The organism is Hymenobacter sp. M1-2, from assembly GCF_057808495.1.
In genome coordinates, this window is record NZ_JBTYZO010000007.1 from 1 (window position 1) to 56,549 (window position 56,549).

Consider the following 56,549-nt stretch of genomic DNA (forward strand, 5'->3'; position numbering starts at 1 on the left):
ATCTACAGCCACGAAACGGGCCCCAACAGCCTCACGCTGCTCGACTCCGACCTACGGGGCACGGGCGCGGCCAGCACCCGGGCGGCCATCATTGATGAAACCGGCACTTACGCGCGCAACGTAACCACCAGCGGCTACGCTCTAGCCCTGGACCGGGTGCATTTCTGGCCCGCCAACCCCGATCTGTCCGTCGGCTTAATTAAAGAATATGCCTATCCCGGCCGCTACGATGCCTTGTTTGCTACGCCCAGCAAGTCCATTGGCCTGCCGATTAAGGATGTGCCGACCGTGCCCTGGGACGCGCCCAACACGTGGGCCAATGTAGTGAGTTACGGGGCCGACGCCAGCGGGCAGCAGGACGCCACGGCCGCCATTCAGGCCGCCATCAACTCCGGCGCCACCACCGTGTACTTCCCGAGCGGCGGCTTCTTCCGCATTGATGGTACGGTCGAACTGAGAGGCAATCTGCGCCGCCTCATGGGCAACGACGCCGTTGTTTATGGGGTAGGCCGGTTGAAGCTGGTGGAAGGTAGCGCCGCCGATGCGTCGGTGGTGATGATCGAACGCCTGCACAAAATCATCAACGGGGCCTACGCCCAGCCCACGATCGAGCACGCGTCGAATGCGCGCACGCTAGCTCTGACTTCTACCAACGACTTCAAGGTGCTCGGTAACGGGCGCGGCGACTTGTTCCTCACCGATTTCGTCGGGCAACTCTACCCCAACACGGCCGGACAGAATATCTGGGCCCGCCAGTTCAACACCGAGTACTACACCGTGCCTAATCGCGGCGCCAATCTGTGGATCTTGGGCATGAAGGGCGAGGGAGCCATGACGTTGATTCACACTTACCCAGGCGGTAAAACCGAAGCCTTCTGCCCCACGCCCTACCCCTCGACGGACAAGCCTACGGTGCCCATGTTCATCAACGACAACGCCGACGTGAGTTTGATTGGACTCAACGAAATCAACCACAATGGCAAACCCTACGATGTATGGGTGCGCGAAATCCGCAACGGCCAAACGCGCGACCTGACGCGCGGCGATGTTTTGTCCCGTACCACTTCGCCGCGGCCCAACTTCGACAACATCGCTTACTACAGCAGCGACACGAAAACAGTGAGTGAATCGGGCACGGGCACCGGTCTGCTGGGCGAGTACTTCACCGACAATACTTTTGCCGACCGCAAAATCAGCCGTACTGATCGGCAGGTGAATTTTATATGGGGCGAAGCATCGCCTGGTACTGGTATCAGTGGTGGCACCTTCGCCGCCCGCTGGACCGGCCAAGTGCAGCCGCGCTATTCCGGCACTTACACTTTCGGGACTGCCGTCGATGGCGGTATGCGGTTGTGGGTGAATGGGCGGCAGATCATCGATCAGTGGGCGCAGCGCGGATTGCAGTGGCACGCCGGGCAAATCACCCTGACGGCGGGCCAGAAGTACGACATCAAAGTAGAGTACTTCCGCGGCTGCTGCAACGGCTACGCCCAATTGTATTGGTCTAGCGAGCAGCAGCAACAGGAAGTTATTCCGGTGACTCAGCTTTACCCTCCCGGCACGACCAACACGACGCCACCCGTCGTTGGCACTGCGCCGCTGGCGGATGGCGTGTACACGCTCACGGCCGGTTGCGCGCCGGGCACCCGCCTAGACGTGAGCGGTGCCAACACCGCCGACGGCACGAACGTGCGAATCTGGACCGACAACGGCAATAGTGCCCAACAGTGGAACGTGCAGCGCCAGTCCGATGGCAGCTACCGCTTGACTTCCCTGCTGGACCCGACCAAGGTACTGGACGTGAATGGTATCAGCACGACCAGCGGGGCCAACGTGCACATTTGGTCGTGGCTGAGCCAAGCCAACCAGCGCTGGCTCATCACCGATGCGGGCAACGGCTACTTCGAGCTGGCCCCCCAGCACGCCCCCGGCCAGCGCCTGGACGTGAGCGGCGCCGGCACCACGGCGGGTACCAACGTGCAGATCTGGGAGAGTAACGGCAATGCTGCGCAACGCTGGCGCTTCACGCCGGTGGCGCCCGTCGCCGACGGCGTGTATACCCTGGAACCGAAGTGCGCCTCGGGGCTGCGCCTGGACGTGGCCGGCGCCTACACCGCTGACGGCACGAACGTGGCTACCTGGTACGAAAACGGCAACAACGCGCAAAAATGGAACGTGCAGCGCCAGGCCGATGGCTCCTACCGCCTCATCTCCCTGCTCGACCCCAACAAAGTGCTGGACGTGAATGGCTCGGGCACCGCCAATGGCACGAATGTGCAGCTTTATACTTCGAACACCAGCAACGCGCAAAAGTGGACCATCACTGATGCGGGCAACGGATATTTCGAATTGGAGCCGAAGTGCGCGCCGGGTCAGCGCCTGGACGTGAGCGGCTCCAGCAGCTCGGCCGGTGCGAATGTGCACCTGTGGCAGAGCTACCACAACGATGCGCAAAAGTGGCGCTTTGTGCCCGTCAACACGGGGACGGCGGCGCGCGGCACCAATGGAGCCGCCGCGGCTAGCCAAACGGCCGCGGCCCAGCAGCCCAGTGCCGCAGCCTTGGCCCGGCCGACGGCGGTGTATCCCAATCCGCTGCCAGGCGGCGTGGCGACGCTTCGCTATGAGTTGACAGCGGAGCAGCCGGTTGGCTGGGCCCTCTACGACCTACAAGGCCGCGCCGTGAAGGTGTCGCCCTACGCCAAACAGCCCGTCGGCGTGCACGAGCAAGCCCTCGACTTCAGCAAGTTTGCTGCGGGCCAGTACATCTTGCACCTCACCATGGGCACCAAAACCTCTCTCATCAAGCTGAGCCTGCGCTAACGGCCGACGGCGCCGTTGGGGCGTATGTGCGCGCTTGCTCGTAGCTCAGCGGCTAGATAGCGCCACTACGTTAGAGTGTTCATGAACCTAAACAACCAGGACTCCATCGACCTCTCCTAAGGAAATCTTAGGAGAGGTCGATGGAGTCCTGGTTGTTTAATAGGCGTGCTAGTACCAGCCATTTACTCAGTCAAGCGGGGTTTGGCAATTCCAGCAAGCAGCCGGCAAACCAGCTGCTTGCTTCCTAGCCGATATCCTACTGGAGCTTCTTTTACCAAGAAAGCCGCTAGCGTTGGCTACTGCTGTTGCTCCTTGGCATGTTGGAGGCTGCGGGCGGCGTCGCTGAGGGCTTTGGCTAGCTCATCGAGAGAGTCGATGAAGCGGGGGTTGGCGTTGTCGACAATGCTGTTGATGTGCTCGGCGAGGGTTTGGAGTGTGCTGCTGATGGGGTCCGGGTCGTTGCCGCTGAGGTAGCCTTTGAGCTGTACCAGGTCGGCGGCGATAGTGGCGTGGGCCGTCTCGCCGGAAGCGCGCAACGTTTGAATCCAGCCGTCGATATTCTTGGTGGCGAGGTCGAGAGCTTGTGTTAGGTCGCCGCTGCGGAAGATGCGGAGGGAAGCTTCGAGTTGGTCGGCGCTGGCGGAATGTGAAACAGACATAGAAAACGGAATTGAGTGGAAAAGGAAAGCCTTATTTACTGCATCCTCCGGGCAAGGGTTGGCGGCAGTTCTAGATATACCTAAACCGCACGGATCAGCTACTGGCAAGTAGTTGAGCCAGATAGTACTTTCCATTCACCGGTAAATCATCCAGAAACAAAGTGTGAAAAGCCTGCAAAATGGGCCAAAGGAAGCGTGAAGCCGCTGTGTTGGGTCGGTTCAGCACTAAGAGTGTCATTCCGAGCGGAGCGAGGAATCTGGGTTGTTCTTGAGTGGGTGCCTCAGATTCCTCGCTCCGCTCGGAATAACACTCGTACTGCCAAGTGAAAACGGCTGTAAGTCCCTTATTCGTGGAACACTTGCTTGCTCCACGAAAGCAAAAAGGCTGCTCCAATGATTGGAGCAGCCTTTTCAGTTGTGAGCTTGCGGTTGTTAGCCTTTCAGCGAAGTAGCCGCGGAGCTTAGCGTTTGGCCTAGTTGCTGGAGCTTGGCGCTGGCGTCGGGCGTGGCACTTTCGGCGGCTTTGGTGGTGTGCTGGCCCAAGGTCTGCAACGACTGGCTGATTTGGGAACCGTCGCCGCTACCAATGGCGCTTTTCAGGTTTTCCAGCTCGGAAGCAATGGCGCTCAGCGCGGGGCTACCGGCCCCGTTCAGGGTGGAAATCCAGCCGTCGATGTTGCCGGCGGCGGCAGGAGCGGCGGCGGTTAGGCCACCACCGAGGGCTTGCAGGGTGGCATCGAGTTGGCTGGAGGATTGGGAGGTGGAGGAATCCATAGGGGTAGAAGTGTTGGTTGGAAAGAAATTGAACCCTCTTCTTACTCAACCATTCCGCGAAAGTTGAGGCTCAACTAGTCAAACAACTAGCCCCAAAACATATCGGCGCTCGGCTTGTACCTCAGCTATCCCGCTCAACTCAACTGTAATGCAGTCATAAAAAAGCCAGCATCGTTCCGTGGGAGCTGACGCCGGCCGAAATCTTATACACACCAAAATCTTAGTGAAAATTTAATAGTCCTCTGTTACGATACCTTCAGGTTGCCGGCGGCAACAACGAGTGCCTGACCCAGGTGCCGCAGATGGTCGCCGGTGCTGTCGTGCAGGTCGCGGGCCACGAGGGACGTTTCTTGGCCGATGTGCTGCAAGGAAGCCGCAATGGAAGCGCGGTCGTTGTTTTGGATGTGGCTGCGCAGGGTGCGTAGTTCGCCCTGGATGCCGTTGAGGGCCGAGCCGCCGATGCCATCGAGGGCTTCAATCCAGTTGTCGATGGCCGTGAGCCCGGCACCAACTGGGTTTTGGCCGGGGTTTTCGAGGGCTTTGTAGATGCCTTGAACGGTTTGTTCGAGTCGGTCGGCGTGGTTCATGGCCGGGGAGTTTTAGGGAGTGAAATGATACTGGCGATACGCAAGAGCCCCGCCGTACGTTCTGCCGCCTACTTCAACTACGGCTGTTGCAGCATGGCTCAAGAGCGTAGCCAGCTCAGCGACGTAGTAGCGTGCAAACCTGTTTCGCGCTAATACGTCGCCAGCGAGTTTCTACGTGGTGGCGCAAATGGCGCGGTACTGCTTACTAGCTTCGCTCGTGCGCGGAACAGATTGCCGCGCTACTATGCCACACGCTCTAGTGAGACCCAGGAGGCGAAAGTTCTTTCCGGGAGCAAGGAGCCGGTTTCTTGTAAGTCAGCAGCAAGCGGAACCGTACAGCACTTGGTTCGACGATCAGAAAAAGACGTCAGACCGGAGCGGGCGTGTATCTTGGGCCTTTAAACCTTGCTATTGCCCATGCCCGCCCCTGTTCGCCGCGCTCTGCCTCTACTGTCGCTGTTGCTTCTTGCCCTATCTACGCCCAGTTTAGGCCAGCGCGAAGCCGATGGGCCACCTACTACCGATCCATTTCGCCGACCCGAAGCCGCACCGGTGGCCATCGGCAACTATAAGTCGCATCGGTACGAGAATGGCATTCTGAGCATCCGCAGCACCGATGGTGGCACATTACGCGTGCGACCCTGGGCGGCGGGTATAGTGCGGGTAGAATACTTCCCAGCCGGTACGCCAGTGCGGGATATAGCCTCGATAAGTGTAGTGCAGGCACCCGACCTCACGAAAAGCAACCTTAGCAAAGCGCCTCATAACCGGGGCAATGAGCTGGATTGGCAGTATTCGCCTAGCGACGGCACCGTCACCGTTATCATCCAGAAAACCCCTTTGCGGGTAAGCTACCGACGAGGCAGCGAAACGCTACTATCTGAAGTGGGCGGGGCGTTTCAGCGGCGTTCCAACGAAACTAGCAGGCCGGGCGGCACGGGCGTTTCTTTTCAGCTGCAACCCGATGAGCACCTCTACGGCACCGGCTCCCGGGCCCTGCCGGTGGACCGCCGCGGCCGGCGCCTCACGCTCTACAATGAGGCGCACTACTCCTACCAGAATGGCGAGCCGACGCTCAACGTAAGTCTGCCCACCGTGATGAGCAGCCGCGGCTACATGCTGTTTTTCGACCACATGGCGGCCGGCTACCTCGACCTTGGCGCGAGCCGCAAAAATGTGCTCGAATACGGCAACGAAGGCGTTTCTAGCCTGGGCTACTTCCTGATTACGGGCGGGTCTTACGCCGAAATCCTGAGCCGTTATACCGCTCTCACCGGCCGGCAGCCGCTGCCCCCGCGCTGGGGCATGGGCCTCATCCAAAGCCGTTTCGGCTATAAGTCGGATCTGGAAATGGAGCAGGTAGCGGCCCGGATGCGGCGCGAAGGATTTCCGTTGGATGCGCTGGTGCTCGATTTGTACTGGTTCGGGGGCACCAAGCGGCAGGGCGACTTGGATTGGGACTACGAGAAGTTCAAGCAGCCCGTGCGCATGATGCGGCGGCTGGACTCAGTGGGCGTGAAAACCATCCTCATCTCGGAGCCCTACGTGATGCGCACCTCCCGCAACGACGCCACCGTGCGCAACCAGGGCCTCGTAGGCACCCACGCCGACGGCTCGCCCTACACCGTGGAATCGTTCTGGGCCGGGCCAGCCACCATCTTGGACATGTACAAGCCCGAAACCCGGTCTTGGCTTTGGAGCTACTACCGGCAGCGCAAGGCCGAAGGAGCCGGCGGCTGGTGGAGCGACCTGGGCGAGCCCGAAAACCACCCCGCCGACATGCACCACTTGCCCGGCACAACCCGGCAGGTCCATAATGGCTTGGGCCAAGCGTGGGCGGGCATTTTGCAGGAGAATTACAGCAAAGAATTCCCGGAAGAGCGGCTGTTCAACTTGTCGCGCTCGGGCTGGGCAGGCATGCAGCGCAACAGCGTGTTTCCGTGGTCGGGCGACATCAACCGCTCGTGGTCGGGCTTTCAGGCGCAGGTGCCCATTATGCTGGGTATGGGCATGGGCGGCGTGGGCTACATGCACTCCGATGCCGGGGGGTTCTGCGTGGGGCCCGTGGATGCGGAGCTGTACACGCGCTGGCTGCAAATGGCCAGCCTCTGCCCCATTCTGCGGCCCCACGGCGAAGGCGTGCCGCCCGAACCCTATTGGTACCCGGAGCCCTACAAGAGCATCGTGCGGCGCTACACTCACCTGCGCTACGAGCTGCTGCCCTACCTCTACTCGCTGGCCTGGGAAAACAATCAGACCGGCACTCCGCTGGCTCGGCCCATGAACTTCGGCACCACGTATTTGCAGCCGGAGGCCGTGGAAACTGGCTCCGCTACTGCTCCACTCACAGCCGTCGGAAACCAAGAACTCGCCGCCCCTGAAGCCGCGCCCTCCAGCACCAGCACCGACTGGAACTGGAATACGGCCGCTGCTACGGCCTGGGGCGGGGAGCGACTGATGGCACGGCAGCAGCAAGAGTTCAAGGCCCAAAACACCTCGGCCCTCACCAACGTCAACGACCAGTACCTGCTAGGTCCCAGCCTGCTGGTGGCTCCTGTGCTGCAACCCGGCCAGCGCCGCCGCAACGTGGTACTGCCGGCCGGCTCCTGGGTAGATTTTGAGTCGCACCAGACCTACGCCGGCTCCCAGATCGTGGGCCTGCCTGCGCCGCTGGCTCGCCTCCCGCTGCTGGTACGCGCCGGAGCTTTCCTGCCGATGGCACCCTACGTACCGAGCACCACGCGCTACAAAACCGACAGCCTGCGTGTACGCTACTACGCCGACCCCGCCGCCGGCCGCACCAGCTTCACCCTCTACGACGACAACGGCAAATCGGCCTCGGCGCTACGGACCGGCGCTTATGAACTGCTGGCCTTCAGTGGTACCACCACGTCAACTCAGGCTGATATTAAGGTTGTGCCCAGCGGCCAAGGCTACGAAGGCGCGCCCGCCCGGCGTAGCGTGGAACTGCTGATTCCGCGCGTAGCCACCGCTCCAACCTCGGTACTGCTCAACAACGCGGCCCTATCCACCACCGAGTGGCAATACGATGCCGCCGCTGGCACCGTGCGGCTGCGTTTCCCGCTGGAGCGGCAACCCGTTAGTATTTCAGTCCGCGGCCTACGCCTGAACACCACGCCCACCGCCGCGCCCACCGAAGCCCTCACGCTGGAAGCGCCCGACAACCGCACGTTCTCCGACCGCACCGAGCTGCGCTACACGCTGCACCGCGCCGGCCAACCCGGCCCGCTCCGCATCTTCGACGCCGCGGGCCGGCTGGTACGTACTCTAACTCCCGCCACGGAAGCCGGCTCTCACACCCTCGTCTGGAGCGCCGACGACGCGCAAGGCCGTCCGGTGGCTAACGGCGTCTACTGGGCCGAGTTGGTCGGGCAACGCCAACGGCTGGTGCTGGTGCGTTGACTCTGGTGAAAGAGTAGCGCGAAAATCCGTTTCGCGTTACTATCGTGCTAAGAGCAAGCGAGTCTGTTAATGTGGTACTAGCTTACGGCTAACTGACGACTTCACCTGTTTGATTCTCTCCGATGTACACACGTAAGAGCTTCCCCGTTCGGGTCATTTTGTTCTTCAGCTGGCGCAAGCTGGTGCAGTACACGCTGCTGGCCACTTTGGTATTAGCGCTGTATAAAGGTTTGGGCTGGACGTTCATATCCGTTCCGTTTCTGCCGGTGGCTACTATTGGTACGGCGGTGGCGTTTTACGTGGGCTTCAAAAACAACTCTTCCTACGAACGACTCTGGGAAGCCCGCCGCATCTGGGGCTCCATCACCAATGCCAGCCGGAGTTGGCCGTACTCGTCAATTCCGTAGTGGGACACACGCAAACTGCCCATGCTGATGCAGCTACTTTGGACCATATTAAAGCAGTGCGGCGGCAGCTTATTTTGCGGCAAGTAGCGTGGGCCAATGCGCTGCGCTTGCAACTGCGGCGCACCGTGTTGTGGCAAGACGAAGAGCGAGCCCTGCACGTGGAGCTGGTACAACAGCAGCCCGGCCGCGAAGCCGAAAAGATGCGCAATACGCTGCGTCCGTTTCTAACGGCGGAAGAACTCAACCGACTAAACTGCGGCGCTAGCAACGTAGCCAACGCCCTGCTCCTTGGGCAATCGTTGCAGCTAACCGAGCTGAAGCGCCACGAGTTGCTCGATGGCTTTGAGCACTATCAGTTAGAAGGTCTCATGACGGAATGCTTCAGCCAGCAGGGCGCCGCCGAGCGAATCAAGAGCTTCCCTTTCCCGCGTCAGTACGCTTATTTCAGCACCATCTTCGTCGATACGTTTACGTGGCTGCTGCCCTTCGCGCTGGTGGGCGAGCTGGCCAAATTCAATGAGTACGCCGTCTGGCTCACGGTGCCTTTCAATGTGCTCGTCTGCTGGGTGTTTTTTTCCATGGAATCCATCGGCGATGCCAGCGAGAATCCCTTCGAAAACGGCATCAATGACGTTCCCATGACGGCTATCTGCCGCAACATCGAAATCGACTTAAGAGAAATGCTCGGTGATACGGAGCTACCGGCCCGCGTGCAGGCCGTGGATGGCGTGCTGCTATAATACAGCACTATCAGCCGCCGCTTAGTTATTTCGCGGGGGCGGCTACGACGTCGAAGTCCAGCTTGAATTCGTCGCGGATGGCGTAGGAGCCCAGGTTTTGGAAGAAGCGGGTGGAGTTGTGGTTCACGCCAAACTGCGTACGGTCGATGGTGGCGGTACCTTTGGCGCGGAGGCTGCCATTGGGCTGGGGCGTGAGCGTGAGCGGAAACTCCAGGGGCTTGCTGATGCCTTTGATGGTGACCTGACCACGGGCAACGCCCTGCCGCACCTCATCCAGCACGAAAACGGCCGTGGGATAAGCCGCGACATCAAAGAAATCGGCGCCGCGCAGGTGCTCCGCCAGCTGGGCCTGCTCCTGCTGAATGGTGCGCATATCCAGCTCGAAACGACCATTGCGCAGGGTGCGGCCATCGTAGTCGAAGCTGCCGCGGCGCAGTTGCACCGTGCCGCTCGGGGCGTAGGAGCCAACTTCGGCGTAACCGGTCCAGGCAATCTGGCTGGCGGCGGGGTTCACCTGATAGGTGGTGGCAGGCTGAGAAGCAGCTAGCGAAACGAAAAGCAGCAAGGAAATGAGTAGCGTTTTCATGGTAAGTCGAAGTGTAGCACGGACTTCAGTCCGTAGCTTGGAATGTTGAAAATGATAGAGAGTGGTAGCTCGGATTTCAGGCCGCAGCTCGCACTCGAAAAAAGACATTCTGCCAGGGGGCTGCGGGCTGAAGCCCACGTCACACTTAGCGGACGATGGCTTCGGTTTCAATCAGGCCCATGCCTTTGTAGAGCTTGCCAGCTTTGTCCTTGGCGAGGATGTACCAAAGAGCATCGCCGCCGTAGAGGCGCTGGGCGCTGTCGGCGTAGCGGTAGTTCTTGGCGAAAGTGTAGACGCGGCCGGCCCGCAGCTTGCCGCCGGGGCAGTTGAAAAACTCAGCAAATTCGGCGGGCGTCTCGCGGATATTGGCCTGCCAGCCGGCCTCACTATACCAAATGAAACTGCCGCATTCCACCACCTCCAACTCCCCCACCTCCGACCGAACCATGGTGCTGTGTCTCCACACGTAAGCGCCGGGCTTATCGGGGTTGGGCTCGGGATAAACGGGATTGGGATTGTGCCAGAGCGTGAGGCCCACCGGCACCTGGCGCAGCTTATCGGGCAGGGCGCGGGTGTGGTCGGTCCAGGCGGGGGTGGGGGCAGTTTGGGCGAGTAGCGGCGGGGCAGCGGCGGCTAGGGCCAGCAGAAGCAGCAAAGTTTTCATGAGTCATTGGGGGTTGAAGAATGACCCAAAGGTGGCGGCCTACATAGCCGGAAACGCCCCGAATCCGGCATCGGGACGCCCCAAATCATGATGTGGGACTAGTTTGCGGCTACCTGCAAATACCAGAGCTACAACTAGCTCCCCTCCTTTTTCAAGGAGGGGTGGCCGCAGGCCGGGGTGGTAAAGTCGTTGAACGATATCTAGCTCTAGCTTCTTTAGTTCTAGCTGAACCACCCCGGCCTGCGGCCACCCCTCCTTGAAAGAAGGAGGGGAGTTAGTGCTAGTTTCTAGCTCTCGCTTCTCATGTCCCATTGTCTCAGGTCTTATACTCTCGGGGGGCGACGCCGGTGAACTGCTTGAAGATGCGGTTGAAGGTGGTTTTGGAGTTGAAGCCGCTTTCGAAGGCCAGGCCGAGCAGCGTGAGCCGCTGGGCATCCGGGGTGGCAAGGCGACGCTGTACTTCGGCCACGCGGTAGCCGTTCACGAGGTCGTTGAAAGACTGCCCAAAACCATTGTTGACGGTGAACGAGATGAGCCGCGGCGCCAGTCCCGTGTGCGTCGACAGCTCCGCCAGCGTGAGCGTAGGATTGAGATACAGCCGCTCCTCTTCCAGCGCGTGCCGGATGCGGGCCACTACCGCCGCATCAACCGGCACCGGCGCGGATGCACCGGGCGCGGCCTCGGTGGTTGCCGGCAGCGCGGACGTAGGCTCGACAGGCTCCAACCTAACCGACACGGACGCGGCTTCGGCTTCCGTGGTTTCCTCCGGCGCGAACCGAACGGCTTGCATATCGGCTTGGCGCAAGCCCACTACGCCCACCAGAAACACTACCACGCCCAGCAGCTCAGTGGAGTAGTCGTATTGATAGTAGCGGCCGTAGAACTCGCGCAACACCAGCTCCAGCAGCCATTGCGCGCTCACCACAGCCACGAGTATCAATAAAGTGCGCAGCCAAACCAAGCGCAGCTGCGACACTTCCGAGAAATTCTCCACCAACCAACGCCGGTAATGGCGTAGCAGCCGCAAGCTCAGGAGCAGGTAGGCCGTCAGCGAAACCCAGGTCCCAATGAATTCGACGCGGTAGGTGTAAGGCCGGTGAATGGTTTCCCAGAACGTGTTGCGCACCTCGTAGGGCTGAAACCGCAGCCACCAGTACAGCCCGGCTTGCACCAGCACCGGCCCGAAATGCCACAGGTGGCGGGCCTGAAACTGGAAATCGTGGTTGACGAGGCTGCGCACGTAGAAGTACAGCAGCGGCCCGAAGGCGAAGGAGTAATAAATCGGAGTGAAATACCAGTCAGGGTCCTGCCCATAGATGTTGGCCAACCGGAAAAATCCGTCGAGCATCCACAGAGCAATAGCCAGCATGAGCAGGGCCAAAAACCGATTGGGCAGGCGGTTCTGACGGGCCATCCACAGCAGCCCCGCCGCGAAAACGGCCTGCGCCACCACGGCCAGCAACCCCACCACCAACGGCGTAAACGGTATTTGCATAAATAATTCCGGGTGAAAAGTCAGCCAAAATACCACCTGGCAGCAGACTTAGCCAGCAAAGTCGGCGTGTCTGCCAGACTCAGAACTCAACAAGTCTTCTGAATTGCGCACACGAAACGGCCAGACAGGAAGCCGAGCCTCTAGGAACTCGTTTTCAAGCAGCTACCATCTGGCCTTGTAGTAGCCGGAAGAATGGCCCTGCTCTACCAGGCTGGAAATAGCGCTGCTACGCAGCAAGACTTCCGCTAGACAAACGCATCTTTGTGGCCTGCCGTAGTAGTAGTGTACCCTCGTTTTCGAAGCGTCTCATGCCACAAACAGATTCTTCGGTGCTGGCCGCGCTGGCTCAGCGCTGCCCCCGTTGCCACCAAGGACCCTTGTTCAATCATTCCGCTCTCAATCTCACCAAGTTTGCGGAGATGCCGGAGCATTGTCCCGTGTGCGGCCAAGCCTATGAGCCCGAGCCGGGCTTTTATTGGGGTGCCATGTATATCAGCTTTGCCTTTTCTACGGGTATTATGCTGATTGTAGGCTTCGCTGTGTACTTCCTCCTCAACGACCCCGATACGTGGGTTTACATCGTGGCCGTGGCGGTGGTGGCGCTGCTGCTCACGCCGCTCAGCCTGCGCTACTCCCGCACCCTGATGCTGTACTGGTTCGGCGGCGTGCGCTACGACCCAAGCCGAGCAACCCGCTAGCCCAGAACTAGCTTCTAGCTCTAGCCCATCTCATCTGGCTTGCCGGCCATGCCGCGCAAAATTTGGTATGTTGAGTGCATGTTTCGAGCTGCCCGCCTCCTGCCCTTCTGCTTGCTGAGCCTGTTGGCCGCTTGCCAGTCCGGCTCTTCCTCCACGTCCGATACTCCCGCCACCACTTGCGCCCCGGCCGCGCCGGCGGCCTATACCATCCGCCATCCGCAGTGGGCCGATTCGGCTAGCATCTACGAAGTAAACATTCGGCAGTACACGCCGGAGGGCACTTTCCGGGCTTTCGAGAAGCATCTGCCGCGCTTGCAGCAAATGGGCGTGGGCGTGCTGTGGCTGATGCCGGTGCAGCCCATCGGCCAGGAGAAGCGCAAGGGTAAGCTCGGCAGCCAGTACTCCATCCGCGACTACCGGGCCGTAAACCCAGAGTTCGGGACGCTCGACGACTTGCGCCACCTCAACCAGGAAGCCCACAAACGCGGCATGCACGTGATTCTGGATTGGGTAGCCAACCATACCAGCTGGGACAGCAAGCTCGTGCAGCAACACCCAGACTGGTTCACCCGCGACGCTGCCGGCCAGTTTGTGCCGCCCGTAGCCGATTGGCAGGATGTCATCGACCTGGACTACTCCAAGCCCGAGCTGCGCCGCTACATGCAGGAAAGCATGGTCTACTGGCTGCGGGAAGCTGATTTCGACGGGTTTCGCTGCGACGTGGCCGGCTTGGTGCCCACCGATTTCTGGAACGATACGCGGCCGGAATTAGAGAAGATAAAGCCAGTGTTTATGCTGGCCGAGTGGGACGAACTGCACGACCCGCCCTTCCTGAAGAAAGGCGAATTCAACCCCAACACCGGCCTGCTAGAAAAAGCTTTCGACGCCACCTACGCGCTCCGCCTGCGCTACCTGCTCGACAGCATCAGCCGCGGCCAGCAGCCCACCGCCGCCATCGATAACTACCTACGGGTGGAGCGGGCTAGGTACCCGGCCAGTGCCTACCTCATGTATTTCACCAGCAGCCACGACATCAACAGCTGGGACGGCACCGAGTACGAGCGCCTGGGCCCCGATGCTCAGCCCCAGGCCGTGCTGACGGCCCTGCTGCCCGGCATCCCGATGGTGTACAGCGGCCAAGAAGCCGCCCTCAAAAAGCGCCTCCGCTTCTTCGACAAAGACACCATTCCGTGGAACGGCTACCCGCTCCAGGACTTCTACACGCGGCTGCTCCAACTCAAGAAACGCCACCCGGCCCTGCGCAACGGCGACCCGTGCAGCCAGTTCACGCGGCTGCCCTCGCCGACTGGTACGTATGCTTTCCAACGCCAAAAGGGGGAGGCGGCCGTGTTCACATTCGTGAATCTGACCAACCAGTCACAGACCGTAGAACTGCCCACTACAACGGCTAAGGGCCGTTTTCGGGATTTATTTTCCGATGCAACCGTGGCGTTGGAGCCGCAGCAGAAGCTGTCCGTGCCAGCGCATGGCTGGCGGGTGCTGGAAAAGCCATCTGCGCAACCCGCTCTCTAACTCCCTCGGCATGACCGACGCCCGAATACAATACGCCCTCGTGCAAAGTGCCCGCGCCGAGCTGCTCGACTATTGCGCCACACTCGACTCAGCGCACTTCACAGCGCCGCTAACGGCCTTTAACGACAGCAGCATCCGAGACTTACTCGTGCATATGGCTGGCTGCTATCGATACTGGCTCAGCACAGTAGCCCAAAGTCGGCCGCGTAGAACTGTTGACCCTGCCACCGTGCCCGATGTAGCCGCGCTCCGTCAGGTGTTTGCCGCGGCTGATGCCACCGTAGCCGAGTTTATCCAGCAGTTTGATTCTGCGTGGCTAACGCCTCAGTTCTTTGCGGCTTCTCATCAGGCAGAGCCGTTGCAGCTCACGCCCCTAGTGCTTTTCACACACGTCATCACGCACGAGTTTCACCACAAAGGCCAGGTTCTGACCATGAGCCGGCACCTGGGCTACCTGCCGCCCGATACAGACGTCATTCGAACTTGAGCGTGGTGCTTTTTCGGAGGTAAATGAGTGGGTTGAGGTCAGGCTTGGGCACAACCTGCGCCGTTGGCAGCCGTTTGGCTATAGACTTCTACTTCTTTTTCGTCACCGCTGCTTTTCCGCCCGTGTCTAATTTCGCCGCGCACCCCGATGCTCATTTATTCCAGGTTCGCCACCCGGAATGGGCTGCTTCTGCCACTATCTACGAAGTAAACTTGCGTCAATACACGCCGGAAGGCACGTTCCGGGCGTTTGAGGCGCACTTGCCGCGGCTGGCAGCTATGGGTGTGAGCATCGTGTGGCTGATGCCGATTCATCCTATCGGGGAAGTCAACCGCAAGGGCAGTTTGGGCAGCCAGTACGCCGTGCGCGACTATTTCGGGGTGAATCCAGAGTTCGGCTCGCTCGACGACTTGCGCCACCTCGTGCAAGCCGCCCACCAGCTAGGCCTGCGGGTGCTGCTCGACTGGGTGGCCAACCACACCAGCTGGGACAACCCGCTGGTACACGAGCACCCCGACTGGTACCAGCACGACGCGCAGGGCCAACTCGTACCGCCCGTGCCCGACTGGACCGACGTTGTAGCCTTCGACTACACGCACCAAGAGCTGCGCCGCTACATGACCGACGCCCTGCTCTATTGGGTGCGCGAAACCGACATCGACGGTTACCGCTGCGACGTAGCCGGCCTCGTGCCCACCGATTTCTGGGATGAGGCTCGCCGGGAGCTGGACGCCTTGAAGCCGGTATTCATGCTGGCTGAGTGGGATGAGTTGTACCCTTCCGGCGGGCTCACGTTCGAGAACTTCAACGGCAATACCCGGCTGCTGGAACAAGCTTTCAACATGAGCTTCGGGCTGCGCTTGCACTATCTGCTCGACCATATTGCCGAAGGAAAAGCCCCGCTCAGCGACATCACCGTGTACCTGGCGGCCGAGCGGGCGAAGTACCCGCCCACGGTATATCTGATGCACTTCACCAGCAACCACGACGTAAACAGCTGGGATGGCACCGAGTACGAGCGCCTGGGCCCGCTGGCCTTGCCCTTCGCGGTGCTTACGGTACTGCTGCCTGGCATGCCGCTGGTGTACACCGGCCAGGAAGCCGCCCTCAACAAGCGCCTAGCCTTCTTCGACCATGACCCAGTGAACTGGCAGGACTTCCCGCTGCAAGATTTCTACGCGCGGCTGCTCCAGCTCAAGCGGCGCCACCCCGCCCTGCGCAACGGCGACCCCAGCAGCCGCTTTCAGCCGCTGCCCAGCTCCCTGGACCTATATGCTTTCCTGCGCCACCAGGAAGCTGCCGCCGTCCTCACCGTCATCAACACCTCCCCCACTCCGCAGCTGCTCCCGCTGCCCCCGGAAACCGCCGGCTCCTGGACTGATGTATTCGGCGACACGCCCATCACGATCCGTGAAGACGATAAATTACCCGTACCGGCCCACGGTTGGCGGGTGCTGGAAAAACAGTAGTGCGGCAATCCGTTCCGCGCACGAGCAAAGCGAATAGCTGGCTCCGCGCCGTTTGGGCCAACGCACAGGGACTTGCCAATGAATCGTGCGCAGAATGGATTGCCGCACTATTGCTTGCCAGGGCCGTAGAGTACTTGGCCGCTGCGGGCGCCGGTGTGGCGGCCGTCGCGCACGGTGAGGCGGCCATTGACGAGCACGTATTGCATGCCGACGGAATACTGGTGGGGCTGCTCGAAGGTGGAGCGGTCCTGCACGGTGGCGGGGTTGAACACGACGATGTCGGCGGCGAGGCCGGGGCGGAGTAGGCCCCGGTCGGTGAGGCCGAAGGTGTTGGCGGGCAGGCTGGTCATGCGGCGGATGGCTTCTTCGAGGGTAAGCAGGCGCAACTCGCGCACGTAGCGGCCCAGCACGCGGGCATTGGAGCCGTAGCCGCGCGGGTGCGGCACGCCTTCCTGCCACACCCGGATGCTGGCGTCGGAAGCCACCATGTTTTGCGGGTAGCGCATGATGCTCTGCACATCGGTTTCGCTCATGCCGTGAAACACCATGCCGGCGTCGTGCTGCAATACCAGGTCCAGCACGGTGCCAGCTTCGGCGCGGGCCGTATGGGGCCGGCCGCGGCGGCGGTTTATTTCCTCGATGCTGAGGCCGTTGTAGCTGTTGTCGGGCGGGAAGCTGGCTACTACGGCGTAGCTGAAGTGCTTTAGCTTGCGGTGGTGCAGGCGGTGCACCAGGCTGGTTTCCACGGCGCGTCGTTGGGTGGGGCGGGCCAAGCGGGCCCGTAGCGAATCGCGGCCGTCGGCCTGCACGTCGTCGGGCAGTAGGGTGCTCAGGGAAGTGGAGCTGGCCGTGTACGGGTACTGGTCGATGGTGACTTCTTGGCCGACGCGGCGGGCCGTTTCCAGCCGTTCGAGCAGGCCAGCGGTGCGGCCCCAGTTCTGCGGCCCACTGAGTTTGAGGTGGGAAATCTGGACGGGCAGCGCGGCTTCGCGGCCCACGCGCAAGGCTTCTTCCAGAGCAAAAGCCACACTGTCGCCTTCGTTGCGCATGTGGGTGGCGTAGAGGCCGCCGTGCCGGGCCGCGACACGGGCCAGCCGCACCAGTTCCGGCGTGCGGGCGTAGGTGCCAGGCACGTAAATCAGCCCCGACGAAAGCCCGACGGCGCCGGCTTGCATAGCGCTGTCGACCAAGGCTTCCATGCGCTGTAATTCCGCCTCCGAAGGCATCCGCCGCGCCCGGCCCAACACGGCCTTGCGCACGTTGCCATGCCCAATGAGCGAGGCCACGTTCACCGAAATCCGGGCGCTGTCGATGACCTGAAAATAGCGCCGCAAATCGAGGCGCGAGGAACCGCAGTTGCCAGTAATGACGGTTGTTACGCCGTCGTAGATGAAATTATCGGCCGTGGGTTGGCGTAGCTCGTCGTCTTCGATGTGCGTGTGGATGTCGATGAAGCCGGGAGCCACCGCCAAACCGCGCGCGTCGAGCACGGTTTCGGCGGGGTAGTTGGCGGGCAACCGGCCGACGGCCACGATGCGGCCTGCACGCACCGCCACGTCGCCCTGGGTCCAGGCGTTGCCGGTCCCATCGTAGAGGTGGCCGTTACGAATGAGGATGTCGGCCCGCGGCGTCTGGGCCCGCGCTACTTGCCCCAGCCACAACCCCCACATCATCAAAATGAACCACGTAGCGCGCATACAAAGAAAGAACTAAGGTCCACCCGAAAGATAAGGATGCGTCAGGATCTACACCCATTAGCTTCGGAGCTAGCAAGATGCCCACCATCCATACGCTCAATTAACCATGCGGCAAGTAAAAGCGAAATTCTGCCGGGTAAGTTATCAAAGCAAGGTCCGACCGTTTAGCGGGCCTATGAAGCTATTTAAGTTAGCTAACCAACTCTTGTTGACCGTCATGCTTCGACAAACTCAGCATGATGGTCTGAAACTAACTTAAACAGCGTCTAAGGCTTTGAGTGGTCTTCTGCCACCTGTTTCGTCACGTTGTGGACTATTTTCAAGAGCAATAAAAATAGTCCACAGAATCGCAGTAAGAAGCTGTAGACTATTCTTACAACTTGTGAAAATAGTCTACAACAATGTGTCTGCTTCCTATGCAACCTTGATGGCCACTATCGTCCACAAAATCCGTGAAATCCGCTAAAATCCGTGTCAATTAGTGATCAGTGATGCCCAGCTCCGCCAAAATCTTCTCGGTAATAGCTCGGCGGCCGCTCACAAACTTATCGTCGGCGGGCTGGCCGGGTTGCGGCTCGGCGTTGAGGGCGAAAAAGTACACGTGGCCATCAGCTTGCTGCACCCAGCCAACAAACCAGCCGTTATTGTGCAGAGGGTCTTGGTAAGTCCAGCCGGATTTGCCGTGCAGCTGGTAAGTGGCCGTTTTCTTGAGCAACAGCAGGTGCTTCGTAATCTGTTGATTTTGCACCGATACCGGCAGTTTGTCGGCGTACAGGCGGCGCAGGAAATCAATTTGTTGGAACTGCGTGATGCGCGAATTGCCGGTCAGCCAGAAGGTATCAACAGTAGCCTCGGTCACGACCATCTTCCCAAACTTGAGCCTGGGCAGCCACTCATTGTAGCGTTTGGCCCCCACTCCGCGCGCCACTTGTTGGTAGCACGGCACGCAGGACACGCGCAGGGCATTGGCCAACGTTAGGTCCTGGTTCCACTGTGGAAAGCGACGCGGCACCCCGTCCCACTTCATCACCTGGCTGGTGTCGCGGATGACGCCGGTTTCGAGGCCGATGAGGGTGTTAGGAATCTTGAAGGTGGATGCCGGCAGAAAGCCTTGGCGGCAGCGCTTGGCATCGTAGGCGGTGTAGCGGTTGGCCTGGGCATCGAAGAGCAAAAACGAGCCGCGCAGACCATACGCGTCGAAGTGCTTTTTGAAGTCGCGCTCCGTAACGGACTGGGTGAAAGCAGCAGTGTGCGTGAGCAAGCCGGCGAGCAGCAGGAAGAGAAGACGCATGGCAAAACGTAAGTGGTATGCAAAGCTAAAGCGAGTTTGTAGTGGGCGCCAACTTTCCTGGCTCAGTTGAGCCCGCCCCTCGCTTTTTACTCCTTCACGTATTGATTGGGCTTCTGATTCTGCGCCGCCAGCTCCACCGTTTGCGCAATACGTTTCTGCCGGGTTTCCGGGCGCTTGGCATCGGCCACGTACTGCAAAATCTGCTTCCGCGCCGACTTGCTGAACGCCGCGAAATTCTCTTGCGCCACAGTGTTGGTGGCTAGGGCTTCTTCTAAATCGGTGGGCATTTCCAGCGCGTCGCTGGAGTTAAGGATGTTCCAGCTACCATCTTGCTGAGCGGCTTCGATTTTGGCGCGGCCGGCGGGCATGAGCAAACCGGCCGCATCGAGCTGGGCTACCCGCTGCTTGTTGAGCGCCGACCATACGCTGCCCTTTTTACGGGGCGAAAACAGCAGCTTGTAGCGGGCCGCGTCGAGCTTGCGCGGGAGCGAGTCTATCCAGCCGAAGCACAGGGCTTCTTCCACCGCATCGGCGTAGGTCATTTGGCGCTGGCCGCTTTCTTTTTTGTAAAGAATGAGCCAGATGCCTTCCGGCTGGGTATGGTGCGCCGCCAGCCAGGCCCGCCACGCCGGGCGGCTTGGGGCGTCTAGGTCTTCGAGGGTATCGAGCTTGTTGGCCATGCCGTAAAGTAGCACCTTGCCGTGCCCGCCGCAACTATTGCCCACTCCCCCGGTTTCTGTGCCGGCTTCACCTAGCCCAGCCAACCCAAAGCGACGCGCCAAAAAATCCATCCCTGTTACCTGTCACTTGTCACCCCCTCACAACATGCAAACTCGTGAACTAGGCCGCTCCGGCCTGCACATCGCGCCGCTCGTACTCGGCGGCAACGTTTTCGGCTGGACCGCCGACGAAGCCACGTCCTTCCGCGTGCTCGATGCTTTTCTGGCCAACGGCGGCAACGCCATCGACACGGCCGACGCCTACTCCGTGTGGGTGCCGGGCCACAAGGGCGGCGAGTCGGAAACCGTGATTGGCAAGTGGCTGCAACAGCGCGGCCGCCGCGACGACATCATTCTGGCTACCAAAGTGGGCTGGGAAGTGGATGCTGACCACAAAGGCCTGCGTAAAGATTACATTCTGCGCTCTGTAGAAGGCTCGCTCAAGCGCCTGCGCACCGACTACATCGACCTGTATCAGTCGCACAAAGACGACCCGACGGTGACCGTGACCGAACCGCTCGAAGCGTACGCCCAACTCATCAAAGAAGGCAAGGTGCGCGCCATCGGAGCCTCCAACTTCTCGGCCGCCCGGCTGCGCGAGGCCGTGGAAGCCAGCGAGCAACAGGGCCTGCCCCGCTACGAAACCTTGCAGCCGCTCTACAACCTCTACGCCCGCGCCGAATTCGAGGCGGAGTTGCTGCCGCTGGCGCAGGAAAAACACCTCGGCGTGATTCCCTATTTTGGGCTGGCTTCGGGCTTTCTTACCGGCAAGTACCGCACCGAAGCCGACCTCAGCAAAAGCGTCCGGGGCGGCAGCATCGGCCCGAAGTATCTCAACGAGCGGGGCCTACGCATTCTAGCGGCGCTGGACGCCGTAGTGGACCGCCATGCTCGCGCCACCCCGGCCCAGGTGGCCTTGGCCTGGATTATTGCTCAGCCCGGCCTGACGGCTCCCATTGCCAGTGGTACCAGCCCCGAGCAAATAGAAGAACTACTGAAAGCCATGGAGTTGCAGCTCACAGCCGAAGATTTAGACGGATTAAACACCGCTAGCGCGGAGTAACGCTCGACGGGCCTAGCTACTTTCCAAAACGAGTATCGGCGTAAGCCGATACTCGTTTAGCTTTGTGCCCTACCTGGTCCTGCCTGCAATGCTATGCTGCCTGTTTTGGAAGAGTTTATTCGGGAGCGGGTGCGCGGCGACGAAAGTCAGCTGACGGGTGTACTCGCCTGTTTCAAACCGCTCAAACTAAAGCGCAATCATGTGCTGCTAGAAGCCGGGCAGGTGTGCCGCAATTGCTACTTCGTAGCCAGCGGCGCGGTGCAGGTCTACGCCACTACCTCAGACGGCGCCGAAACCACCCGCGACGTGGTGCTGGAAAACAACTTCGTCACCGACATTTTTGGCTTCATCAACCAGCAGCCCGCCCGCGAGTCGTTTCGGACGGTGGAGCCATCCGGTTTGTTGGCCATCGACCGGGCCAGCTTTCAGCGTTTGCTGGAGTCGGTACCGCAGTTCGAGCAGATATACCGGCAGATTCTGGAGCTGTCCTACGCCAACTCCATCTACCGGCTCAACACCTTCGTGGGCATGGACGCGCTGCAACGGGTGCAGTGGTTGCGCGAGCATCAGCCCCGGTTTTTATTGCGGCTTTCCAACCGGCTGGTGGCTTCTTACTTGGGCATTTCGCCCGAAACCTTGAGCCGCATTAAGGCCCGGCTCTGAAACGTTGACATATATCAAGGCTAGGAAAAAGGGGGCCGCGCACCTTTGTGTCGTTCCTTTTTTTCACTTCTAACAGTCAACTTTTATGAAAGAGTACCTGCTTCTGTTTCGCAACGTGGGCGGCAACGGCCAGTACATTTCCACTCCCCAGGACATGCAGGAAGACATGCCCAAATGGGGCGCCTGGATTAGCGGTATCGCTCAGCAAGGCAAGTTGGTGTCGAGCCAGCCGGTGGAGTACGCGGGCATGGTGGTGAGCAACCACGGCGTAGCAACTGGCCCCTACCTGGAAGCCGGCCAACTGGCCGTGGGCTACCTCATTTGCAAGGCCGAGAGCCTGGAGGAAGCTATTGCGCTGAGTAAAAGCTGCCCGGTGCTGAAGTATCCGCAAGCCAGCGTCGAGGTGCGCGCTCTGGTTCCCTTTGCGGCCTAGCCACGGCGCCAGTTTGGCTACTTAACCCAGAACCCGACCGGGACGAGAGTTCGTCCCGGTCGGGTTCTGGGCTTTTCGCCTTGCCCTTTACTTAAACCATTCGGACTTAACCATTCCCAAGAATTCGGAAAACCCCGTCAGCTTGCCCTTTTCAAACTCAAATACGAAGACGTTGTAGCCGTCGAAGTGGAAACGCTGGCCTACGGTGCCCACAGAATGAAACCGCACAAACACCGCCGCCCCCGCCGCCGCATAGGTAGCCTCAGACATGGTGAGCTGGTCGGGCACCTCTTCCCGTTGCGCTATGAGGGTGGCTAGTTGCTGCCGGGCCGCCGCGCCCGTATGCCGCCCAACGAAGGGATGCGAAAACAGAACAAATTCTTTGCCGATCAACTGTTTGAAAGCTCCGTAGTCGCCGCGGCTTTCGCCGGCCTGCCAAGCCTCAAAAGCGCGCTGGGCCAAGGCCACGTTGGTGGCAGCAGATTGTGCGGCAGCGGCGGTTGCCAAGAGCAGGCAGCAGCCTGCAACAATGGCTTGAAAAACGATAGTCATTGAGGTAGAAAAATCAAAGTCAAGGCAATGCTGATCTGTTAATCATTGCCGACAGTTTACAATTGCTTCGCCACCAAGCCCACAACTCACTTCAGCACCACCTAGGCAATGGAAGCCATTAAAGTATCTGCTCTATGGCTGGCAAGCCAAGCTGTGTACGAATGCCAAAACAGGCTTAAAGCGTGGCCATGCCGCCATCGGCGATAAGCTCGGCACCGAGCACGAAAGAGGAGTCGTCGGAGGCAAAGAACAGGGCGGCTTTAGCAATTTCTTCGGACGTACCAAACCGGCCGACGGGCACCTGCTTGATGATGCTCTCGCCCATTTGCTGGAGCTGATCGGAGGAAATACCTAGCTTATCGGTGCTGTGCAGCGGCGTCACGACCGGGCCCGGGCTGATGGCATTGACTCGAATGGCACGCGGCAGCAACTCGGCCGACAGGTTGCGGGCCAAGGAAATGAGGGCTGCTTTGGTGGCGGCGTAAATGCTGGCCCCCGGCATGCCGATGTGGGCGTTGATGGACGTGTTGAGGATGATGGACCCGCCGTTGTTAATCAGCGGTTCCAGCGCCTGAATGGTGAAGTAGGCACCTCGGAAATTGATGTCCATACTCTCGTCGAAGAGTTCTGGCGTCATCTGCGCCAGCGGAGCAAATTTGGCTATCCCGGCATTGATGAACAGAATGTCGATGCGCTCCACCTGAGCTTTCACTTGCTCGGGCAAGCGGCGCACGTCATCGAGCTTGCTGGTGTCCGAGATAATGCCAGAGGCCCGTTCGCCCAATTCGGCAACGGCCTGGTCGATGGCGGCGGCATTGCGACCCGTGATGACCACGCGTGCTCCTTGGGCTAAAAACTCTTTGGCCGTAGCCAAACCGATGCCGCTGTTACCCCCGGTAATTACGGCGACTTTTCCTTGCAGACGATTCATGTTGTCATGTTTTATAATGTTCGATACAAAACTAATCATCATTTTGTAATGAACGATACAAAAAGGGATAAAAAAATTATAGCCTCTCCATCACCAAAGAAATAGTTGCCTGTAATAGCGCCCTATTTTGATTTGTAGTAGCCGTCACGCGCAAACCCTGGATAACTGTAAACAAGTACGTTGCCACCACTTGGGGGTCCTGATGACTGGCCAATTCGCCAGTGGCCTGCCCCTGCTGAATCAAGGAAGCCAGCATGCCTCGCATGCTTTGCTCGTTGTCGGCTACCAGGCAAGAAATGTCGGCATCCTGGTTGGCCAGCTCGGTGGTGGTATTGACCATGAAACAGCCTTTGCGCTCGGAATCAGTCAGGCTTTCCTCCAGCATGGCTTCTAGCACCTGCTGAATGCTGGCACGCACCGGCTGCTGGCCAGTTGTCAGGCTCTTAAGCCACTGCTGCTGGTCCTGCTGATAATTCTTCAGCGCCCGAATAAATAGGTCCCGTTTGCTGCCGTAGGTATCGTAGAGGCTGGGAGCATTGATGCCCATGGCCGCCACTAAGTCTTGCATGGAAGTAGCAGCGTAGCCCTGTCGCCAGAACACGCGCATGGCTTTTTGCAGGACTTCAGTCTCGTCGAATTTCTTGGGGCGTGCCACAGCTAACTGATTTTGTAGCAAATATTACACTAAACGCGCATCATTTATGCTTTGTTCAGCAAGGTGAAAAATCGTTGGGGAGTCGTCAAAAATCTGTCGCAACCCTTACCTTAAGCAAGTAAGAGGTGAATTCTGCTTGGTAGCTGAGTCCCGTTCAAGCCAGCAACTTCACCCCGCCGAATCCTGTCCTGTTTGCCGAGAATACTTGGGCTCCTCCAACCTGTGAGCTGGCGTTAACTTGCGAGCCGTCCGTTTTTTGAAGCGGCTGGCTTGCCTTGCCCCTGCCATAGCACTACCTATTGCATTTGCCGTCCATGACCATTCGCATTGCCACACCGCTCGACCTGCCCGAACTCTACCGCCTCTGGTGCCAGCTCATGGACCAGCACCAGGCCTACCATCCCGTGTTCGGCTACCATGCCACGGCCGGGTACAAGCTGCAACGGGTGCTACGCGAGCGGTTGGCCGAGCCGCATACCCGCGTGTTCGTGGCCGATGACACCAATGGGCTAGCCGGGCTGCTGCTGGCCACCTACCAAACCGGCTCCAGTGGCATGCACTTTTTCCGGCGCGGCTACATTGCCGAAACCATTGTGGTGGAAAATTATCGGCGGCAAGGTCTAGGCCGGGCCTTGTTCGGACGGGCCCAGGCTTGGCTTATAAGCGAAGGCGCCGACCATCTGGAGCTGCAAGTGGCCGTGCTGAATCCGGTGGCGTTGCGCTTCTGGCAGGCCCTGGGGTTTGCCGTCACGACGCAGCATCTGGTGTTGCCGCTGGCGCCGGTACCAGCCCTCGGCGGCGACTAAATACACGGCGGAGCCTAACTGAACCATTGCTTATCGCGTTAGGGTGAAAAACCCTAGTGTTCAGCCCATGCTCCTCGCTGCTCCCATAGACCCATTCGACTGGCAACGCGTCTTATGGACCGACGATGCGCCGCCACTGTTTCTAGTGGAAGTGGCTTTTCGCTGTCTTATCACTTATCTGCTGGTTATTGGGGCCCTGCGCATTACGGGGCGGCGCGGGGTGCGGCAGTTATCTATTTTCGAGCTGAGCATTATCCTGGCCCTGGGGTCCGCCGCCGGCGATGCTATGTTCTACCACGATGTAGCGCTGCTGCACGTGGTGGTGGTGTTCGTGATGGTGACGGGCTTGTACTTGCTCTTCAACCGCCTGACCGAGAAGTTTCCCCGCTTCAGCGACTGGCTGGAAGGCGCGCCCGTGCTGCTCATCGAAGACGGCCAGGTGCAGATGCAAAACTTCAACAATCAGAATTTAACCCAAAAAGAGCTATTCGGGGAGCTGCGGCAATTTCAAGTTGAACACCTCGGCCAGGTGCGCCGCGCCTACATCGAGGCCACTGGCAACGTGAGCGTCTACTTTTTCGACGACTTGGACGTGCGCCCCGGCCTGCCTATCTGGCCCGAACGGCTGCAACAAGCCCAGCGCCGCGTAGCAACGGCCGGCTCCTACACCTGCGCGCAATGCGGCCACGTGCAACAGCTAGCCCCCGACAGCCAAGCCGCGTGCAGCGTGTGCGGCCACGATGCTTGGCTGCCCGCCTGCGATGCCAAGCGCATCAGCTGAGGCCTGCGTTCCGGTGGCTACGCTGATAGTCGCTAGGAAGAGTTGAGTTGACAGTGGTTTTGAAAAGTCGCCTCCTGTTTGGCAAGTCCGAAATAGTACAATCCGCAGCTTAGATCCTATTGTTCGGTTAAACGCGTATTGACAGGTCTGTATACTTTGTTTTTCCAGCCTGGACGCCAAATCACTGCCAGTGGAGTAGCGATACGCGAAACCAACGCTGTGTGCAAGCCCGGCAGCAGCACCGCAGCTGCCGGGACTAATCTGCTGCCTACCACCGACCTGGCCGGCAACCCGCGCGTGGTGGGTGCGCTGCCCGATCTGGGCGCTTACGAGTTCAGCCAGCCGCTGGCCACCACGGCTGCCAGCCCGGTTTCCGTCACGCTGACGAGTTTTCCCAACCCTTTCACGGCTCATACCACGCTGCGTTATAGCCTGGCCCGCGCTGGCGCCGTGCACCTAGAGGTGCTAGACGCGCTAGGCCGCCGCGTAGCTCTGTTAGTGGATCAGCCGCAAGCTGCTGGTTCGCACGAGGTAGGTTTCGAGGTTCCCAACCACGCCGCTGGACTTTACTACGTGCGCCTGATTTGTCCGGAAGAAAGTGCCACGCGCGAGTTGCTCCGTTTACGGTAACTGTTTATGGTCTTTTAAATGAGGGGGATATTCCGCGCACTTAGGCCGGGGCGTGCAAAGCCGGGGTGGCTCTGCACGCCCCGTTCGAGCTTTTGCGCCGTAATAGTGCATTTTCTCGTATGTTTGGCCCCACCATTCATTTGAGACCATCTATATATGAGGCGACTTGGCCTGCTGTTGCTTGTCTTTCTTGGTATTTGGCTGAGTGGGTCCGCACCGACACAGACTACTGCACCGCCTGCTCTTGCACTCGCCACGGGTCAGCGCCTCCACTACGGGCCCGATTCCTTGCAGTATGGGGAGTTGCGCCTGCCAACAGGGCGCGGGCCATTTCCGGTGGTGGTGCTCGTGCATGGCGGCTGCTGGCTGGCGCAGTACGACTTGCACACCCTGGATTCTATTAGCCTGGCTCTCACCCGGGCGGGCTATGCCACCTGGAATCTGGAGTATCGGCGGGTGGGTAATGAGGGCGGTGGATGGCCGGGCACGTTCCAGGACGTAGGCATGGGCACCGATTTCGTCCGAGACTTAGCCAAGAAACATCCGTTGCTGCCCGACCAAGTGGTGGTGCTAGGTCACTCTGCTGGGGCCCAGTTGGCGCTGTGGCTGGCGGCGCGCCCGCAAATACTGCAAACCAGCCCGCTTTATCAGCCCAGTCCGTTGAAATTGCAAGGTGTGGTGAGTCTGGCTGGGATTATGGACCTGGCCAGCTACGCCACCGACCCCGGTAGCTGCAACGCTGCCGTTGCTCGGTTTTTGGGTGGCCAGCCGGTCCAAGTGCCAGAGCGGTACGCGGCGGCCTCGCCCACCCATCTGCTGCCCTTGCGGGTGCCTCTGCGGCTCATGCAAGGCACTGAAGATTCCATAGTGCCAGCGCGTCAATCCCGGGACTTTGCCCGCCTCGCCCAGGCTGCCGGCGACGATGTGCGGTTGTTAAAGCTACCCAAGGTGGGCCACTTCGAAATACTCAATACCACCCCCGCCCTATGGACGGCAGTGGACCAAACCATGCGGGAGTTGCTACCTATTAAGGCCCGGTAAGAGCGGAAAACGGGAGATATGAGACCTTTATTCACTTATCAGACTCTTACAGAAGCTATTGGGTGCGTTCCTTTTTGCCTGACCGCGTAAAGCCGATAACAGAGGAAAAAATATTTACCCAGGCCTGCACCAGCATGGCTTATACTGACTCCTGCGTTTGACTAGCGGCGGTTAGCTGCTGAAGGAGCCACCGTACCACATCGGCGTCTACTTGCTCACGGCACTCGTCGAGCCCGTGCCGACAACCCTCGTAGAGCAGGATTTCCTTGGGCTCCTTGGCGCGGGCATAGATGTTGCGCGAACAGGCGTCGGAGAGGATTTCATCGGCGGTGCCGTGTAGCACGAGCAGCGGGCGTGGGCTTACTTGCGGGGCCAGGTCGGTGCCGTAGGTTTGGCTGCTCATGGCTACCACCGCCGTGACTTCCTCGCTCAGCGCACCGGCACTCACTACCACAGCGCCGCCAAAAGAATGCCCCACCAGCGCAATAGCGCCGTAGCCTCGCTCTTGCACTAGATACTGCACACTCAGCAAGGTGTCCAGCACGCAGTCTTCAAGGTGGTTTGGCTTGCGGTAGTGCAAGCGCAACGAAGCAACACTCTTTGTAGCCAATTGCCGGGCTAGGCGTGGATACATGCCCCAGGCAGGTCCATCGAGGCCCCCGCCCGCACCACCTACCCATATTACCGCCGCCGCTCCTGCCTCGGCCGGATGCAAGCGCGCCATCATCTGGCCGGCGTTGGTTTGCAGCAGCAGCGTCTCTACGCCGCCTTCTTCAATGCTTTGAATTGTTGCTTCTTCCAAGATAAATTCTCGTTGCCGTTTCTGCTGTGCCATGCCGTGTGTTGCTGATTTGCGCCTATCCGGTGTACTGCCACCGCCAGAAATGGATATGGCGGAGGTTGAAACCCGCTGCCGCACAATCAACTACTCCCACGATGTAAAACGGCCACCTGCGAGCCCCAGCGGGGCGACATATCGGTAGAAAAGAAGACCATAACACTAGATGAAGCCCCAGCGGGGCGACACCTGGCTTCCCGCGTGTCGCCCCGCTGGGGCTTTTGTTCTTCTTGTCTGATGGCGGAGCTACTAATATACCGCCCCGCTGGGGCTCGCAGGTGGCGCAAGCCGCCAGGGCGGAGCGGCTACTTCTCAACGTAGTTGTAGGGCACGTAGTTTTCCCAGCGCCAGGGTGTGGCGGTGTCGCCGAGGAGCTTTTCCAGCAGCTCTTTGAAGATTTTGTCGGCGTTGGAGCTGTTGCTCAGCAGCAGCAAGCCCTTCTTCTGGTCGGCAAAAACGACGCTGTGGTTTTCCCAGCCATCATCGTGGCCCTCCTTGAAATAGGCGTGGCCGTACTGGGGTGAGTCCAGGGTGCCCCAGCCGAGGCCGTAGCCTAGCTTGATGGTGCGGTTGCTGTCGGGTGCCGCCACCGTAGCCAGCGGGCCGAACTGGCTTTTGTAGGGAATGCGCACCTGCGTGCGCGTCATCTCCTGCCGCGTAGCCCCCGATAGTATCCGGCCCTGCATCAGGGCGGCCAGGAAAGCGGCGTAGTCGGCGGGGGTGGTTTCGAGGGAGCCGGCGGCCTGGGCTTTGCTGCGGCGGCGTTTCTGTAGCGGCTGCCCTTGCTCATCGTAGCCAATGGCGTAGTTCTGTTCGAAGGCGGGCTGCCACACGTAGCTGGTGCGCGTTAGTTTCAGGGGCTTGAACAGCCGCTCTTCACTGAGTTGAGCCAAGCCTTGCCCAGTAATGGTTTCTACCACCAGCTGCAAGAGTTGCAGCCCTTCGCCGGAATACCAGTACTGGGCGCCGGGCGCGAACTTGAAGCGCAGCTTCTCATCCGGGTCCAGCCAGCGCCAGTTGGGCAGGCCGGTGGTGTGGGTGAGGGCCATGCGGGCCGTAAGCAGCCGCCACCGCTCGTCGCCGGCCAGACTCTGGTAGTCCTCGTACTCCGGCAGCGGCTTGCTTAGGTATTGATACAGCGGCTTGTCGAGGTCCAGGCGCTTTTCCTGCACCAGCTGCATCACGAGGCAGGCAAACACGGCTTTGCTGAGCGAGGCTCCGTACATGGCCGTTTGCGGCTCCAGCGGAGCCGCCTTGCTCAGGTCGCGCGAGCCGTACGTACGCAGGTAACGCACCTGGTTGTCTTCGAGCAAAGCCAGCGCCAGCCCCGGTACTTTGGCCGAGTCCATGAGCTGCCGCACGGTCCGGTCGATGTCGGCGGGCAGCAGGCGTCGCCCGTCCAGGGTACGGAAGGCGGTTTTCTGGGCGGCAGCGGGTCCTACTACGGTTACTAAGCTTATGCACAGGCCCACCCAAAGCGTGAAGTGTCTCATCGGGAGGCAGTTGAAATTCCGGGTCCAAGGAAAGGATTTCCGTCCGATATTGCTCCGCGGTAAGGGTAAGCTAACTCTGACTTACCGCACATCTCCAGTCGGTGTACCCTTGTTGTCGTTAGGCTCCCCCTCTCCCTTTGGAGAGGGGGCCGGGGGGTGAGGCCCGGCGCTAGAACGAAGCGGTACACCGACCGGAGAAGTGCTATAACTCCCTCTGCAAGCCCGAATAGCTATTCTTTTATGCGCCCCTCACCCGATTCTGCCCTACCTTGCTTCCGCTATGCCCGACCTACAGCAGCCGCTTCCCTACCTCATTATCGACTTCGACAGCACCTTCACGCAGGTGGAAGGTCTTGATGAATTAGCCGACATTGCCCTCACCGGTCACCCCGACCGCGAAAAGGTGGTGGGCGACATCCGCGCCCTCACGGACCGGGGCATGAGCGGGGAGCTGAATTTTTCGGAGTCCTTGAAGCAGCGACTGGCGTTGCTGCCGGCGCGGCGGGAACATTTGCCGCTGCTTGTGGAACGGCTGCGGGGTAAGGTGTCGGAGAGCATAGCTCGCAACCGCGCTTTCTTCGAGCAGTTCCGGGGGCGGGTCTACATCGTGAGCAGCGGCTTCCGGGAATTTATCGAGCCCGTGGTGGCCGAATACGGCATTGCTGCCGACTTCGTGCTGGCCAATACCTTCACCTTCGCCCCCGACGGCCGCATCACCGGCTTCGACACCAACAACATTCTGAGCCGCGACGGGGGCAAAATCGAGCAGCTCCGCCAGCTCGACCTCGCCGGCGACGTGTACGTGCTCGGTGATGGCTACACCGACTACCAGATCCGCGAGGCTGGCCTGGCCAACCGCTTCTACGCCTTCACCGAAAACGTAACCCGCGACGCCGTAGTGGCCCGCGCCGACGAGGTGCTGCCTACTTTCGACGAATTTCTCTACCAGAACAAGCTTCCGATGACGCTCTCCTATCCTAAGAACCGCATCCGCGTCCTTCTCCTCGAAAACCCCGATCCGCGCGCCGCCGAGCTGTTCCGGCAGGAAGGCTACCAGGTAGACACCGTGCCTGGCGGCCTCGACGAGGACGAATTGGTGGCGCAGATTGAGGGTGTGAGCATCCTTGGCATCCGTTCCAAAACGCAGGTGACGCAGCGCGTGCTCGACGCCGCCAACCGCCTCATTGCGGTGGGCGCCTTCTGTATCGGCACCAACCAGATTGACCTCACGGGCTGCATGAAAAAGGGCGTGGCCGTGTTCAATGCGCCGTTCAGCAACACCCGCTCGGTGGTAGAGCTGGCCCTGGGCGAAATCATCGTGCTGGCCCGTCGCATCCCCGAAAAAAACCCCAAGATGCACCGCGGCGAGTGGGATAAGTCTGCCAAAGGTTCGTTTGAAATCCGGGGCAAGAAGCTCGGCATCGTCGGCTACGGCAACATTGGCTCGCAGCTCTCGGTGGTGGCCGAAGCCGTGGGTATGCAGGTGCTGTACTACGACGTGGCCGAAAAGCTTCAGCTCGGCAACGCCGTGAAGTGCCGCACGCTCCAGGAACTACTCCAGCAAGCCGACATCGTGACCCTGCACGTGGACGGACGCGCGGCCAACACCAACCTCATCGGAGCCGCCGAGCTGGCCATGATGAAGCCCGGCGCCATCCTGCTCAACAACGCCCGCGGCCACGTGGTAGACGTGCCAGCCCTGGCTGCCGTGCTCCGCTCAGGCCACCTCGGCGGCGCCGCCATCGACGTATTTCCCTACGAACCCAAAACCAACCACGAAAGCTTCGAGAGCGAGCTGCGCGGCCTGCCCAACGTGCTGCTCACGCCTCATATCGGGGGCAGCACGGCCGAGGCGCAGCGCAACATCGCGGAGTTCGTGCCGGAGCGAATTATGCAGTACGTGAACACCGGCAACACGCAGCAGAGCGTCAATTTCCCCAATATTCAACTGCCCGAGCAGCAGGCGCACCGCCTCATTCACATCCACGCTAACGTGCCCGGCGTGCTGGCCCGCATCAACAACGTGCTGGCCGCCCACCACGTCAACATCCTGGGCCAGTACCTCAAAACCAACGAGCACATCGGCTACGTCATCACCGACATCGACAAAGAATACGAGCAAGAGGTGATTGGCGAGCTGCGCAAAGTGGAACACACTATTAAGTTTCGGGTGCTGTATTAGGGTAGTAGCGGCAGATTCTCAACCAGAAAAGGTTTGGTATGTATCCGTTTGAAATTCATATCACCGTTGAAGCGTTGCCAGTTACTCGGCTGGCCTCGTTTGTGGAAATCTGCCAGCAGTTGCAAGCCAAGCCGCTACTTATAGAGCTGGCGCGGGGTGCGGTGGCTACGCAGCTCATGCTGAGCAAAGTGGTGCAGCGGCAGAGCCTGGAAGAAGCTTTAGCCATTGCCACCGCGGATGCGGCGTTTTTTGGGGTACACGAATTACCAGCAACCCGAATCAAGATTGAAACCGCGCCTCAGTACAGTCATTTGGCGCCACTGCGGGAAGACTCCGCGCATCTTCCTTATTTCGAATGGCATGGCAAGGTGGCCTATGAGCGGGCCGATGCGCTGCTGGCGCTGTGTGTGGCCCACAAGGCTCATCTGTCTCGCAACGCGCTCAAAGACCAGGCAAACACCCGTTTTATTACGTTGCGGGAGTTTGGGGATGTCGGCGTTTTTCGGGCCCGCGTAGCGGCACTGACGGCTGCTCTACACCAGCACTGGCCGCTACTCAAGCAGGAGTCGGAATGCTGCCTCTATGATACCAACACGGCCCTCGACGTGGGGTGGCTGCCGCAATAAGCTCTTTTTCTATGCCCCTGTCCGACGCCCAAACCCTCGAAATCCTGGCTTACGAAGCTTTCATTCGCCGTGCGGCGGAGCTGGATATGCCGTTTATGCTGAAGGGCAGCTACGTTACCCGGCAGTACTTCGAAAACCTCACCGACCGTATGCCTAACGACTTGGACTGGGTATACATGAACCGCGTGGAAAGTGCCGAAGATGCTAAAACGCTCTTCGATGGCTGGGCTACTCGCGCTACGGAGCTGTGGCAGAACGACGGGGTGGTGTTCCGTAGTTTCAGCCAAAATGCCTTCTGGCGCATGATAGAATACGCCATGGATGATGATTTTCCGACTATCAACACCGATTTGCTGTGCTGGGTGAACGGCGAGAAATTCGAAGGATTCTCCATGGATGTCTCGTTCAATCTGCCGCTGGACGTACCAAGCGTGCCCCTGCTGTACCGTCCGCTCCAAGGCGAGCCTTTCATCATTCCGAACACTACGCCGCTTGCTTTGCAGGTAGCCTGGAAGCTGCATCAGTCCCTCGTCCGGCCCCGCTTCAAAGATTTGTTCGACCTGCTGTATCTGCTCAAGCACGCAGATTTTGATGAAGCCGCCCGCTTGCAGGCCGTGGAAGCCCTACGAAAGGAATGTCGCGCCGACAAAACGGACATAGCAAAGCTGCAATGGCTGGTAACTGGTAATTTGGAGCCGCTGTACTTTAGCGCTTCTGTGACGGAAGCCTGGCAGGTGTGGCGGCACGGCCGCTCATCTTCCAATAACTGGCTTCCATACATTGACCGCGTTGAATCCATCACAAATCCCGAAGCTGTGCCGGAAACTCTGCCGGAATTTCAAGCGCAACTTAAAGCGGCATTTGCCCAAGCCGGATTTGTTCCCACGTCTTACTAACCGTCCGCTTTCTGAGGTTCACACTTCGGCCGGACAGTTGGCCCATCACAAACGAAATAAGTAGTCTGTTCACTCACTCACGTTAATCACCTGGTTTATGGCTCAGCAAGAACAAGCCGTTGTATTCGACACGTATCCCGTCAGCGCACAATTTAAAGGCGTGCTCGGAGCCGATTCGCCCGTTATGGCTTTCCTAAAGGATGGGTGGAAAATCGTCAGCGTAACGCAGTCGGTAAGTACTGTACCTAACCTCGGAGGGCTGTTTTCCAGTAGCACGGCGGGCGTCGTAACGGGTCTGCTCCACCTGACCTTCGTAGTAGAGCGGCCTGTGGCCACCAATTAGGACTCGGAGACATAAAACCTGTTGCCACCCTTTGAGAAGGTGCCGCCTATAGTAGAGAAAGTTGAGAATACTGGCTTTAAAGAGGCAAGTTCTCTAGGTCGCGTAAATCCTGTGGCCGGCCCGTAACACGCTTTGTTTCGCGCAAGGCGTGCAGCCCAACGTACCGCACCGGGACATCCGCAAATGCTATTTCCAAGCTGCCAGTCAGGCAATCATCGAAACTCACGCCGGGTATCTGCGTCATCAAATCTATCCAAGCCTCACCGGAGGCAAAAGAAAGGAAGTTGGGCACCGTGGTGAAATCCGCTTCTGCAAACTCTCCGTTGTCGTAGCCAAAACGAGCCAGCGCTCGAACGGCGCGTTGCGCATTAGCGGCGGTTTGATAGTATCGTCTGTAACGGCATCAAACTGCCATTCAACAGTGTGGCAACGTTCCACCCCAATTCTAGATAAAAATCGCTGTGTAGTAGATTTATCTGCTGCAAGCGCGGTAAGAGAGGCTGAGCAATATCCAGTATAGCCTGAAGAAGTAATTTTTTGCGATTTTTTATTATGAAATCAAACTACTTCTTGGATGATCTCCAGACGAAAAAATATATAAAACCTGCTGCTAGTAAAGGAATACATAGGAAGAAAACCAAGAAATATTCTGCTCTATTATAAGCTCCATATATATCTGGTCCTGGCCACATGCGAAACCCAATAAAAGCCAGAAAACATGCGATGCAGACCCCTACAGGTTTCAATTCAGATTTGCGCCATTTGTAAAACAGAAAAAATAATGATGCTGCATAAAGTAGCGCAACTATTAATATTTTAAGCAGTATTACTGTGTTAGTTATGGCAGATCCTTCGTCAAGTAATAGTAATGCATACATAAGAACAGAGTATTAATATGGGAGCTTTAAACAGTTTTGAGTAATAGAGCCGGGAGAAGCTGTATCGGGTTGGCTTGGGTAATACAGTAAGTTATGTTCAAGGGAGAGAGCCTACCACTACGTATTCAACCTTTTCCTCGTGGAATAGGCGAAGTAGATTTAAGTACTCGTCTTCCATCGATGAGGGAATTATTCCGGGGCGGATTGGCTGGATTTGCCTCATAAATAGCCCGGGCCTGCCGGTTCAGCTTTACGGCCAAACTCAACCGCTCATACGGCGTTAGGCTCCAGTAGTAGCGGCGCTGCGCCTCCTCTGCTTCGGCTTTGTGGCGGGTTTTGATGATGGGCGACATACAAGCAACGCGTAATATTCGGTACACAAGATACGGCCACCAAATAAAGCCGGCGGCACCAGAGTATACGTTCTTCGTTTCGGTTGAGGGAAATTCCTTTCCGCAGCCACTTCCTTACTCGCCAGCTTCGTTCTCTTTGCCGTCATATTTCTCGAACGACACGCGGCCGAAGTCCCGGACGGTTTTCACCCGGGTTTCCACTTTCTCGGGCTCGGCGGCGTGAAAACTATCGCCACCCTCGCGGTGCAGGTACCACGTCTTCTCCGAGGGCGCGTATTTGAACGTGGTGATGTGCGTCCAGCGCCACCCGCTGCCACCGTAGTGCTCCACGGAAAAGAACCCGTTTTTGATGGTAATTCCCTGATACGGGTCCCCCATCATGCCGCCGCAGCTGGAGCACATTACCACGTGGTCGTTGCGGCCGGCTAGCTGGTAGCGGTGGTCGGGCTGGCCTAGCAATAGCAGCAGCGGCCGGTTGAGCGTGTCGCCCGCCATGGTCGTGTCGGCGTCTAGTGCTTGCAGTACCAGCACCTTATCCGCAAACGCGTCCTTGTTCAGGTCGCCGTTGGTCGTATCCAGCAGTTTGTAGCCCGCCGGAATAAAGGGTGCCAACTGCTGCACGGAGTCGGGTGTGGAGCTAGGTGCGGCCGCCGCGATGGTGCGGCCGGGCTTCGGCGCTACTGCGGGCGCCGAAGCCTCCGCGGGCTGCTTGGGTGGGTTTTGGCACGCCTGGAGGCTGGCCCAGAGAAGTAGGCCCAAAGCAAAGCGGTAGTAGTTTTTGGTCACGGCACAAAGCTAGGTTGAGGCGCTAAAATAGCAGTCTTCTCGTGCTTTACGGCCGAGTTTTGGCGAAAGTCTGGGCGGCTAATCTCAGTTGGCGCGGTCGGCTAGCAGGGCGTTGTAGCGCTGAATCATCTCGGCGTAGAGCCCATACACGTAGAGCAGCTTGTCCTTGCAGTCGTCGAGGCTATCGAGCTGGTAGGGCGCAATGGGCTCGGCCACCAGCGTAGTAGCGGCGGGAGCGGCCAGTTCCTTGAAATCCTGCGCGAAGTCGTAGTGAATGAGCTGCCCGACGCGCTTGATAAAGTCGAAGCTCAAGTTGGGGTCGTCGAAACGACGGTACAGCGTGGGCCGGCTGATGCCTAGCGCCCGGTGGAGCTGGCTCAGCTTCATTCCACTTTTCGCTACGGCCGCGGCCACGACTTCACCGCGGTGTTGCATAGTCATATCCTGTCAGAGTTGAGTGAGACAAAAGTGGCAAGATTGTGTCCGCGCCGTAGTTCCAAATATTTGTCACTTTTATGTCAATACTTGCTATATTTGATTCATATTTGTAACAAATAGTTATCAAACCTATAGCCTTATGCACACTTCCAGCCCCGATGGCGCGGCTCGTATCCGACAGATTTTTCCGGAAGCAGTGAGCGAAGGCCGCGTAGATTTCGACCGGCTGCGGACCGTGCTGCATACTGCCAGCGCCCTCGCTCCCACCGGCCCCGAGCACTACGAACTGCGCTGGGCCGGCAAGGCCGAGGCCCGCCGCGAAGTACAGCGCCCAAGCACCGCCACGCTCCTCCCCGACCCGGTGCGCAGCCTGGACTTCGACAGCGCCGGCCACGTGTTCGTCGAAGGCGAAAATCTGGAGGTGCTGCGCGTACTCCAACGCGGCTACTTCGGCAAGGTCAAGATGATCTACATTGATCCGCCTTACAACACCGGCAACGACTCCTTCGTGTATCCCGACGACTATTCTGAGCGCCGCGCTGACTACGAAAAACGCACCGGCCAACGCGACGAAAACGGCTTCCTCAACAAGCAGGACCTCTGGAAAAAGAACACCCGCGAAAGTGGCCAGTACCATTCGGCCTGGCTTTCCATGATGTGGCCTCGCCTCTACCTGAGTCGCAATCTGCTGCGCGAAGACGGCGTGCTGTTCGTATCCATCGACGACCACGAAGTACACAACCTGCGCCTGCTGCTGAATGAAGTGTTTGGGGAAGAGAATTTCGTGGGTCAATGGAATTGGTTTAAGTCGGCCACGCCGCCCAATCTATCCAGAAAAATAAAGAAGAATATCGAATACATCTTATGCTACCAGAAAGGCGGCAACCTTAAAAAATTCAAAGGGCTAGCCAAAGTCAGCCCCAGCGACGACCCACTGACCAAGACGCACAATACCTTCAAGGAGCTGGTTTTCCAACCCGGTTGGCTTCATATCAACGACGAGTACGCCACGATTCCGGCCGGCACTTACGGCACCGAAAAGTACCCCAACGAGCTGCTCAACGACCTGCTGGTGCGGAGCCGCTACAACGGTAACACCGTCAGCTTCCGCAACCGCTTCGTCTGGACGCAGCAAAAACTCGAAGCGGAAATAGCCCGCGGCACGCGGCTGTCCTTGTCTAAAAACCTGGTTCTCTCTTATAAAAAGGCCAGCTACGGCGCAGAAGTACCCCCCAATCTCATTGACCACTCGGTGGGCGTGGACACCACCGAAAAAGCGGGCCGCGAACTGACCAAGCTCTTTGGCGGCGTGAAGGTTTTCGACTATCCGAAGCCGGTTTCGCTGCTTAAGTACCTCATCAATTTCTGCTGCGAAAAAGACGACCTAATTCTGGACTTTTTCGCCGGCTCCGGCACTACCGGCCAGGCCGTGCTGGAACTGAATGAGCAGGACGGCGGTAACCGGCGGTTTCTGCTGGTGCAGTTATCCGAAGCCGTGGAAGCCGACAACGCGGCTTACCAGGCTGGCTACCACACCATCGCCGACATCACCCGCGCCCGACTTCGGAAAGTGAGTGAAAAGCTGCGCGCCGCGCGCTCAGAACTAGATGGCCTCGTGCCCAATACCGGCTTCCGCTGCTACCGCCTCGGTTATTCCAATTTCCGCACCTGGCAGCCCCACGTGCCCTCCACGTCGGACTTACTGGCCCAGCTGGAGCTGTTTCAGGAGCCATTGCGAGCCAGCAGCCAAACTGACGCCAACCCCGCCGTGCTCACGGAACTACTCCTGAAAATGACTGGTGGCCAAGACCTTCTGCCGCTATCAATGCCCGTGGCACGACGCAACATAGCGGGCCTGGAAGTGCATGAGGTAGCGGACGGCTTGCTGTGGCTGGCGCTGGCCGGCATCAACCCAGAGGTGCTAGCTACCGCCGTAGCCGCCCGGCCGCAGCGGCTGGTAGTGCCAAGCCGCTTCTTCGGCCCCGAAAACCCCGACCAGCAAGTCAGCAACGCCCGCCTTCAGTTAGCCAACGCCGGCGTAACGCTGCAATTGCTTTAACTCCAGGTCCGGCTAGCTGAAGAGAAAATGCACCCAGGTAATGCTCTTGTGCCACTTACCATTGCTCCCGTACTTGGGTCAGAATCTTCTCCATCTCGTTACGGACGGGCGCATCGTCGCCGGGCAGGTTGTTGTTCATGAAGGTGAAAGCCAGCAGCCGGCCCGATCTGGTGCGCAGGTAGCCGACGAGGTTGTGGTTGTTGGTGAGCGTGCCGGTTTTGCCCCAGAGCCAGGCCCCACTAGGCGCGGTGGGGCGGTAGCGGCGGCGCAGCGTGCCTTGGCCGCCTCCGGTAGCCAGTAGATTGAGCAGGCGCTTTTCGGGTACTTCGCGGTGCAGTTTCAGGAGCAAGGCGCCCAGCGTGCGGGGTGTCACGAGGTTGAGGCGCGAGAGGCCGGAGCCATCCACCCAGCGTGGGGCGTCGGGCAGATCGGCCAGAAACAGTTTCTCCATCACCCGAATGGGCCGGCTGGTGCTCAACGAGTCTTCGCCGAGCCGGCTCGAACACATGAGCAGCAGCTGCTCGGCCAGAAAATTGTCGCTCACCCGCAACATGCGGCGGTACAAAGAATCGACGGGCAGGCCGCGCAGCACGTGTACGCTGTCCTGGGGGCGTAGGCGGAAGGGCAGCGCCCCAACCGGGCGGCGTAGTGTGTCGCGGAGCAGCTGGCGCAGCAGGTCGGGGGTGGTGCGGAAAGGCGTTTCATCAACCCACTTCTTGGTGATAGGGAAGTATGAAAACTTGTTTTCCAGCAAAGCGCGGCGCACGTGGTCGTCGGCGGGGTTGGGCGTACCAGCCGCTATGGGGCTGGTGCTGGCCTGGAAGTCGCGGGGCAGCACGCGGGGACGGGACTGGCCGACGGAAGCATAAAACCGCACCGTATGGCCGTAAATCGGGAAGGGGCCACGCTCGGGCTGGTAGTAGTAGTTGTAGTCGTCCCAGGCCCAGCTGGAGCCGTAAGGGGTTACGCAGGGAATAGTAGCGTAGAACAGCTTTTCGGGGCGGCTTTTGAGAAAAGTAAAAGCGCGGCGGCTCGGCACGTCGCCGTGCAGCAGCGTAGGGTCGCCAGTGCCCCAGAATACCAGCGAGTCGTGCCGGAGCACGTAGCGCAGGCTGGGCAGCGAGTCGGCGGGGAGCAGATGCAGGCCGGCGTAGAGGCTGAACAGCTTCATGGTGCTGGCTGGGGTGAAGTACCGGTCGTCGTTGAGCGTAAACACGGGCTCGCCGGTAGCCACATCGGCCACGTGCACGCCCACATGGTGCTGCCGCAGCACCGCCGACTGCTGAATTAGCTGGTCCAGCCAGGCCGTTTCAGTCAGGGGCCGGCGCGCCGGCAGCGCCGAGCCGGGCGTCGCCGTCTGCACGGTAGTCGACAGCGACGGCAACAGCAATAGAAGCAGCGCAAGTGGTGGACAGTGGCGAAACAGAGCGGTACGCATAGGTTCGCAAGATCAAAAAAATAGGCGGTAGAATAGCGACTTAAGAGGCAATAAAACTGGCATGGCACCAAAGATTTTTCCCTGCCCCTTGGTCATTCCAAGCTACTCCACTCGCATAGAAAAAGCCTCTGGGGTAGAGAGGCTTTTTCTGTAAGGATGTTGAGGGTTGTCAAATCTCTTGCATTGCTCGCCACGCCTGGTTTGGCAAAGCTCTAGAAAGACTCAATGTCCTTACTATGTTGACTGTATCGGTCGGATTATTTCTTCTCCACTACACCCAAAGCATGATTAAAGAGAATAGTCTAACCAAAGTATCAGATATTGGCGGTATGTGACCAGTAAACGCATATTTAAACTTTCAATTAGGAAAGAATTCCGTATATGTTTTTCCGTTCTTATTAACGTTGTAAGTAATACCAGTAGGTTTGGAGCTTTTTTGATCATAAGTGAACTTAATATTCACTGAAACCTTATTCGTTTTATCCTCAACCCATGTAGCAATCTGCTTTTCCCATTGTGCAAATTTCCCTCGATTAATATTAGGTAATTGAGGAAATAAATTATCCGTGTTTGCACTACCTGACCCGCCTAATCTGTTTGCTATAATATGCCCTGCATCATCAGTCTTACTTCCTAAAGTTTTAATGAATTGCCTTCCTGCTTCCGTTGGTTCTGTACCTTTATTTAGGTAGTTCACGGATAAATCAGCTTTTACTTCTACTACTCGCTCATTCGTTCCGGTTTCAATTATTGTAATTAGCCCGCTTTTATGCTTCACCGAGCGAAAGCTCCTGGTACCTGTTTCAGCAGGGGATTTATCAGAAACTTCATGTACAACTGGTCTGGAAGGAGCTGATTCAGAAGTTGTATGCGTTACTATTTTTTGCTTACCTGGCTTACCAATAATTTTAATTATGTCTGGCGCTACTATCGTGCTGACGTCCACGGTACCATCTTCGAATGTTGCAGTTTCTTTAACCTCAACTGAATAAAATAATGCATCGAATGACTTTTGGGGCGGCTCCACGAGCGTGCACGTGTGCTTTTTTTTGGAAAGCCCACTCGTTTCAGATGCTTTATCTGTTTCAGCAAAGCCTTGTTGATCTATATATGCTTTTAAAGCTTGCCCTTTCGTAGAGAAAGTATCCGAGGTAGTTACTAATATAAATTTCTGTTGAGCCCAAGTAAATGGATTGATTACCAAACATAGAAGAGTGGTAAAAAATAAGTGTTTGGGCAGCGTAGACAATGATGTTTTCATGCTTTTAGTGTTTGTGGGTTAGAGTACGATTTGTTTTCTTATCAGGAGAGAACTCCGAAGTCCATGCTGGCGTCATAGCGGCGAGGTTTGAGCTTACCTTCCGCGTACATCGGGTTGCGCCGGCGCAGGTGGGCTGGGGCCACGTTTCATTCCAGTATTGCGGTGTGCCATTTGGTGCTGGCTGCTTTTGTCACGCCAGATTTTGGTGGTAGCCAAGCGCGTGGTAGCCGAGGCATTGGCGCGGTCTTCACGGCGGTTCTGAGAATCCAGGCTCTAGCAGCTGTCGGTTTTCGGCTTCCAAACTAGCTTTGGCTTCTAGGTACTGCGCCCGGTCTTAGAGGGTGTTCACACCATAGGCTGTAACGGACAAACCGTGTTAAAGAATAAAAGAATTATTCACTTCGAACTTAAAGTAATTCTACTAATTCGCAAACGAATGGAGCCGTTATAGGTAGTTTTTCTTCCTCTTCCCTACTCCAACAGCCGCGAGAACGAGCGTAAGTAAACAAGGAGGTAAGACCCTAAAATGAGTATTTCCTCACACCGCTCTACTACCCACCACTGCATATACCATAAAAAAGCCCCCAACCGTGACGGCTGGAGGCTTTTGTGCTACTGCGCGTTGCCGGGGGCTAGCCCCCGAACGGTCTTAGGCGCGTAGCGCGTCGTGGTGGGCTTGCACGGCGGCAATGGCACCGTTGAGCAGGGCCACTTGCACGTCTACCTGGTCGGCGTCCACGTCGGCCAGGAAGGCGGCGACACCACCCTCATCGGTCGCGCGGTTTTCCAGGCGGGCCTTTTGGTAGTTGGCCGTTAGCAGTTGGCCTTGGTAGCTGCGGCGGTCCTTGGCCGAAAGGTCGGGGCGGGCTAGCTGCCCCGTGAGGTAGTTTACGCGGCTGGTGGCGGTAGCCAGGCGGGTAGCGGCCGAGGCGTCGGCGCGGTCTTCGCGGCGGTCCTGGAAGTCCAGGTTCTGGTCGCGGTTCAGGTAGCCGTCGATTTCAGCCTCCAGGCTGGCTTTGGCTTCCAGGCACTGCGCCCGGTCTTTGAGGGTGTTCACATCGTAAGCCATGCTAACAAATGAAATAATTGGTGAAAAAATGTTGAGCTTCAAATGTAGCAAGCACAGCCGTGTATGCAAGCTTATATCCTATTATTTATGAAATAAAATCTACTAACTACCAACCGCAGGCGGCAGCAGCGCGGCCAGGGCGGCGGCTTCGGCTTCCAGCGCTTCGGCGCGCAGGCGCAGCAGGTGGTACTGGGCGCTCAGGTCGGGCGGCAGGGCTGTGGGGCGCTGGTCGAGCCAGCGGTGGCGGTGCCAGACCAGCCAGGCCGGCCACTCGGTGGCCGGATCGGGTTGGGCCGTGGGGCCGGGGTCGGGCGGCAGGGCGGCGCGCAACGCGGGCAGGGCAGCGGCCCAGCGGGCGGCCTGCGTCGCCTGGGCTTCGAGCGGACGGAGGGCGCGGCGCGCACGGCGAGCGTGGTGCTGGCAGTAGTCGAGGCGGGCTTCGAGGGGTCCTACCTCAGGTGAGGAAAGGGCCGGCGCGGGCGGGGCGGAGGCCGACGCTAGACGCAGAGTGCTGGGGGCCGGAGGTGGCGGCGGCAGGTGTTGGATCAGCGGAGCCAGGGCTTCGGCGGCGGCCTCATTCAGAATCCGCCGGCCGGCTTCGAAGTGGCTCACCTTGATTTCACTCACGCCCAGCCAGGCTGCCAACTCTTGTTGTGTAAGCCCGAAATACGCGCGCACAGTACCTACCATAGAATCGGAATACAGAGCGGGATTTGTCATGTATGTAGGGTTCAATTAATAATTAATACTCTAACCCTACATATGAGTGTAGGGTTTGCAACAATAAAAACACTACAACCCTACACCTATTCCAGCACTCTACTTGCCAACTTTCCCGGCAAGAGCATGTCTATCGAAGAAATTTCCATTCAGTGCATTTCACCCCACCCAGTGCGAGTTTAGAGCAGTCTTGCTCCTGCCACGACTAGCTTACATTTGCTCAGAAAGAAGTAAAACGACAACTATGAAGATTTTAGTTACTGGCAGTAGTGGTCATCTGGGGGAAGCCTTGATGCGTACCCTTCAAGCAAGCAGTCATCAAGTTTTGGGGATAGATATCATCTCTTCCGCTTTCACTACGCAAGTGGGGTCTATCACCGACCGGGCTTTTGTCAGGCAGTGTATGCAAGGTGTAGATGCCATACTCCACACAGCTACTCTGCACAAACCCCACATAGTGACCCACGCGTACCAGCAATTTGTCGATACCAATATTGCGGGCACGCTTACTCTGCTGGAGGAAGCTCTCCGGGCCGGGGCTAGTTCGTTTGTTTTCACCAGCACTACCAGTGCCTTCGGGGCGGCCCTCACCCCGCCTCCTGGTGCGCCGGCCGCCTGGATCACCGAAGAAGTGCCCTCTATCCCAAAAAACATCTATGGGGTCACGAAGACGGCTGCGGAAGATCTGTGCCAGTTGTTTTACCGCAAGCACCAGCTGCCGTGTCTAGTCCTGCGGACCTCTCGCTTCTTTCCTGAAGACGATGATAATAGAGAAACCAGGCAGGCCTACTCGGATGAGAATATGAAGATAAATGAGCTGCTGTATCGAAGAGTGGATGTAGAGGACGTCGTTACTGCCCACTTGTTAGCCTTGGAAAAGGCTCCTTCTATCGGCTTTGCCCGGTATATTATTAGTGCCACCACGCCCTTCACGCAAGAACATCTGGTGGATTTGCCTAGCAAAGCTCCTCAAGTGGTAAAGCACCTGTTTCCTGACTATGAGCCAATTTACCTGCAGCACGGATGGGAGATGTTTCCGGGCATTGAACGAGTTTATGTCAACCAGCGGGCCAGACAAGAACTAGGCTGGCAGCCTCGGTACGACTTTGGTTATGTACTCGACCGGCTGCAAGCCGGCGCGGACACTCGTAGTCCGCTGGCGCGAGCGGTAGGCGCCAAGGGCTACCATTCGCATACTTTCACCGATGGTCCTTACCCCGTAGAGTGAGTTGCGTAGTCATGAGGCCCTTATTCACTGGCTGTTCACAAAAGCTAGTGTACCACCATTTTTTTCAGCAAGATCCAAACTCTCTATAGGTCGAAGCCTCAGAACATCCTTACCCTCCTTACCCTCCTAACCTCCTCCTTACACCGAAATAAACAAACTGCAACGCCGCCGCCCCGGATATATCGGCTAACTTTGTTTCCCGTTATGCCAGACCGAACCCCTACCCCCCCGGCTGCAACGGCCAAGTACATTTTCGTCACGGGTGGAGTGACCTCCTCGCTGGGCAAAGGCATCATCTCGGCCTCCCTGGCCAAGCTGCTGCAAGCCCGCGGCTTCCGCGTCACCATCCAGAAGTTCGACCCCTACATCAACATCGACCCCGGCACGCTCAACCCCTACGAACACGGGGAGTGCTACGTGACCGATGACGGGGCCGAAACCGACCTCGACCTGGGCCACTACGAGCGGTTCCTGAACGTGCCCACCTCGCAGGCCAACAACGTGACGACGGGCCGCATCTACAACCATGTCATCAGCAAGGAGCGCGAGGGCGCCTACCTCGGCAAAACCGTGCAAGTGGTGCCCCACATCACCGACGAAATCAAGCGGCGCATGCTGCTGCTGGGCGAAGACGGCCGTTTCGACGTGGTGATTACCGAAATCGGGGGCTCCATCGGCGACATTGAGAGTTTGCCCTTCGTAGAGGCCGTGCGCCAGCTGCGCTGGGAGCTGCCGCCCAACGATTCGCTCGTCATTCACCTCACGCTGCTGCCCTACCTGAAAGCGGCCGGCGAGCTGAAAACCAAGCCCACCCAGCACTCGGTGCGCGACCTGCGCAGCGCCGGCCTCCAGCCTGACATCCTGGTGTGCCGCTCCGAATACCTCATTCCGCTGGAGATGCGCAAGAAAATCGCGCTCTTCTGCAACGTCAAAATCAACTCCGTTATCGAGAGCCTCGATGCCGACAGCATCTACTCGGTACCGCTGCTCATGCTCAAGGAGCATTTGGATGAGCGCGTCATCAAGAAACTCAAACTGACCGGCGGCGCCCTGCACCCCGACCTCGAAACGTGGAAGGACTTCCTGGGCCGCCTCAAAAACCCCACCGAGGAAGTGACCATCGCGCTGGTGGGCAAGTACGTGGAGCTGCCTGACGCCTACAAATCCATCAACGAAGCCTTCGTGCACGCCGGCGCCCAGAACGAGTGCAAAGTGACGGTGCGCAGCATCCAGGCCGACCACATCACGGCCGACAACGTGGCCCAGGTGCTGGAGGGCGTCGATGGCGTGCTGGTAGCGCCCGGTTTCGGCGAGCGGGGTTTTGAGGGCAAGATTCACGCCGTGAAGCACGTGCGCGAAAACGGCATTCCGTTCTTCGGCATTTGCCTGGGCATGCAGGTGGCCGTGGTGGAATACGGCCGCAACGTGCTCGGCATGGCCGAAGCCAATTCCACGGAGATGAATCCGCAAACGCCAGCGCCCGTCATTGCCATGATGGAGGAGCAGAAGAGCATCACCCAGAAAGGCGGCACCATGCGCCTGGGCGCCTACGACTGTGAGCTGCGCCGTGGTTCGAAAGCCGCCAAAGCCTACGGCCGCAACCACATCAGCGAGCGGCACCGCCACCGCTACGAGTTCAACAACGACTACCTCAAGCAGTACGAAGAAGCCGGCATGGTTCCCTCCGGCCTCAACCCCGCCACCGGCCTGGTAGAAGTAGTGGAGATTCCGAATCATCCGTGGTTCGTGGCCGGGCAGTTCCACCCCGAGCTGAAAAGCACCGTCCAAAACCCCCACCCCCTGTTCGTGCGCTTCGTGAAAGCCGCCATCCAGCACCGGAAAGGGTGATGGGGACCCCTCCCCCGTCCCCTCCCCTTCGGGAGAGGGGTGCCAGACGTCTATAACGATGTCGTTGTTTACTAGAACGCACCCCTCTCCCGGAGGGGAGGGGACGGGGGTGGGGTTGAACGACTGCCCGGCATTGCATTTATGCCATCTTCGACCAATTTCACTCGCTTGAAAAGGACCTTTTGGCAGTCGACTGCGCATCGTCAGCACGATTCGTTTCGACGGCAAAAGGTCCTTTGTCGCGTTTCAAACCCGCTTTCCTCCTACTCACCTACTCACTCAATCACCTAATCACCCCAAATTCCCCTGACAAGTCCGACCTTTGCCGCAGCGTTGCCGGATTTTTGCGGATGGCGCTGCTTACGCATTCCTTCTTTGCCCTCATTTTTACCTGAATGGACAGAAATTCAGCAACCGGCCTGTTTTTGATAGCAGCCTTGCTCCTTGTCTACCTGTATTTCTTCAAGCCCGAGCCGCCCAAAGAAACGCCAGCCGACAAGCCCACGACGGCCGCCAGCGCCAAACCCGGCGCGGCCGCAGCTCCGGCCGCCGCCGCCGCCCTCGATTCGGCCGCGGCGGCGCGTTCCTTTGGCGCTTTTGCCGCTGCTACCCAGGGCACGGCCCAGCAGGTGCAGCTCCAGAACGACAACCTCACCGTTACGCTCTCGTCGAAAGGGGGCCGCGTGGAAGCTGTGCGCCTCAACAAATACAAGACCTTTTTCGGCAAGCCGCTCGACCTGATTGACGCCCAGAGCGCCCAGCTCGATACCCGTTTCCGCACCATCGCGGGCCAGAACGTGCGGCTGTCGGACCTTTACTTCCAGCCTAGCGCCGTGCAGCCTTTCGCCGAAGGCGACAAGAAAGGCCGGCGCCTGAGCTTCACGGCCAGCGTGGCCGGCGGCCAGATCGAGGAAGTGTATACGCTGCTCGACAACTCCTACGAGTTGAAGTACGATTTGCGCTTCACGGGCTTGCAGCAGGCCCTATCGCAGGAGCCGCTCACGTTCACGTTCGTGGACCGGGTGCGGCAGACCGAGCAGGACCTGAAGCAAAACCGCAACCACACCACCATCAACCACTACCTCGCCAACGACGACCACGGCGCCCTCGCCGAGGCTTCCGAGAAGCCCGAGGAAGTGACGATTACGGAGCCGCTGAAGTGGGCCGCCCACAAGCACGACTTCTTCGTGGCCGGCATCATTGCCAACGACAAATTCCCGAACGGCAAGTTCGCGGCCACCGTCGACCTCAACGACACCACCTTCATCAAAACCCTGAGTTCCACGCTCAGCATTCCGGCCGCCGATGCGCAGCAGGGCAAAGCTGGCTTCCGCTACTACTTTGGTCCGAACTCACTGCCCATTCTGCAAGACGTGGCGCCGGGCTTCGACCGGAACGTGTACCTGGGTTGGGGCCTGTTCCGCTGGGTGAACCAGTTTGTGATTCTGCCCGTGTTCCACACGCTGGAGCAATTCATCAGCTCCTACGGCATCATTATCGCGCTGCTGGTGGTGCTCATCAAGCTCGTGACCTGGCCGCTCACCTACAAAACCTACGTCTCGCAGGCCAAAATGAAGGTGCTGAAGCCGGAAATCGACGCCATCAAGGAGAAGGCCGGCGACGACCAAATGAAGGTGCAGCAGGAAACCATGAAGCTGTACCAGAGCTTCGGGGTGAGCCCCTTGAGTGGCTGCGTGCCCACGCTGCTCACCATCCCGATTCTGTTTGCCATGTTCCAGTTCTTCCCCAACGCCATTGAGCTGCGGCAGGAAAGCTTCTTGTGGGCCAAGGACCTGAGCACCTACGACGACCTTATCCGGCTGCCCTTCGAGGTGCCGTTCCTGGGCAGCCACATCAGCCTGTTCACGGTGCTCATGACGATTTCGACGCTGGTCATGACCTGGCAGAGCAACCAGATGAACCCCGCCGCCATGCAGGGCCCGATGAAGTTCTACAGCTACCTGATGCCCGTGGTGTTCATGTTCGTGCTCAACAGCTTCGCCGCCGGCCTCACCTGGTACTACCTCGTATCGAACGTCGTGACGCTTGGCCAGCAAGCCCTTACTCGCCGCTTCGTGGACGACACCAAGATTCGGGCCCAGCTCGAAGCCAACAAGGTAAAAAACAAGGACAAGAAGCCCTCCGGGTTCGGCGCCCGCCTCCAGGACGCCATGCGCGCGGCCCAGGAGCGCGACGCGCAAGGCGGCGGCAGCCGCGATGCTGGCACTTCGGCATCGGTGGAGCCCAAGACTGATAAGCCCAAGAAGCCCACCCGCCGCTCATAGTCGGGCCGCTTCCTGTACAACAAGAAGGCCTTCCGCGACGTGCGGGAGGCCTTCTTGTTGCTGATTATGTAGAAATTGCCGAACTGGTCTGCTTTTTGGAAATTGGCCCGCTACACCTTTTCTCTCCCTTCCTCATGCGCTACTTTCTTCCTGCGTTGCTGCTCCTCGTCGGCCTTGATACGCTGCCCGCCTGCACTGTCAACAAGCAACCCGCTGGTACCAATGCATCTGCTACTGCCACAACTCAGGCCCCCAAAGACGGGACCTCAGCAACTAAAGCGGCGGCCAGCCAAGCCCAGAACGAGCCGAGCATCGTCTTCAGCAAAACACCCTGCTTTGGCACTTGCCCCCACTACACCGCCACGATTTACCCCGATGGCCGTGTCAGCTACGAAGGCTTCAAGTTTGCCCCGGTAGAAGGCAAGCGCGAGTTCAAGATTTCCGCTTCTACCGTCAACACCATCCTGGCCCAGGCCCGCGAGATAGGCTTTAGCGAGATGAAAGAGAATTACACCGACGGTGCCACTGATCTGCCGAGCACCATTCTCTCCATTCGGCAAGCCAACGGCCCCGCCAAATTTGTAACCGTAGAATCGGGCGCCCCCGCGCAGCTGACAGGCCTCTTCGGTTATATCGAGAAGCAAATCACCGACGGCTTAGGCGTAACCGCCGACAAGTAAAGTACTCGTGTCATTGCGAGTGGAGCGAAGCAATCCTTCCTCTCTGTGAGACAAGCCTACTGAAGCAACAAGTGCTCCGTCGTTAGAAGCTAATCCTAACGACGGAGCACTTATCTTATAAGTAAAGTTTTCTACTTCGAGAGGAAGGATTGCGTCGTCGTGCCTCCTCGCAATGACAGCGTTTTACTCTTTCCGCACCCGCTCCAACACCAGCTGATTCATCGGATTAGGCGTGAGGCCGCGCACGTTGTTCTGGGTGAGGCGCACCACTTCATCGTAGTACACCGCCACAATGGGGCATTCCTCTACCACAATTCGGTCCATCTGGCGGTACAGGTCGTAGCGTTTTTCGATGTCCTGCTCCAGCTTGGCCTGCTCGTAGAGCCGGTCGTAGGCGGCGCTCTTGAAGTGGGTTTTGTTGGGGCCGGCCGGGGCGAAGTTCTTGCTGTAGAACAGGGCCAGGTAGTTTTCCGCGTCGGGGTAGTCGCCGAGCCAGCTGCGGGTGAAGAAGGCGGCGCGGCCGTTGTCAATCAGCTCCCCGTGCGCGGCACCCTGGTTCACGTCGATTTCCACCTGCACGCCTACCTCAGCCCATTTCTTCTGGTAGTACTCGCAGTATTCCTTGGTTTCGGCCACGGTGTTGAGGCGCAAGCGCAAGGGCTTGCCAGGGCCGTAACCAGCGGCGCGCAGCAATTGCCGGGCCTTCTCGGGCTGGTAGGTATAGCCGGGCACCAGCTGCGGACTGAACGAGGGCAGCGAAGCCGGCACGAAACCGGAGTGGCCGGGCTTGCCCACGTTGTTGAGGAAGTAGGCCAGAAACTCCGGCTTGTTCAGGGCATAATTCAGGGCTTGGCGCACGCGCTTGTCACGCAGGGCTTGGCCGGTTTCGGCATTGTCGCCGCGAAGGTTGGCGGGGTCCTGTTGCATGCCTAGGTACTCCGTGTTCAGGTAGGGCACCTTTTGCAGCTGAAACTTACCCCGAAAATCCTCCCGCACCGTGCCATCAGGGTACATGATAAGGTCGCGGGAGCCCGACCGAATGCCGCTCAGAAAATCCAGCTTGCCCTGCATGAAGGTCAGGAACTCGGTTTTGCGGTCTTGGATGAAGCTGATTTGCACGGCGTCGAGGTAGGGCAACGGCTGGCCCTGGGCATCCTTTTTCCAGTAAGTGGGGTTGCGGTGGTAGATGATGGCGTTGCCCTCGTCCCACTCCTTAAACAAAAACGGCCCCGTGCCCACCGGGTGCTCCCGAAAGTCCTTGCCGTACTTCTGCACCGCCTCGCGTGGCACCACGTAGGCGTAGGGCATCGTCAGAATGCCCAGAAACGGAATGAACGGCTCCTTCAAATGAATACGCAGCGTAGAGTCATTCACGGCCACAAAGCAGGTATCGGCCGGCTCGCCCTTTGCGTTTTCCAGCACCTTGCCCCGGAAAATCCAACCGCCGGGACTGGCCGTGGGGCCGTCGAGCAGCCGCCGGAAGCTGTACACGAAATCCTGCGCCACCACGCGCCGGCCTTTGCCGCCCGCAAACACGTCGGCATCGTGAAACCGCACCTCGGGCCGCAGCCAGAACGTGTAGGTCTTGCCATCGGAAGAGATTTCGTAGCGCCGGGCTATTGAAGGGCCGGGCTTGAGGCTGTCGTCGAGGGCCACGAGGCCGTTATAGAGCTGGGTCACGGCCCAGGTGTTGGCCTGGTTGCGGGCGAAGGCCGGGTCCAGGGAAGTCAGGCTTTCGGGCTGGTTGTAGCGGAATACGCGGCGGGCATCGGTAGCTGGCGCGGGGCTCTGGCAACCGGCCAGCACCCCGAGCAAGAACAGAACAGAAGCAGCGGCCAGACGCGAATTTGGGAGCATGGGAAAGGCGGAATCACGTATATTTGCCACAAAGGTACCCTGTCCGGCCGTTGCGCTGTGCCTCGGCCGGCACTTTCCCCTCCTTATGCGCCTCACCTACTACGGCCACGCTTGCTTTCTACTTGAAACCGGCGGCAGCCATATCCTCTTCGACCCCTTCATCCGCCCGAATCCGCTGGCTAAGGACGTGGATGTGGAAGGCATTCCCGCCGATTTCATCCTGCTCAGCCACGGCCACGGCGACCATGTAGCCGACGTGGAAGAAATCGGCCAACGCACCGGCGCCGACCTTGTGGGCATGGTGGAAGTGGTAGGCTGGTTCGGCCAGAAAGGTCTGAAAGGAACCTACGCCATGAACCTGGGCGGCACCGTCAAGCTGCCCTTCGGCACGGTCCGGATGGTGGCCGCCGCGCACTCCAGCTCCATGCCCGATGGCTCGTACGGCGGCCTGGCGGCGGGCTTCGTGGTGGAAGCGGAAGGCAAAACCTTCTACTTCGCCGGCGACACCGCCCTCACCTACGACATGAAGCTCATTGCGGAGCGCTACAAGCAGCTCGACTTCGCCATTCTGCCCATCGGCGGTCATTTCACGATGAGCATCGACGATGCCCTTATTGCCGCTGACTGGAGCGGAGCGTCCAAAATCATCGGGATGCACTACGACACCTTCCCGCCCATCACCATCGACCACGCCGAGGCGCAGGCGCAGGCCAAGCAAGCGGGCAAAGAGTTGGTGCTGCTCAGCGTTGGTGAAACCATTACTTTGTAATTTGATGGCTGATTCGTGTAATGGTTAAATGGCTGGTTTGCCAGCTCGCATTTACATCATCCCTTAACCATTCAGTCCTTTAGCCATTTAACCCTGACCCCCTCATGGGCAAAATCATTGCGGTAGCCAACCAAAAGGGCGGCGTGGGCAAAACCACCTCCTCGATTAACCTCGCGGCCTCGCTGGCGGCGCTGGAATATCGGACCCTGCTCGTGGATGCCGACCCGCAGGCCAACGCCACTTCCGGCGTGGGCTTCGACCCGAAAGACATCCAGAACAGCATCTACGAGTGCATGGTGGACGGCATCAACGCCCAGGACATCATCCTCCAAACCAACATCCTGCCCCACCTCGACCTCATGCCCTCCCACATCGATTTGGTGGGCGCCGAGGTGGAGATGATCAACCTACCCAACCGGGAGGAGAAAATGAAGGAGGCCCTGCGCCCCCTCGCCGATCAGTACGATTTCATCATCATCGACTGCTCGCCTTCCCTGGGTCTTATCACGGTGAATGCCCTAACGGCCGCCCACGCCGTTATCATCCCGGTGCAGTGCGAGTATTTCGCGCTCGAAGGCCTGGGCAAGCTGCTCAACACCATCAAAATCATCCAGAGCCGCCTGAACACGGAGCTGGAAATCGAGGGCATCCTGCTCACGATGTACGACGTACGTTTGCGCCTGAGCAACCAAGTGGTAGAAGAAGTGAAGCTCCATTTCCAGCAGCTCGTCTTTGATACTATCATCCCGCGCAACGTGAAGCTGAGCGAGTCGCCGAGCTTCGGCATTCCGGTTATTCTGCACGATGCCGAAAGCAAAGGCTCTATCAGCTACCTCAACCTGGCCCGCGAAATCGTGGAGAAGAATGTGGAAGCCGCCGGCGCCCCAGAAGCGGCAGAGGATACGGCTGCTTGATGTGCTGATTTTTTGATGTGCTAATGTGCTGATGTTGGACGGCCGGTGAGATTCACCGGCCGTTTTTCGTTCGTGGCCTGTTCCCACGGCTTGCCGGAGTGTTCCACGATTATTTTGCTTTCGTGGAACAAAATTTCCAGGGCTTCCCCGGCGTTTGTGTATTTTTGAATCCCGCTTTCCGGCGCCAGTGTCGGGGGCAGATTGTAGGTATGTCAGAGAAGCCAGAAGAAAAATCTATTCCGCCCGTGGCGGCCAAGCGCAAAGTCGGTGGTTTGGGCCGCGGACTCAACGCCCTGATTGAAGGTAGCTACGAGAAGAAGAGCGACCGAGTAGGCCTGGTACCCCACCCAGTGAACTCCGTCGGGCTGATTCCAGTGGGCCACATTGAGGCGAATCCCTACCAGCCCCGCACGCACTTCGACCAGGAGGCACTGCAAGAGCTGGCCGAGAGCATTAAGGTGCAGGGCATCATTCAGCCCGTAACAGTGCGCCAAACCGGCACCAACGCCTACCAGCTCATTTCGGGGGAGCGGCGTTTGCAGGCTTCCAAGCTGGCGGGCCTCGATACCATTCCGGCGTACATCCGCAAGGCCGACGACCAGCAGATGCTGGAAATGGCCCTCATCGAGAACATTCAGCGCGAAAACCTCAACGCCATTGAAATTGCGCTGAGCTACCAGCGCCTCGTGAGCGAGTGCAATCTGAAGCAGGAAGAACTAGGCGACCGGGTAGGCAAGAATCGCTCGACCGTCACCAACTACCTGCGCCTGCTCAAGCTGCCGCCCGACATCCAGATCGGCCTCCGCGATACGGCCATCAGCATGGGCCACGCCCGCGCCCTCATCAGCATCGAAAACCCCGACCAGCAGCTAGCCCTTTTCCACCGCATCGTGGCCGAGGAACTGTCGGTGCGGCGCGTGGAGCAGTTGGTACGCGCCGGCCTGAGCCCGGCCTCCAAACCCGATTCGCCCGAAGCCAAGCACGTGCAGGAAAGCGTGGTTCAAGTGCCCGTGGCGGAACTACGCCGTACCGAGCGGCACCTCACGGAGCGTTTTGGTAGCCGCGTGATGGTGAAGCCGGGTCCGCAGGGCCGGGGGGAAATCAAAATAGCCTTCGACTCAGTAGAAGACATGCAGCGCATTCTGCACATTCTGCAACCGGCTTAGCCAGCCTAACCCTACAGCCATGAAATTGAGCCCCAAGTATAGAACGTTGGCAGTCACTGCACTGCTGATGCTAGCGGGGCCACTGGCTCGGCTCGGGTTTGCTCAGACCGCTCCCTCCCCTACCGCTGTTACTACAGGAGCCGATTCGGCGCAGGTCAGTACGCCCGTTGTACCCGACTCGGTGCGGCGCACGGCGCGGTTGTTTGGCCTGAAGATGACCAAGCCCTCGAAAGCTGGCTTGCTCGCGGCCCTGCTGCCAGGCACGGGACAGATTTACAACCGCAGCTGGTGGAAACTGCCACTGGTGTACGGCGCGGTGGGTGGCACGGTGTATGGTGAAATTCGCTACTATAAGCTCTACCGGGAGTTTGCGGATGTTTACAATGCTCGCACCGACGGCAATCCTGATAACGATGACCCTGATAATGAACCGGAGAGGACTCGAAAACGGTCCAACGACTACGTGCAGCGAGGGGTTATTGTGTACCGCCGGCAGCGCGACGCATTTATAGGCTGGGTGGCCTTGGCCTACAGTCTACAAATTCTAGACGCCGTAGTGGACGCCCACCTGAGCGAATTCGACATTAGCGACGACTTGAGCTTGCAGTTGGAGCCCACTATGCTCCGTATGCCCACCGCGGCGGCCACGCCCGGCTTGGGCATTACGCTCACCTTGAAATAGGTTGTTAGTCTTTAGCTGCTCGTGTTTATCGTTTTATCAATCAATAGAAGCCGTAAGCTGTCCTGTTCATTGGCCTGCTGCGCAGTTACCGCCTATCCATTCAACAACATGAGACTAGCAACTAAACCCTGCAACCAGAACCCAGCAACATGAAGCTTCTGCTGATTGGCTACGGCAAAATGGGCCAGGCTATTGAAGCCCGCGCCAAGGCACGAGGCCACCAGATTGTCGGCATCATCGACCCTTCCCGCCCCGAAACGAGCATTACGGACTTCGAACCGAGTGGCGTAGATGCGGCCATTGAGTTCACTCACCCTGATGCTGCTTTCGCCAACGTGCAGGCCTGCCTGCGCCAGGGCTTGCCCGTAGTATGTGGCTCTACGGGCTGGCTGCACCATTTTCAGGAGGCCGTGGCCTTGTGCCAGGAAACGGATGGCTCGCTGTTCTATGCCTCCAACTACAGTGTGGGCGTGAATCTGTTTTTTCACTTCAACGAGTACATCGCCACCAAAATGCACCAGTTTGGCGGCTACGACGTGCAGGTACGCGAAATTCACCACACGCAGAAAGTGGACCAGCCGAGCGGCACCGCCCTCACGGCCGCCGAAGCCATTTTGCGGCATTTTCCCTCCAAAACCATCTGGCGCAACGAGCCGGCTCAGCAACCCAATGAGCTAGCCGTGCTGAGCGAGCGGACGGGCAGCGTAGTGGGCACGCACATCGTTACATACACGTCGGAAGCCGATACGCTGGAGCTGAAGCACGAGGCTCACACCCGTGATGGATTCGTGGAGGGTGCGCTACTGGCCGCCGAATGGCTACCGGGCCGCCAGGGCGTGTTTGGCATGAAGGATCTGCTGGGCTTGTAACATCCGTTTCCGCTTGCGCCCGGCTGGCCTTATTATAGTTGGCTTCGCGGCGCCATTCAGTCGTTATATTTACCGTTCCGGCGCGAGCTACGGCTTATGCCACCCTTTTCGTCTTCGTCATCATGGCCGTACAACAATCCTGGGAAGAGCGCATGAAAGCGGCTTCCGCTTCCAATAAACCCGTCGAAAAGAAGAAAGGCTTCTTCCGGGAGTGGGGCGACGCTATCCTGTTTGCCGTGGTGGCCGCCACGCTGATCCGCTGGGCCACCTTCGAGGCCTACACCATCCCGACGCCTTCCATGGAGGATTCGCTGCTGGTGGGCGACTATCTGTTTGTGAGCAAGTTGCACTACGGCCCCCGCACGCCGCAAACGCCGCTGCAAATTCCTCTCACTCACCAAACTTTCTGGTTTTTCGGGTGGAAAAGCTACTCCGATTTAATTCAACTGCCAAGCTACCGCCTGCCGGGCTTCTCGGAAGTAAAAAGTGGTGATGTGGTGGTGTTCAACGTGCCCTTCGAAAGCCAGCACCCCGCCGATCTGCGCACCAACTACATCAAGCGCTGCGTGGCCGTAGCCGGTGATGTGCTCGAAATCAAGGATACGCAGGTGTTCGTGAATGGCAAACCCATGAAGAACCCGCCGCAGAGCCAGAACCGCTATTTCCTGCAAGTTCCCCAGCCCAACGACGACTTATACAAAGCTTTCCAAGAGCAGGGCGTCACCAATTTCAACCGTCCCGATGGCAAGCCGGAGCCGCTCTTCGGCACCGAGGAACCCACCTTCATGATTGACGCCACGCCCGCTACGGCCGACTTCTTCCGCAAGCAGCCCTACGTGAAGGCGGTGGTGCAGGACAAGGCCGTACCCGGCCAGGCAGAGCCCGATATTTTCCCGAACAACCCCGACTACCCGAATAGCACGCCGCAGCCAATCAACAACTGGAACAAGGACAATTTCGGCCCGCTCCAGCTTCCCAAAGAAGGCCAAACCGTGCAACTCACGCCCCAAAACACGCCTATCTACCAGAAAATCATTATGCGCTACGAGCACAATGAGGGCGTGACGATAGTGAACGGCGTGCTCATGCAGAACGGCCAGCCGCTCAAAAGCTACACGTTCAAGCAGAACTACTACTTCATGATGGGCGACAACCGCCACGATTCGCTCGACTCGCGCTACTGGGGGTTCGTGCCCGAAGACCATATCGTAGGCAAAGCCGTCCTGATCTGGATGTCCACGGACCCCTACGCCGACTTCTTCCACAA

General features: G+C 58.8%; 52 protein-coding genes (1 of these 52 running past the window's edge). 30 read left to right on the plus strand and 22 right to left on the minus strand.

The features are described from left to right. The coding region (locus ACYSMN_RS08290) for an RICIN domain-containing protein (protein WP_488923394.1) at positions 1-2,820 on the plus strand (2,820 nt) is incomplete at its 5' end. Between the two features lie 296 nt (positions 2,821-3,116). On the opposite strand, the gene ACYSMN_RS08295 is transcribed toward ACYSMN_RS08290, so the two are convergent. The 3 genes from ACYSMN_RS08295 to ACYSMN_RS08305 all read right to left on the minus strand — a co-directional run bounded on the left by ACYSMN_RS08295 (position 3,117) and on the right by ACYSMN_RS08305 (position 4,840). After that, entirely contained in the window at positions 3,117-3,479 is a 363-nt protein-coding gene (locus ACYSMN_RS08295) for a hypothetical protein (RefSeq protein WP_488923395.1), read from the minus strand. Between the two features lie 432 nt (positions 3,480-3,911). Then, positions 3,912-4,253 (minus strand): hypothetical protein, encoded by a 342-nt coding sequence (locus ACYSMN_RS08300; protein ID WP_488923396.1) that lies wholly within the window; start codon positions 4,251-4,253, stop codon positions 3,912-3,914. Between the two features lie 245 nt (positions 4,254-4,498). After that, positions 4,499-4,840, minus strand: coding sequence for a hypothetical protein (locus ACYSMN_RS08305; RefSeq protein ID WP_488923397.1), 342 nt, complete (start codon positions 4,838-4,840; stop codon positions 4,499-4,501). 417 nt (positions 4,841-5,257) lie between these two features. Here ACYSMN_RS08305 and ACYSMN_RS08310 point away from each other — a divergent pair, with 417 nt between their 5' ends. The 3 genes from ACYSMN_RS08310 to ACYSMN_RS08320 all read left to right on the plus strand — a co-directional run bounded on the left by ACYSMN_RS08310 (position 5,258) and on the right by ACYSMN_RS08320 (position 9,410). Next, complete coding sequence (locus ACYSMN_RS08310; RefSeq protein WP_488923398.1) at positions 5,258-8,263, plus strand: TIM-barrel domain-containing protein; 3,006 nt, start codon at positions 5,258-5,260, stop codon at positions 8,261-8,263. Positions 8,264-8,385: 122 nt separating this feature from the next. Then, a complete protein-coding gene (locus ACYSMN_RS08315) occupies positions 8,386-8,670 on the plus strand; it encodes a hypothetical protein (RefSeq protein ID WP_488923399.1) in 285 nt (94 codons plus the stop codon). 38 nt (positions 8,671-8,708) lie between these two features. Further along, positions 8,709-9,410, plus strand: a complete 702-nt coding sequence (locus tag ACYSMN_RS08320; protein WP_488923400.1) for a bestrophin family protein — start codon at positions 8,709-8,711, stop codon at positions 9,408-9,410. A gap of 25 nt (positions 9,411-9,435) precedes the next feature. On the opposite strand, the gene ACYSMN_RS08325 is transcribed toward ACYSMN_RS08320, so the two are convergent. The 3 genes from ACYSMN_RS08325 to ACYSMN_RS08335 form a co-directional block, all read right to left on the minus strand. After that, on the minus strand, positions 9,436-9,996 hold the full coding sequence (locus ACYSMN_RS08325; protein WP_488923401.1) for a YceI family protein: 561 nt from the start codon (positions 9,994-9,996) through the stop codon (positions 9,436-9,438). 145 nt (positions 9,997-10,141) lie between these two features. After that, positions 10,142-10,660 carry a hypothetical protein gene (locus tag ACYSMN_RS08330; protein WP_488923402.1) on the minus strand — a complete coding sequence of 173 codons (519 nt, stop codon included), beginning with the start codon at positions 10,658-10,660 and terminating at the stop codon, positions 10,142-10,144. Between the two features lie 316 nt (positions 10,661-10,976). Beyond that, positions 10,977-12,155, minus strand: coding sequence for a helix-turn-helix domain-containing protein (locus ACYSMN_RS08335; protein ID WP_488923403.1), 1,179 nt, complete (start codon positions 12,153-12,155; stop codon positions 10,977-10,979). Positions 12,156-12,463: 308 nt separating this feature from the next. On the opposite strand from ACYSMN_RS08335, the gene ACYSMN_RS08340 reads away from it, so the two are divergent. The 4 genes from ACYSMN_RS08340 (at position 12,464) to ACYSMN_RS08355 (ending at position 16,342) form a co-directional block, all read left to right on the plus strand. Next, on the plus strand, positions 12,464-12,853 hold the full coding sequence (locus ACYSMN_RS08340; RefSeq protein ID WP_488923404.1) for a DUF983 domain-containing protein: 390 nt from the start codon (positions 12,464-12,466) through the stop codon (positions 12,851-12,853). A gap of 78 nt (positions 12,854-12,931) precedes the next feature. Then, positions 12,932-14,386 (plus strand): alpha-amylase family glycosyl hydrolase, encoded by a 1,455-nt coding sequence (locus tag ACYSMN_RS08345; protein ID WP_488923405.1) that lies wholly within the window; start codon positions 12,932-12,934, stop codon positions 14,384-14,386. Positions 14,387-14,396: 10 nt separating this feature from the next. Beyond that, positions 14,397-14,873 (plus strand): DinB family protein, encoded by a 477-nt coding sequence (locus ACYSMN_RS08350; protein ID WP_488923406.1) that lies wholly within the window; start codon positions 14,397-14,399, stop codon positions 14,871-14,873. Between the two features lie 122 nt (positions 14,874-14,995). Further along, positions 14,996-16,342, plus strand: a complete 1,347-nt coding sequence (locus tag ACYSMN_RS08355; protein ID WP_488923407.1) for an alpha-amylase family glycosyl hydrolase — start codon at positions 14,996-14,998, stop codon at positions 16,340-16,342. A 107-nt stretch (positions 16,343-16,449) separates the two neighbouring features. Here ACYSMN_RS08355 and ACYSMN_RS08360 read toward each other — a convergent pair whose 3' ends face one another. From ACYSMN_RS08360 to ACYSMN_RS08370, 3 genes are all read right to left on the minus strand, one after another. Beyond that, positions 16,450-18,039 carry an N-acyl-D-amino-acid deacylase family protein gene (locus tag ACYSMN_RS08360; protein WP_488923408.1) on the minus strand — a complete coding sequence of 530 codons (1,590 nt, stop codon included), beginning with the start codon at positions 18,037-18,039 and terminating at the stop codon, positions 16,450-16,452. A gap of 478 nt (positions 18,040-18,517) precedes the next feature. Next, complete coding sequence (blaOXA, locus tag ACYSMN_RS08365; protein WP_488923409.1) at positions 18,518-19,330, minus strand: class D beta-lactamase; 813 nt, start codon at positions 19,328-19,330, stop codon at positions 18,518-18,520. 86 nt (positions 19,331-19,416) lie between these two features. Continuing rightward, positions 19,417-20,112: a YdeI/OmpD-associated family protein gene (locus ACYSMN_RS08370; RefSeq protein WP_488923410.1), complete on the minus strand. Its 696-nt coding sequence runs from the start codon at positions 20,110-20,112 to the stop codon at positions 19,417-19,419. A 43-nt stretch (positions 20,113-20,155) separates the two neighbouring features. On the opposite strand from ACYSMN_RS08370, the gene ACYSMN_RS08375 reads away from it, so the two are divergent. From ACYSMN_RS08375 to ACYSMN_RS08385, 3 genes are all read left to right on the plus strand, one after another. Beyond that, positions 20,156-21,112 carry an aldo/keto reductase gene (locus tag ACYSMN_RS08375; protein ID WP_488923411.1) on the plus strand — a complete coding sequence of 319 codons (957 nt, stop codon included), beginning with the start codon at positions 20,156-20,158 and terminating at the stop codon, positions 21,110-21,112. A gap of 93 nt (positions 21,113-21,205) precedes the next feature. Further along, positions 21,206-21,775 carry a Crp/Fnr family transcriptional regulator gene (locus ACYSMN_RS08380; protein ID WP_488923412.1) on the plus strand — a complete coding sequence of 190 codons (570 nt, stop codon included), beginning with the start codon at positions 21,206-21,208 and terminating at the stop codon, positions 21,773-21,775. A gap of 85 nt (positions 21,776-21,860) precedes the next feature. Beyond that, positions 21,861-22,208, plus strand: a complete 348-nt coding sequence (locus ACYSMN_RS08385) for a YciI family protein (protein WP_488923413.1) — start codon at positions 21,861-21,863, stop codon at positions 22,206-22,208. Positions 22,209-22,295: 87 nt separating this feature from the next. Here the strand turns inward: ACYSMN_RS08385 and ACYSMN_RS08390 are convergent, their stop codons facing one another. From ACYSMN_RS08390 to ACYSMN_RS08400, 3 genes are all read right to left on the minus strand, one after another. Then, positions 22,296-22,760, minus strand: a complete 465-nt coding sequence (locus ACYSMN_RS08390) for a nuclear transport factor 2 family protein (protein WP_488923414.1) — start codon at positions 22,758-22,760, stop codon at positions 22,296-22,298. 175 nt (positions 22,761-22,935) lie between these two features. Continuing rightward, positions 22,936-23,691 carry an SDR family oxidoreductase gene (locus ACYSMN_RS08395; protein ID WP_488923415.1) on the minus strand — a complete coding sequence of 252 codons (756 nt, stop codon included), beginning with the start codon at positions 23,689-23,691 and terminating at the stop codon, positions 22,936-22,938. 76 nt (positions 23,692-23,767) lie between these two features. Then, positions 23,768-24,346 carry a TetR/AcrR family transcriptional regulator gene (locus ACYSMN_RS08400; RefSeq protein ID WP_488923416.1) on the minus strand — a complete coding sequence of 193 codons (579 nt, stop codon included), beginning with the start codon at positions 24,344-24,346 and terminating at the stop codon, positions 23,768-23,770. Positions 24,347-24,660: 314 nt separating this feature from the next. On the opposite strand from ACYSMN_RS08400, the gene ACYSMN_RS08405 reads away from it, so the two are divergent. From ACYSMN_RS08405 to ACYSMN_RS08420, 4 genes are all read left to right on the plus strand, one after another. Further along, positions 24,661-25,152 carry a GNAT family N-acetyltransferase gene (locus tag ACYSMN_RS08405; protein ID WP_488923417.1) on the plus strand — a complete coding sequence of 164 codons (492 nt, stop codon included), beginning with the start codon at positions 24,661-24,663 and terminating at the stop codon, positions 25,150-25,152. Positions 25,153-25,219: 67 nt separating this feature from the next. Then, the gene (locus ACYSMN_RS08410; RefSeq protein ID WP_488923418.1) at positions 25,220-25,933 is read left to right on the plus strand and encodes a DUF421 domain-containing protein; all 714 of its coding nucleotides are present in this window, start codon (positions 25,220-25,222) and stop codon (positions 25,931-25,933) included. Between the two features lie 156 nt (positions 25,934-26,089). Beyond that, on the plus strand, positions 26,090-26,563 hold the full coding sequence (locus ACYSMN_RS08415; protein ID WP_488923419.1) for a T9SS type A sorting domain-containing protein: 474 nt from the start codon (positions 26,090-26,092) through the stop codon (positions 26,561-26,563). A gap of 156 nt (positions 26,564-26,719) precedes the next feature. Continuing rightward, positions 26,720-27,604, plus strand: a complete 885-nt coding sequence (locus ACYSMN_RS08420; RefSeq protein ID WP_488923420.1) for an alpha/beta hydrolase family protein — start codon at positions 26,720-26,722, stop codon at positions 27,602-27,604. 139 nt (positions 27,605-27,743) lie between these two features. Here ACYSMN_RS08420 and ACYSMN_RS08425 read toward each other — a convergent pair whose 3' ends face one another. Continuing rightward, a complete protein-coding gene (locus tag ACYSMN_RS08425; protein WP_488923421.1) occupies positions 27,744-28,439 on the minus strand; it encodes an alpha/beta hydrolase in 696 nt (231 codons plus the stop codon). A 308-nt stretch (positions 28,440-28,747) separates the two neighbouring features. Continuing rightward, positions 28,748-29,935, minus strand: coding sequence for a serine hydrolase domain-containing protein (locus tag ACYSMN_RS08430; RefSeq protein WP_488923422.1), 1,188 nt, complete (start codon positions 29,933-29,935; stop codon positions 28,748-28,750). A 280-nt stretch (positions 29,936-30,215) separates the two neighbouring features. Between ACYSMN_RS08430 and serA the strand changes: the two genes are divergently transcribed. The 4 genes from serA (at position 30,216) to ACYSMN_RS08450 (ending at position 33,982) form a co-directional block, all read left to right on the plus strand. Continuing rightward, positions 30,216-32,117 (plus strand): phosphoglycerate dehydrogenase, encoded by a 1,902-nt coding sequence (serA, locus tag ACYSMN_RS08435; RefSeq protein ID WP_488923423.1) that lies wholly within the window; start codon positions 30,216-30,218, stop codon positions 32,115-32,117. A gap of 38 nt (positions 32,118-32,155) precedes the next feature. Next, positions 32,156-32,743, plus strand: a complete 588-nt coding sequence (locus ACYSMN_RS08440; RefSeq protein WP_488923424.1) for a hypothetical protein — start codon at positions 32,156-32,158, stop codon at positions 32,741-32,743. Between the two features lie 11 nt (positions 32,744-32,754). Continuing rightward, complete coding sequence (locus ACYSMN_RS08445) at positions 32,755-33,639, plus strand: nucleotidyl transferase AbiEii/AbiGii toxin family protein (protein WP_488923425.1); 885 nt, start codon at positions 32,755-32,757, stop codon at positions 33,637-33,639. Positions 33,640-33,736: 97 nt separating this feature from the next. Next, a complete protein-coding gene (locus ACYSMN_RS08450) occupies positions 33,737-33,982 on the plus strand; it encodes a hypothetical protein (RefSeq protein WP_488923426.1) in 246 nt (81 codons plus the stop codon). 1,003 nt (positions 33,983-34,985) lie between these two features. Here ACYSMN_RS08450 and ACYSMN_RS08455 read toward each other — a convergent pair. The 3 genes from ACYSMN_RS08455 to ACYSMN_RS08465 form a co-directional block, all read right to left on the minus strand. Next, positions 34,986-35,213, minus strand: coding sequence for a hypothetical protein (locus ACYSMN_RS08455; protein WP_488923427.1), 228 nt, complete (start codon positions 35,211-35,213; stop codon positions 34,986-34,988). Positions 35,214-35,327: 114 nt separating this feature from the next. Next, a complete protein-coding gene (locus ACYSMN_RS08460; protein WP_488923428.1) occupies positions 35,328-35,999 on the minus strand; it encodes a hypothetical protein in 672 nt (223 codons plus the stop codon). Positions 36,000-36,083: 84 nt separating this feature from the next. Further along, positions 36,084-36,440 carry a helix-turn-helix domain-containing protein gene (locus ACYSMN_RS08465; protein WP_488923429.1) on the minus strand — a complete coding sequence of 119 codons (357 nt, stop codon included), beginning with the start codon at positions 36,438-36,440 and terminating at the stop codon, positions 36,084-36,086. Positions 36,441-36,576: 136 nt separating this feature from the next. Here ACYSMN_RS08465 and ACYSMN_RS08470 point away from each other — a divergent pair, with 136 nt between their 5' ends. After that, complete coding sequence (locus ACYSMN_RS08470) at positions 36,577-38,496, plus strand: site-specific DNA-methyltransferase (RefSeq protein WP_488923430.1); 1,920 nt, start codon at positions 36,577-36,579, stop codon at positions 38,494-38,496. A 55-nt stretch (positions 38,497-38,551) separates the two neighbouring features. Here ACYSMN_RS08470 and ACYSMN_RS08475 read toward each other — a convergent pair whose 3' ends face one another. The 4 genes from ACYSMN_RS08475 to ACYSMN_RS08490 all read right to left on the minus strand — a co-directional run bounded on the left by ACYSMN_RS08475 (position 38,552) and on the right by ACYSMN_RS08490 (position 42,984). Beyond that, a complete protein-coding gene (locus ACYSMN_RS08475) occupies positions 38,552-39,934 on the minus strand; it encodes a D-alanyl-D-alanine carboxypeptidase/D-alanyl-D-alanine-endopeptidase (RefSeq protein WP_488923431.1) in 1,383 nt (460 codons plus the stop codon). Between the two features lie 358 nt (positions 39,935-40,292). Then, on the minus strand, positions 40,293-41,195 hold the full coding sequence (locus ACYSMN_RS08480; RefSeq protein WP_488923432.1) for a DNA/RNA non-specific endonuclease: 903 nt from the start codon (positions 41,193-41,195) through the stop codon (positions 40,293-40,295). Between the two features lie 649 nt (positions 41,196-41,844). Beyond that, on the minus strand, positions 41,845-42,264 hold the full coding sequence (locus ACYSMN_RS08485) for a hypothetical protein (protein WP_488923433.1): 420 nt from the start codon (positions 42,262-42,264) through the stop codon (positions 41,845-41,847). A gap of 102 nt (positions 42,265-42,366) precedes the next feature. Beyond that, entirely contained in the window at positions 42,367-42,984 is a 618-nt protein-coding gene (locus ACYSMN_RS08490) for a helix-turn-helix domain-containing protein (RefSeq protein ID WP_488923434.1), read from the minus strand. A gap of 244 nt (positions 42,985-43,228) precedes the next feature. Here ACYSMN_RS08490 and ACYSMN_RS08495 point away from each other — a divergent pair, with 244 nt between their 5' ends. The 4 genes from ACYSMN_RS08495 to ACYSMN_RS08510 all read left to right on the plus strand — a co-directional run bounded on the left by ACYSMN_RS08495 (position 43,229) and on the right by ACYSMN_RS08510 (position 49,025). After that, positions 43,229-44,212 carry an NAD-dependent epimerase/dehydratase family protein gene (locus ACYSMN_RS08495; RefSeq protein WP_488923435.1) on the plus strand — a complete coding sequence of 328 codons (984 nt, stop codon included), beginning with the start codon at positions 43,229-43,231 and terminating at the stop codon, positions 44,210-44,212. 204 nt (positions 44,213-44,416) lie between these two features. Then, complete coding sequence (gene pyrG / locus ACYSMN_RS08500; protein ID WP_488923436.1) at positions 44,417-46,060, plus strand: CTP synthase; 1,644 nt, start codon at positions 44,417-44,419, stop codon at positions 46,058-46,060. Positions 46,061-46,455: 395 nt separating this feature from the next. Next, a complete protein-coding gene (gene yidC / locus ACYSMN_RS08505) occupies positions 46,456-48,345 on the plus strand; it encodes a membrane protein insertase YidC (protein ID WP_488923437.1) in 1,890 nt (629 codons plus the stop codon). Positions 48,346-48,479: 134 nt separating this feature from the next. After that, complete coding sequence (locus tag ACYSMN_RS08510) at positions 48,480-49,025, plus strand: DUF6438 domain-containing protein (protein WP_488923438.1); 546 nt, start codon at positions 48,480-48,482, stop codon at positions 49,023-49,025. Between the two features lie 183 nt (positions 49,026-49,208). Here ACYSMN_RS08510 and ACYSMN_RS08515 read toward each other — a convergent pair whose 3' ends face one another. Next, a complete protein-coding gene (locus ACYSMN_RS08515) occupies positions 49,209-50,882 on the minus strand; it encodes an ABC transporter substrate-binding protein (RefSeq protein WP_488923439.1) in 1,674 nt (557 codons plus the stop codon). An 85-nt stretch (positions 50,883-50,967) separates the two neighbouring features. Between ACYSMN_RS08515 and ACYSMN_RS08520 the strand changes: the two genes are divergently transcribed. The 6 genes from ACYSMN_RS08520 to lepB form a co-directional block, all read left to right on the plus strand. Beyond that, positions 50,968-51,651, plus strand: coding sequence for a metal-dependent hydrolase (locus ACYSMN_RS08520; protein WP_488923440.1), 684 nt, complete (start codon positions 50,968-50,970; stop codon positions 51,649-51,651). A gap of 104 nt (positions 51,652-51,755) precedes the next feature. Continuing rightward, positions 51,756-52,565 (plus strand): ParA family protein, encoded by an 810-nt coding sequence (locus tag ACYSMN_RS08525; protein ID WP_488923441.1) that lies wholly within the window; start codon positions 51,756-51,758, stop codon positions 52,563-52,565. Between the two features lie 209 nt (positions 52,566-52,774). Continuing rightward, positions 52,775-53,731, plus strand: coding sequence for a ParB/RepB/Spo0J family partition protein (locus tag ACYSMN_RS08530; RefSeq protein ID WP_488923442.1), 957 nt, complete (start codon positions 52,775-52,777; stop codon positions 53,729-53,731). Between the two features lie 46 nt (positions 53,732-53,777). Next, complete coding sequence (locus tag ACYSMN_RS08535; protein WP_488923443.1) at positions 53,778-54,413, plus strand: DUF5683 domain-containing protein; 636 nt, start codon at positions 53,778-53,780, stop codon at positions 54,411-54,413. A 149-nt stretch (positions 54,414-54,562) separates the two neighbouring features. Beyond that, complete coding sequence (gene dapB, locus ACYSMN_RS08540) at positions 54,563-55,282, plus strand: 4-hydroxy-tetrahydrodipicolinate reductase (protein WP_488923444.1); 720 nt, start codon at positions 54,563-54,565, stop codon at positions 55,280-55,282. A gap of 122 nt (positions 55,283-55,404) precedes the next feature. After that, positions 55,405-56,549: the 5' portion of a signal peptidase I gene (gene lepB / locus ACYSMN_RS08545; RefSeq protein WP_488923445.1), read on the plus strand. 40 nt of this gene lie beyond the right edge of the window; only the first 1,145 of its 1,185 coding nucleotides appear in the window; the start codon lies at positions 55,405-55,407; its stop codon lies off the right edge, out of view.

Excerpts from the sequence above, each read along its gene's own strand:
- ACYSMN_RS08405 (WP_488923417.1), top strand. The coding sequence starts at position 24,661 with ATGACCATTCGCATTGCCACACCGCTCGACCTGCCCGAACTCTACCGC.
- ACYSMN_RS08520 (WP_488923440.1), top strand. The coding sequence starts at position 50,968 with ATGCGCCTCACCTACTACGGCCACGCTTGCTTTCTACTTGAAACCGGC.
- ACYSMN_RS08325 (WP_488923401.1), bottom strand. The coding sequence starts at position 9,996 with ATGAAAACGCTACTCATTTCCTTGCTGCTTTTCGTTTCGCTAGCTGCT.
- ACYSMN_RS08390 (WP_488923414.1), bottom strand. The coding sequence starts at position 22,760 with ATGACTATCGTTTTTCAAGCCATTGTTGCAGGCTGCTGCCTGCTCTTG.
- ACYSMN_RS08305 (WP_488923397.1), bottom strand. The coding sequence starts at position 4,840 with ATGAACCACGCCGACCGACTCGAACAAACCGTTCAAGGCATCTACAAA.
- ACYSMN_RS08300 (WP_488923396.1), bottom strand. The coding sequence starts at position 4,253 with ATGGATTCCTCCACCTCCCAATCCTCCAGCCAACTCGATGCCACCCTG.
- ACYSMN_RS08530 (WP_488923442.1), top strand. The coding sequence starts at position 52,775 with ATGTCAGAGAAGCCAGAAGAAAAATCTATTCCGCCCGTGGCGGCCAAG.
- serA (WP_488923423.1), top strand. The coding sequence starts at position 30,216 with ATGCCCGACCTACAGCAGCCGCTTCCCTACCTCATTATCGACTTCGAC.
- ACYSMN_RS08335 (WP_488923403.1), bottom strand. The coding sequence starts at position 12,155 with ATGCAAATACCGTTTACGCCGTTGGTGGTGGGGTTGCTGGCCGTGGTG.
- ACYSMN_RS08345 (WP_488923405.1), top strand. The coding sequence starts at position 12,932 with ATGTTTCGAGCTGCCCGCCTCCTGCCCTTCTGCTTGCTGAGCCTGTTG.
- ACYSMN_RS08430 (WP_488923422.1), bottom strand. The coding sequence starts at position 29,935 with ATGAGACACTTCACGCTTTGGGTGGGCCTGTGCATAAGCTTAGTAACC.
- ACYSMN_RS08385 (WP_488923413.1), top strand. The coding sequence starts at position 21,861 with ATGAAAGAGTACCTGCTTCTGTTTCGCAACGTGGGCGGCAACGGCCAG.
- ACYSMN_RS08525 (WP_488923441.1), top strand. The coding sequence starts at position 51,756 with ATGGGCAAAATCATTGCGGTAGCCAACCAAAAGGGCGGCGTGGGCAAA.
- ACYSMN_RS08310 (WP_488923398.1), top strand. The coding sequence starts at position 5,258 with ATGCCCGCCCCTGTTCGCCGCGCTCTGCCTCTACTGTCGCTGTTGCTT.
- ACYSMN_RS08340 (WP_488923404.1), top strand. The coding sequence starts at position 12,464 with ATGCCACAAACAGATTCTTCGGTGCTGGCCGCGCTGGCTCAGCGCTGC.
- ACYSMN_RS08420 (WP_488923420.1), top strand. The coding sequence starts at position 26,720 with ATGAGGCGACTTGGCCTGCTGTTGCTTGTCTTTCTTGGTATTTGGCTG.
- ACYSMN_RS08350 (WP_488923406.1), top strand. The coding sequence starts at position 14,397 with ATGACCGACGCCCGAATACAATACGCCCTCGTGCAAAGTGCCCGCGCC.
- dapB (WP_488923444.1), top strand. The coding sequence starts at position 54,563 with ATGAAGCTTCTGCTGATTGGCTACGGCAAAATGGGCCAGGCTATTGAA.
- ACYSMN_RS08495 (WP_488923435.1), top strand. The coding sequence starts at position 43,229 with ATGAAGATTTTAGTTACTGGCAGTAGTGGTCATCTGGGGGAAGCCTTG.
- ACYSMN_RS08375 (WP_488923411.1), top strand. The coding sequence starts at position 20,156 with ATGCAAACTCGTGAACTAGGCCGCTCCGGCCTGCACATCGCGCCGCTC.
- ACYSMN_RS08295 (WP_488923395.1), bottom strand. The coding sequence starts at position 3,479 with ATGTCTGTTTCACATTCCGCCAGCGCCGACCAACTCGAAGCTTCCCTC.
- ACYSMN_RS08360 (WP_488923408.1), bottom strand. The coding sequence starts at position 18,039 with ATGCGCGCTACGTGGTTCATTTTGATGATGTGGGGGTTGTGGCTGGGG.
- ACYSMN_RS08410 (WP_488923418.1), top strand. The coding sequence starts at position 25,220 with ATGCTCCTCGCTGCTCCCATAGACCCATTCGACTGGCAACGCGTCTTA.
- ACYSMN_RS08465 (WP_488923429.1), bottom strand. The coding sequence starts at position 36,440 with ATGACTATGCAACACCGCGGTGAAGTCGTGGCCGCGGCCGTAGCGAAA.
- ACYSMN_RS08450 (WP_488923426.1), top strand. The coding sequence starts at position 33,737 with ATGGCTCAGCAAGAACAAGCCGTTGTATTCGACACGTATCCCGTCAGC.
- ACYSMN_RS08315 (WP_488923399.1), top strand. The coding sequence starts at position 8,386 with ATGTACACACGTAAGAGCTTCCCCGTTCGGGTCATTTTGTTCTTCAGC.
- ACYSMN_RS08515 (WP_488923439.1), bottom strand. The coding sequence starts at position 50,882 with ATGCTCCCAAATTCGCGTCTGGCCGCTGCTTCTGTTCTGTTCTTGCTC.
- ACYSMN_RS08445 (WP_488923425.1), top strand. The coding sequence starts at position 32,755 with ATGCCCCTGTCCGACGCCCAAACCCTCGAAATCCTGGCTTACGAAGCT.
- ACYSMN_RS08425 (WP_488923421.1), bottom strand. The coding sequence starts at position 28,439 with ATGGCACAGCAGAAACGGCAACGAGAATTTATCTTGGAAGAAGCAACA.
- pyrG (WP_488923436.1), top strand. The coding sequence starts at position 44,417 with ATGCCAGACCGAACCCCTACCCCCCCGGCTGCAACGGCCAAGTACATT.
- ACYSMN_RS08470 (WP_488923430.1), top strand. The coding sequence starts at position 36,577 with ATGCACACTTCCAGCCCCGATGGCGCGGCTCGTATCCGACAGATTTTT.
- ACYSMN_RS08475 (WP_488923431.1), bottom strand. The coding sequence starts at position 39,934 with ATGCGTACCGCTCTGTTTCGCCACTGTCCACCACTTGCGCTGCTTCTA.
- ACYSMN_RS08490 (WP_488923434.1), bottom strand. The coding sequence starts at position 42,984 with ATGACAAATCCCGCTCTGTATTCCGATTCTATGGTAGGTACTGTGCGC.
- ACYSMN_RS08395 (WP_488923415.1), bottom strand. The coding sequence starts at position 23,691 with ATGAATCGTCTGCAAGGAAAAGTCGCCGTAATTACCGGGGGTAACAGC.
- ACYSMN_RS08455 (WP_488923427.1), bottom strand. The coding sequence starts at position 35,213 with ATGTCGCCCATCATCAAAACCCGCCACAAAGCCGAAGCAGAGGAGGCG.
- ACYSMN_RS08485 (WP_488923433.1), bottom strand. The coding sequence starts at position 42,264 with ATGGCTTACGATGTGAACACCCTCAAAGACCGGGCGCAGTGCCTGGAA.
- ACYSMN_RS08440 (WP_488923424.1), top strand. The coding sequence starts at position 32,156 with ATGTATCCGTTTGAAATTCATATCACCGTTGAAGCGTTGCCAGTTACT.
- yidC (WP_488923437.1), top strand. The coding sequence starts at position 46,456 with ATGGACAGAAATTCAGCAACCGGCCTGTTTTTGATAGCAGCCTTGCTC.
- ACYSMN_RS08330 (WP_488923402.1), bottom strand. The coding sequence starts at position 10,660 with ATGAAAACTTTGCTGCTTCTGCTGGCCCTAGCCGCCGCTGCCCCGCCG.
- ACYSMN_RS08510 (WP_488923438.1), top strand. The coding sequence starts at position 48,480 with ATGCGCTACTTTCTTCCTGCGTTGCTGCTCCTCGTCGGCCTTGATACG.
- ACYSMN_RS08480 (WP_488923432.1), bottom strand. The coding sequence starts at position 41,195 with ATGAAAACATCATTGTCTACGCTGCCCAAACACTTATTTTTTACCACT.
- blaOXA (WP_488923409.1), bottom strand. The coding sequence starts at position 19,330 with ATGCGTCTTCTCTTCCTGCTGCTCGCCGGCTTGCTCACGCACACTGCT.
- ACYSMN_RS08380 (WP_488923412.1), top strand. The coding sequence starts at position 21,206 with ATGCTGCCTGTTTTGGAAGAGTTTATTCGGGAGCGGGTGCGCGGCGAC.